Raw genomic sequence first — 56,899 nt, 5'->3', positions numbered from 1 at the left:
CCTGTCCGCGTCCGCCGTGACCACGCAGATCGACGGATCCCTGACTCGGCTTGGCCTGGACCGGGTGGACCTGCTCTACACGCACGTCAACGACCCGGACACCCCACTGGAGGAGACCCTGCAGGCCCTGGACGACCTGGTTCGCGCGGGCAAGGTCGGCACCATCGGATGCAGCAACCTGACGCTGGACCGGCTGCGGGAGGCCCACCGGATCAGCGACGAGAACGGCTGGTCCCGGTACGAAGCCATCCAGATGCGGCACACGTACCTGACACCGGCGGCCGGCGCCGAGTTCTGGCCGCAGGTGGCGCTGGACGATGCCCAGGCCGCGTACGCCGCCGACGAGGGCATGACGGTGTTCGCGTACGCGGCCCTGCTGCAGGGTGCCTATTCACGGCCGGATCGGGCGATTCCGGCGGAGTACCACCACCGCGCCACCGGAGTACAGCTGGAGGCGGTGCGATCCACCGCCCACCGCCTCGGCGCCACAGCGAACCAGGTGGTGCTGGCCTACCTGATGCAGGCATTGCCGTCGTCGGTGCCCGTCCTCGGCGTGTCCAGCCCGGAGCAACTGCGGGAGGCACTCGACGCGGTCGACCTGGAACTGGACGACCAAGCCCTGGCCACACTGCGCGCGGCCCGGGGCCTGCACACCGACTGACCGGTCAGGTGGTGGTGACCACCGCGGTCTGCGGAGCGAGCATCACCCAGGTCTTGCCGGGCTTGAACGGCAGCGCGTGTCCCTTCGCGTCCTGGAAGGTGAACCGCCCGGTCGCCGTGGCCCGCTTCCAGGTGCCGGCGACGGCGTGCCCGTCACGGTAGAGCGTCACCTTGCCCGAGCCGACCGTCTGGGTCAGGTAGGACGGCTGACCGTTGGTGTCCACAGTGCCGTCCGGAGTGTCGGTCACGTGCATGACCAGCACGTTGTCGGCGGCTTCGACCTTGCCCTGGTAGTCGGAGACCGGCGCGTCGTTCCGCATCCGGACGAAGCGTCCGCCGGTCCAACTGAAGTCGGTCAGGCCCGCCTCCATGACCACGGAGATGGACTTCACCTTCGCGCCCGCACTCACCGCGGCCGAGCTCTTGACGAACGTGAGGCCGATGGGCTGGACCGCGCCGAGCCCGGTCGCGTCCTTGGCGATCTTGGTCAGATCGGCGTGCAGGTTGTACGTCCCGGTGGCCACGCTCGACCGGAAGTAGTCGCCGCCCAGAGCCGAGGTGTCGACGACGGCGGTTTTGGCCAGGTCGGCCAGCGGACCTCCCGCGCCCCCGGAGAACACCAGTCCGGGCCGGCCGAAGACGGGCAGGAGCTGGGCATCGGTCGATCGGACGCTGCGAACGGGACCGACCTCGGTCGGCAGCGTGGTGTGGAACACCGCGATGAGGCGGGTCAGGCCGCCCTCGACCTGTTCGACGAAGACGATGTCGGCGTCGGAAACACCGAACTGCGCGACCTCGAAGTACGTGTTGTCGATCTTGACGGCCAGGACCGGGTTCTTGCTCGGGGCCAGACCGGTCAACGGATCGGTCGCGCCCGGCTTCACCGCGGGCGCTGTTGTCTTGGCCGTCGTGGTCTTCGAAGGGGCAGGCGCCGAGGAGACGGGCGGACTGGAGCTCACGGCCGGACTGCTGACCGGAGCGCTGCTGACCACGGCCGTCGTGGACGGTGCCGGGGACTTCTTCGACGAGCAGGCGGACAGGATCAGGACCGGAATGGCAACAGCAGCGAGGACTCGGGCGGAGCGCATGGACTCACCGTAGGTCGCGAGCGCGTATGGAAACAGTCAGACCCGCCGGGGCACACAAATCCGGAGGGACCGACGCAGCGCGCCTGGTCAGCGGATCTCGGTGAGATCGGGGGCCGCGCCCGACCGGTCAAGAGCGGCGACGGCCTCCCCCAGCCGATCGCCCAGCTGCTCGGGATAGACCCGGGCGGACGACGCCGCAGCCGCGAGGTCGTCGGTGGAGAACCATCGGTGCCCGGCGATGACCTCCTTCTCCAGTTCGGTGAAGCCGGCGACGTCGATCCGGTATCCGGCGGGCGCCCGGCCGACGAAGTAGAACTCGGTCTGTGCGTACAGCACCCCGGTGAAGACGAACCGGGCCGACCGACGCCAGATCGGGCCCACCAGATCCCCGGCGGCCACATGCAGTCCCGTTTCCTCCCGCAGCTCGCGCACCGCGGCCGCACGCAGGTCCTCCCCTGGCTCGACCCCGCCGCCGGTCGGGAACCAGACCAGCTGCCCGCTGTCGCGGCTGGCGAACATCAGCACCCGGTGCTTCTCGTCCAGCAGGATGACCCGGGCCGCGGTCCGCTCCGCCGGGCCGACCGGGACGTGATCGGCGATCTCGAAGTAGTCCGGCATGGCCGCTCGGCCGGCCAGCCGGAACATCCGGGTGAACCACACGGCCCGCAAGGCTCTGGTGTCACGCACTGCGTCGTTGTAGAAGCTGCGGGCCAGCACGACGCGCTCGCCGGCGTCGTTCAGTTCGGCCGCCAGTTCCGGCTCGACCACCGGCGGCTGGGCGGCGAGCGCGCGGGACAGGTCGTTCTCGGCGTCCGCCCGGCCGGCCCGCGGCGCATGGTCGGCCAGGCTGGTCAGATGACGCAGCCGATCGGCGTCGGGCTCGGCGAACGCCCCGGCTGCGGCGGCCGCCCGAGTGGCGACGATCCGCCGGGACAGCGCCCCCTCCAGGGCCTGCCACGCCGCCTCGGTCCGGACGTGCAGCCGATCCAGCCGGTTGGCCGTCAGCCACAACCGCAACGCGGCGACCAGCAGCACGACCAACAGGACGACGACGACGAAGGTGGTCATCAGTCGGCGGCCACGACCGACCGGGGATCGGCGGCGATGACGGTTTCGTAGACCTTCACGATCCGACCGGCGACGACCGGCCAGTCGTAGGCGGCGACGGCCGTTCGGGCCGCCGCGACCAGCTCGGCCCGCCGGGCCGGATCGTCGAGCAGGCCGCCGATCGCCACGGCCAGCGCCTCCGGATCCTCCACCGGGCTGAGCACCCCGGCGGCACCGTCGTCGAGCACACGGGCGAATGCGTCCAGATCGCTGGCCACCACCGCGCAGCCGGCGCTCATCGCCTCGGTCAGGATCATGCCGAAACTCTCGCCGCCGGTGTTGGGTGCGCAGTACAGGTCCACCGAGTGCAGCAGAGACGCCTTGTCGGCGGTGGAGATCAGTCCGAGCGATCTGACGTGACCGGCGAAATCACCGGCCATCTCGATCAGTTCCTTCTCGTCGCCGCTGCCCGCCACCACCAACTGCAGTTCCGGGCGGTCCACGCGCAGGATCCGCAGCGCGTCGAGCAGCGTCGACATGCCCTTCCGCGGCTCCTCGAACCGTCCGATGAACCCGATGGTCCCCCCGTCACGGGGATAGCCGGGTAGCGGCCGGGCGGCAGCGTAGGTCGCCACGTCGACGCCGTTCGGGATGACCACCGCGTCCCCGCCGAGGTGCTCGACCTGCACCTGCCGGGCCAGGTCACTGACCGCGATCCGGCCGGTGATCTTCTCCAGGAAAGGCTGGAGCAGGCCCTGGAAGGCGGCGAGCATCTTCGACCGGGGATTGGCCGTGTGGAACGTGGCGACGATCGGGCCGTCGGCCACGATCAGGGCGAGCATCGACAGGCTGGGCGCGACCGGCTCGTGCAGGTGCAGCACGTCGAAATGTCCGGCCCTGACCCACTTGCGGACTCGGGCGTAGGACACCGGCCCGAACGAGAGCCGCGCGACCGACCCGTTGTACGGGATCCCGACGCTGCGGCCGGCCGGCACCACGAAGTCTGGGAAGTCACCGTCGTCGTCCCCCGGAGCGAGTACCGACACCTCGTGTCCGAGCCCGATCAACGTGGTCGCCAGGTCGGCCACATGCCCCTGCACTCCGCCCGGGATGTCGAACGAGTACGGGCACACCAGGCCGATCCTCATGCCCCGGCCCGCGTTCCGCCGGCCGGCCGGTTCGCGGCCGGTTCGGCCGCCTCGTGGCCTTCCGGCAGATCCTCGAGCCAGAGTCTCTGGAGCATGTGCCAATCATGAGGGACCTCGGCGATGCCCGCCTCGAAGGCCGAGGCGATGATCTGCGTGCCGTTCCTGACCCGCTCGGCCAATCTCGTGCCGGGCAACTCGATCGGGGCTGACACGGTGGCCCCCCAACCCCGTCCGGATCCGTCCTGCAGGAAGGTCAGGCGCGCGGTGACCAGGACGGAATCGGTCAGCGCGGCCAGCATCGCCGGCCCGGCCGGCATCCGGGTCTGCTGCCCGAAGAAGGTGACCGGCACGCCGCTGGCCGTCAGGTCGCGATCGCCGAGCAGACACACGACCTTGCCGGCCCGGAGCCGATCCTTGAGCACCGATGACGCCGGTGCCGATCCACCGGTGAGCGGCAGGATCTCCATGCCGAGCGATTCGCGGTAGGCCACGAACTTCCGGTACAGGCTCTCCGGACGCAGCCGTTCGGCCACGCTGACCAGGGATCCCTGTTGGTGGACCAGCATCAGCCCGGCCACGTCCCAGTTCCCCGAGTGCGGCAGGGCCACGACCACACCCCGGCCGGCATCGACCGCCTCGGCGATGTGGTGCATGCCGGTGGAGGCGGCAAGCGCCCGGACGGCGACCTCGTCCTTGTCCATCACCGGCAGGCGGAAGGTCTCCAGCCAGTACCGCGCGTACGACCGCAGACCCTTCCCCGTCGTCGCGTACAGCGTTTCCGGTGTCGCCCCGGGGCCGAGCACCCGCCGCAGATTCCGGGCGTACTGGACCACGGCCGGCCCGCGCCGGGTCATCGCCAGATCGGCGGCCCGATCGGCCAGCGCGTACGCGGCACCGGCTGGGAGCCGTTTCGCGGCGGCCCAGGCGGCCGTGTATCCGAGGCCGATCAGCGCGTCGGAGGTCTCGCTCACCGCTGACGGCCGGCGGCGGGTCCGCGCCCGGACGCGCCGGACGGAGCCTTGGTCGCCGGGTCGCCCTTGGCCTTGGCCGCCTGTCGCACCTGCACCAGCCGTTGAACGACCGTCACCAGACAGGCCGCGGCGAGCAGCCACAGGCAGATCGGCAGTGCGATCTTCAGACCGAGCCCGGCCAGACCCGCCCCGACCAGACCGAGCACGTTGCGCTCGGCTCGCTCGGCCAGGGCGCCGCCGATCCTGAGGTCGACCGAATCGGCTCGCGCCTTGACGTAGGAGATCACCTGTCCGGCCACCAGGATCAGCAGGCAGGCCGAGCCCAGCCACGTGTCGTGCTTGATCACGAAGCTGTAGTAGGCCAGCGAGCCGAACAGGGCGCCGTCGGCGATGCGGTCGCACGAGGCGTCCAGCACCAGACCGAAGTCGGTACCGAACCCGCGGGCCCTGGCCATCGCCCCGTCGAACAGGTCGAAGAAGACGAACGCGGTGACCGCCATGGTGCCCCAGAAGAGGTGACCGGTCCCGAACAACGAGATCGACGCGGCGACCGCGCCGATCGTGCCGATCACCGTCACCAGGTCCGGGCTCAGACCCATCTTGAGCAGCCCACGACCGATCGGATCGGTGACCTTCGACACCGATCCGCGGGCGATCGCATTGAGCATGACTGCCCTTCAGGTCGTGGGTGGCAAGAAGCTACAAAGCAGAGCGGAACGACGGCGGGGCCACCGCCGTCAACCGCAATCGTTCACGATAGTCGGCGGTTCGACGGTTGGGACCCAGGAGCGGCCGGGCCCGCCACGGGCCGCGTCACCAGGCGGCAGCGAGCAGAGCCCTGGTTTCACCGAGCAACTGGGGCAGCACTTTGGTCGCCGCGACCACCGGCATGAAGTTGGAGTCGCCGCCCCAGCGCGGGACGATGTGCTGGTGCAGATGGGCCGCGATCCCCGCCCCGGCGGTCTCCCCGGCGTTGATCCCGATGTTGAAGCCGTGGGGGCCGGACACCTTGCGCAGCACCGTCATCGCGCGGCTGGTGAACTCACCGAGCTCCACCATCTCGGTGGCCGTGAGTGCGGTGTAGTCCGCGACGTGCCGGTACGGCACCACCATCAGATGCCCCGGGTTGTAGGGGAACAGGTTCAGCACCGCGTAGACGTCCTGACCCCGGGCGACGATCAGTCCGGCCTCGTCGTCGAGGGTCGGAATGCGACAGAACGGACAGGTCGGGCCGGCCTCCGGCGCCACCCGCGGCTCCGCTGTGACGTACGCCATGCGGTGCGGTGTCCACAGCCGGGCCCACCGGTCCGGGGCGCCGACGCCGTCCTGGTGGACCAGTTCGACATCGGGCGTGACGAGTCCGGCAGCGCCGTCGGCGTGGTCAGTCACTTTCGGCCCGCGGGGCTTCCCAACCGGCCTGGGTGAGCGCGGCGGCGAACAGCTCCGCATCGGGGGACGCGTTGACCCTGTTGGCGACCCACCCGTCGATGGCGGCCACGGCGTGCTCGATCGGTACCCCGTTGATCTGCGATCCGTCGCGGAATCGGAACGACACCGCCCCTGACTCGACGTCCGCCGCCCCGGCCAACAGCATGAACGGCACCTTGCCGGTGGTGTGGTTGCGGATCTTCTTCTGCATCCGGTCGTCGGAGTGGTCGACCTGGAACCGGATTCCCCGCGCCTTGGCCGCGGTGGCCACGGCCTCCAGGTGGTCGCCGAACGCCTCGGCCACCGGGATCCCGACCACCTGCACCGGTGACAGCCAGGCCGGGAAGGCGCCGGCGTAGTGCTCGGTGAGGACACCGAAGAAGCGTTCGATCGAGCCGAACAGGGCCCGGTGGATCATCACCGGGCGCTGGCGGGTGCCATCGGCCGCCGAGTATTCGAGTTCGAACCGTTCCGGCAGCAGGAAGTCGAGCTGGATGGTCGACATCTGCCAGGTGCGGCCGATGGCGTCCCGGGCCTGGACGGAGATCTTCGGACCGTAGAAGGCAGCGCCTTCCGGGTCGGGCACCAGTTCGAGACCGGACGCGGCGGCCACCTCGGCCAGGGTCGCGGTGGCCTCCTCCCAGGTGGCGTCGTCGCCGATCGACTTCTCGGGGTTGCGGGTGGACAACTCGAGGTAGAAGTCGTCCAGGCCGTAGTCCTTGAGCAGATCGAGGACGAACCGGAGCAGGCTGGCCAGTTCGTCACGCATCTGCTCACGGGTGCAGTAGATGTGGGCATCGTCCTGGGTGAAACCGCGGGCCCGGGTCAGGCCGTGGACCACGCCCGACGGTTCGTTGCGGTACACGGTGCCGAACTCGAAGAGCCGCAACGGGAGTTCCCGGTAGGAGCGACCCCGGGCGTCGAAGATCAGGTTGTGCATCGGGCAGTTCATCGGCTTCAGGTAGTAGTCCTGGCCTGGTTTGCGCACGGAGATGTTGCCCGCGTCGTCCTGCTGGTATTCGGCGTCCAGATGCATCGCCGGGAACATTCCCTCGCGGTACCAGTCGAGGTGCCCGGAGGTCTCGTACAGCTGGCCCTTGGTGATGTGCGGGGTGTTGACGAACTCGTAGCCGGCCTGGATGTGCCGCAGCCGCGAGTACTGCTCCATCTCGTTGCGGATGATCCCGCCCCGGGGGTGGAAAACGGCCAGGCCCGAACCCAGCTGGTCCGGGAAGCTGAACAGGTCCAGCTCGTTGCCCAGCTTCCGGTGGTCGCGGCGTTCGGCCTCGGCCTGGGCCAGCAGGTACGCATCCAGCGCCTCCTGGTTCTCCCAGGCGGTGCCGTAGATGCGCTGCATGCCCGCGTTCTTCTGGTCGCCGCGCCAGTACGCCGCGGAGGACTTGGTGAGCTTGAACGCGGGGACGCCCTTGGTGGTCGGCAGATGCGGCCCACGGCACAGGTCACCCCAGATCCGCTCCCCGGTGTGGGCGTGCAGGTTGTCGTAGGCGGTCAGGACGCCTCCGGCCGAGACCTCCAGCACTTCCGCGTCGTCGATGCTGGACTTGTCGTCGATCAGTTCGAGCTTGAACGGCTCGCCGGCCAGCTCAGCGCGGGCCTCCTCCACCGAGGGATAGACCCGGCGGGAGAACCGCTGCCCGGCCTTCACGATCTGCTTCATCCGCTTTTCCAGGGCGGTGAGATCCTCCGGGGTGAAAGGCTTCTCGACGAAGAAGTCGTAGTAGAACCCGTCCTTGATGAACGGCCCGATGCCGAGCTTGGCCTCCGGGAACTGCTGCTGGACGGCCTGCGCCAGCACGTGCGCCGCCGAGTGCCGGATGACCGAACGTCCGTCCTCGGTGTTGGCCGCGACCGGCTCCACCTCGGCGTCGTGCTCGGGCGACCAGGCCAGGTCGCGGAGCTTGCCGTCCTGGTCACGCACCACCACGATCGCCTCGGCGCCGCTGCGCGGGAGCCCGGCCTCACCCACTGCCTGGGAGGCGGTCGTGCCCGCCGGAACCCTCACGCGCGCAGCGGCGTGGGAATGAGCGACGACAGACACGAGTGGAACTCCTCTTGTTGGCAGGACACCTACGGCGTCCCGGGGCAGGCGCCCGCAACGTCGCCGCGGACTTCGATGGTCTCGATGCTAGTCGCGGCGACCAAGCCCGATTTCCGGGCCGAGCGCCGGTCGCCGCACGGGCCGTTCAGGATCGGAGCAGGTCGGCCAGCGACGTCGCCGGATGCCCGGTCAGTGCGGGGATGTCGTCACTGACTCCGTCCATCTCCCCCGCCGCGATGGCCGTGTAGGTGCTCACCCAGGCATCGAGTTGCCACCGCGGCGCGCCGTACACCGCCCGCGACGCGTACGCCTCCTCCAGGGTCTCGGCGACGTAGCGGACCGGACGGTCGAGGGCGACGGTCAGCGTGGCCGCGACCTCGGCGAGGGTGAGCGCCTGCGGTCCGGTCAGCCGATACGTCCGCCCACGGTGGCCGTCCGGCGCCAGCAGGACCGATGCGGCCACCTCCGCGATGTCGCGCTGGGCCACGGCGGCCACCCGACCGTCGCCCGCCGGCCCCCGGATCGCACCGTCGTCGCCGACCAGGCCGGGGAGGAAGTCCAGGTAGAGGTTGTCCCGCAGGATCACGTGGTCGATCCCGCTCGACCTCAGATGTTCCTCGGTCGCCCAGTGGTCCCGGCCCAGGGTGAAGGTCGAATCGGCCGCAGCGCCGAAGAAGGACAGGTACACGATCAGCTCGACCCCGGCCGAGGCCGCGGCGTCGATGAAGGTGAAGTGGTCCTGCACCCGGTCCGGCTTCTCCGCCGCGGACACCATGAACAGGGTCTTGATCCCGGTCAGGGCGGCCGTGCTGGCCGACGGGTCGACGTAGTCGGCGACGGAGATCTGGGCACCCGGCAGCTCCGGGGCGCGGGACGGGTCACGCACGATCAGTCGCTGGGCGACACCGGCGGCGGCGAGGCGCCGGGCCACCATGTCGCCCACCCTCCCGGTCGATCCGGTGGTGGCGTAGGTCGGATTCGTCATCATGGCTGTGGAGTATCGTCGCCCCTCGCGGGCCTGCGACACGTCACGGGGCGCACGGTGGTGGGGCCCACCGTCACCAACCGCCCGCCGGTCGACGCCGACCCGCGACGCCAACGGTCCCTACACGATCAGTTTCGCCGACCCGCTTCCCGCGGCGTGGCCCAACGTGTAGGAGCAACCATGACGGATCACCCCGGCCCATGGGCCCGGCCTGAGCCGATCGATCCCGATGTCGACCTGGCCTTCGCCGATCAACGCCGGGAGTTGCACGGTCACCACCCGGTCGTGCTGGGTGCGATCGCCGCCGGCGGGGTGATCGGCGCCCTGCTGCGTTACCAGGTCGGCCTCTGGTGGCCCAGCGCGGCCGGGCACTTCCCGGTGGCCACGCTGACCATCAACCTGGTCGGATGCCTGGTCATCGGGGTCTTCATGGTCGTCATCCACGAGGTCGTGACGCCCCACCAGCTACTTCGGCCGTTCTTCGGTACCGGCCTGCTGGGCGGCTTCACCACGTTCTCGACCTACTCGCTGGACATCACGAACCTGCTCCGCGAGGGCCGCGGCGGAACCGCTCTGGCCTACCTGGCCATCACCGCCGCCGGCGCGGTGCTCGCCGTCAGCGGCGGAATGTTCCTGACCCGGCGCATCGCGAGCGGGGTGCGCGCCTGATGGTCGAATATCTCGTCGTCGCCGCCGGGGCCGCGGTCGGGGCCCCGCTGCGGTACCTGACCGACCGGACCGTGCAGGCCCGGCACGACAGCCTGTTCCCCTGGGGCACGTTCACCGTCAACGTCGTCGGCAGCCTGATCCTCGGCGTGCTGACCGGCGCGACCCTGGCCGGCGGCGGTTCCACCCTGCGACTGCTGATCGGGACGGGCTTCTGCGGCGCGCTGACCACCTACTCGACCCTCTCCTTCGAGACGGTCCGGCTGATCGAGCAACGGGCCCGGTTCTTCGCCGTCGCGAACATGCTCGGAACCGTCGTCGCCGGGCTGGGCGCCGCGGTCGTGGGTTTCACCCTGGGGCAGGTCTGGTGACGTTGCCCGGTCTGATGGCCGGGGAGGTCTCGGTCGTCGTCCCGGCTGAGCTCGATCGCGAGCGGACGCTCATGACGGCCGAGGTCGGAGAACTGGAGGCGGCCCTCGGTCCATCACCGAGGGGGATCTGACGTCCGTGGTCAACAGGATGCTCGCCGACGGATGACGCGCGCCCGACCGAACCTTGCCCACCTCCTCGTCGACTGATTCACTCCGATCCGTGAACTGGACCGCGCACTCTTCGTCTTCCCCGGCCCCCCGACCCGGAACATCGGACGCCCCCGACGCCGCCGGGGCCACGGCCGACGGCGTCCCGGTCGGAGTGACGGTCGGGGTGACCCAGGAACTGGCTGCATCCGCGCTGCGCGAGCGCATCTACGGGTCGATCGCCTGCCTGAGCACGCTGCTGGTGATAACCGGTTACACCCCGCTCGAACATCCGTGGGAGAAGGCCCTGGATGTGCTGATCGCGGCCGGCGGCCTGTACAGCGCGAGCGTCCTGTCGGAATTCGTCGCACACCTCGGCGTGCACCGGGTCACCCCGGACGGCAAGGATCTGCGTCACATGCTGTGGGCCTCCGGCCAGATCATGGCCGCGTCGGCGTTGCCGTTGGCGCTGCTCGCCCTGGCCGGGCTGAATGCGGTGCGGTTGCACACCGCGGTGTGGGTCGGCGTGTGGGTGCTGGTGGCCGAAATGGGTCTGTTCGCTCTGCTCGCGGTGCGTCACACCGCCCTGAAGTGGTGGGGGCGCGCGCTTCTGGTCGTGATCCTGCTGGCGTTGGGGCTGGGTGTCGTGGTCCTCAAGACATTGGCCCACTGACTTCTCCCATGTCTCGCCGACCCGGATCCCACTTCGCGGGCACATGCTGCGGCTCAGTCTTGCCCGAGGGGGGTGGGATACCGGCCGGCTTGCGATACTCGATGGCAGACCGGAACAACACGAGGAAGAGCGTGGCGCGACAGTGAGCAACCCCAAGGGCAAGAATCCGCAGGCGGGCAAGAATCGGGCAGCCAATCAGCAGGCGGCTCGTGAGCACGCCCGGAAGTTGCGGGAGGAACGGCTCCGGCGGGATCGGCGCAACCGCCTGCTGAGGACCGTCGGCGCACCGGTCCTGGTCGTGGTCCTGATCGTCGTGGTGTTCGTGGTCGTCAAGGCCAACCAGAAGCCGCCCGCCGCGGCCGCCCCGTCCGGCCCGGCCCCGGCCACCCTGACGGCGTCGCTGGAGTCCATCCCGACCGCGAACTACGACACGGTCGGCAAGGGCAGCACGGACTCCCGGGTGATGACCGCGATCAACGGTGACGCACTGACAGCCGGGGGCAAGCCGCGGGTGTTGTACATCGGCGCCGAGTACTGCCCGTTCTGCGCGGCCGAACGGTGGTCGATGGTGACGGCCTTGGCTCGCTTCGGCACGTTCAGCGGTCTCGGGACCACCAGTTCATCCTCGTCCGACTCCTACCCGAACACCGCCACCCTGACCTTCCACGGAGCGACCTACACCAGCCAGTACCTCTCGTTCACCGGCGTCGAGGAGACGACCAATGTACGAAGCGGAAACGGGTACGCACCGTTGGACAAGCCGTCAGCCGCCGACCAGGCGTTGGTGACCAAATACAACACTTCCGGCAGCATCCCGTTCGTCGACCTCGGCAACAAATACCTGATCAGCGGCGCCTCCTACGACCCGCAGGTGCTCGCCGGGCTGACCCAGGCCCAGATCGCAGCGGCGCTGCTGAAGCCGGATTCCGACATCGCCAAGGGCGTCCTGGGCGGAGCGAACTACGTGACGGCCGCGCTGTGCAGGCTGACCAACAACCAGCCGGCCGCGGTGTGCACATCCTCGGCTGTGACGTCCCAGACGCTTCCGTCATGACGCAGGTCCACTCGACGACCCGTTCCCGGCCGCAGCTGATCGCGTTCGGCCTGTCCATCGCCGCGCTGCTGATCTCGGCCTACCTGACGTACGAGCACTTCACCGGCTCGACCACCCTGGCCTGTTCGGGCACCCAGACGGTCAACTGCCTGAAGGTGACGACCAGTCAATGGTCGGTGATCGCCGGGGTCCCGGTGGCGGTGGCCGGCCTGGCCTTCTTCGTGGTGATGACCTTGCTCTGCGCGCCCACCCGGTTCGCCAAGGACGTCGCCCTGCTGCGGTTGCTGGGCGTCCTGATCGGCACCGCCAGCGTGCTGTGGCTGGTCTACGTCGAACTGTTCAAGGTCGACGCGATCTGCCTGTGGTGCACCGCCGTACACGTGGTGACCCTGTCCCTGCTCGGCGTCGTCCTCTGGTGGCGAGAGACCGACCGAGCGTAAGGCTCGCCTAGGGCACCGGCTATCGTGGTGCACGTGCCCGCTTCGGCAGGTGCAACGGTCCACGGCGGCGGTCCGGGGTGACACCCGGCGGGGCAAGTCCAGCAGTCGTGAGTCCGACGGATCCGGGTCCTTGATCCGGGTTCTGGCTCTACGTCCGTGGGTGGTGGCCGCAATCGGCCAGCCGTCAGCCGAGGAGTTCGGCGAAACCTGCAACGCATCGGTGGCCGACACCGACGCCGAACGAACTCCGTGACCGCCGACGCCCCCGAAGGACTTTCCGTGACCGATCTTCCCCAACCCGTTCTGCCCGATCCCGCCCCGTCGGCCAGTGCCATGCGGCGCGCGTTGCGGCGAGCCCGCGACGGCGTCACGCTGGACGAGACCGAGACCGGGGTGCTGCTGCGGGCCCGCGGCGCCGATCTGGAAGATCTGTGTTCCAGCGCCGCGCGAGTGCGTGACCAGGGCCTGCAGGCGGCCGGACGCCCCGGCGTGATCACCTACTCCAAGAAGGTCTTCATCCCACTCACCCGGTTGTGCCGGGACCGTTGCCACTACTGCACTTTCGCCACCACGCCGGGGCGCGTCCCGGCACCGTTCCTGTCGGTCGACGAGGTGCTCGAGATCGCCGAAGCCGGGCGGGCCCTCGGCTGCAAGGAGGCTCTGTTCACCCTCGGCGACCGACCCGAGGACCGGTGGGACGCGGCGAAGCAGTGGCTGGAGGAAGCCGGGTACGAATCGACCCTCGACTACGTGCGGGCCGTCAGTATCCGGGTGCTCGAGGCGACCGGCCTGCTCCCCCACCTGAACCCCGGCGTGATGAGCTGGCAGGAGATGGCGCGCCTGAAGCCGGTGGCCCCGTCGATGGGGATGATGCTGGAGACGACCTCCCGGGAGATCTTCGAGAACCGGTCGGGCGCCCACTTCGGTTCACCGGACAAGGATCCGGAGGTCCGGTTGCGGGTGCTCGAGGACGCCGGGCGCAGTTCCATCCCGTTCACCACGGGCATCCTGATCGGTATCGGCGAGACGCTGGCCGACCGGGTGGAGTCGATCTTCGCGATCCGGCGGTCGTCCCGGGCCTACCGGGGAATCCAGGAAGTCATCGTGCAGAACTTCCGGGCCAAGCCGGACACCGCGTTCGCCCGGCGGGCCGACGCCGAGATGGACGAGCTGGTCGCGACGGTTGCCGTCGCGAGACTCGTTCTCGGGCCGTCGGTTCGGCTGCAGGCGCCCCCGAACCTGATCGAGGACCAGTTCTCCCGGGTGCTGGCGGCCGGGATCGACGACTGGGGCGGCGTTTCGCCGCTCACCCCCGATCATGTGAACCCGGAACGCCCCTGGCCGCAGATCGATGACCTGGCCGCGCGGACGGCCGAGGCCGGATTCAGGCTGGCCGAGCGCCTGACCATCTACCCCGAGTACGTCCGGGCCGGCGAGCCGTGGCTGGACCCGCGCCTGCGAGCCCACGTCGACGCGCTCGCCGATCCCGAGACCGGACTCGCACGGCCGGATGCCATTCCGGTCGGCCGGCCATGGCAGGAGCCGGAGGAACCGGCCGGCGGACCGAACGGCCCCGGCGGCCTGACCTCGTCCGGACGCACCGACCTGGCCACCTCCATCGACACGGAGGGCCGCACATCCGACCGGCGATCGGACTTCCTGGACGTCTACGGCGACTGGGACGCGCTGCGGGAACGAATCCGCGCGCCGCGGAAGTTCGAATCGGACGTCCTGGCCGCGCTGCGGATCGCCGAACGGGACCCGGGTTCGCTCGACGGGGCGGCCGCGCTGTCGCTGATGACGGCGACCGGGCCGGAGCTGGACGCGGTGTGCGCCCTGGCCGATTCGGTGCGGGCCGATGTCAACGGGGACAACGTGACCTACGTCGTGAACCGGAACATCAACTTCACCAACGTCTGTTACACCGGCTGCCGGTTCTGTGCGTTCGCGCAACGGCGGACGGACGCCGACGCCTACTCCCTGTCCACCGACGAGGTGGCCCAGCGGGCACGGCAGGCCTGGGACCTGGGCGCGACCGAGGTGTGCATGCAGGGCGGCATCGATCCGGAACTGCCCGGCACGGCCTACTTCGACCTGGTCCGAGCGATCAAGTCGGCCGTCCCCGAGATGCACGTACATGCCTTCTCACCGATGGAGGTGGTCAACGGCGCCACCCGGGCCAACCTGTCCATCCACGACTGGCTGGCCGCGGCCAAGGAGGCCGGACTCGACAGCATCCCGGGCACGGCGGCCGAGATCCTGGACGACGACGTGCGGTGGGTGCTGACCAAGGGCAAACTGCCGACCGCGTCATGGGTGGAAGTGATCACCACCGCCCACCGACTGGGGATCCGCTCGTCGTCGACCATGATGTACGGGCACGTCGACACCCCCGAGCATTGGGTCGCCCACCTGGCGTTGCTGCGCTCCATCCAGCGTGACACCGGCGGTTTCACCGAGTTCGTGCCGTTGCCGTTCATCCACACCAACTCGCCGATCTACCTGGCCGGGCTGGCTCGGGCCGGCGCGACCTTCGACGAGAACCGGGCTGTGCACGCCATGGCCCGACTGATGCTGCACGGCGCCATCGACAACGTGCAGACCTCTTGGGTCAAGCTCGGCGTCGACGGCACCCGCTCGATGTTGTCCGGCGGGGCCAACGATCTCGGCGGAACCTTGATGGAGGAGACCATCTCGCGGATGGCCGGCTCGGAGTTCGGCTCGTACAAGACGGTGTCCGACATCGAGGAGATCACCGTCCCGATGGGACGTCCGGTGGTGCAGCGGACCACCACCTACGGTCCCGTTGACATCGAAAGGCAAGAGGCAGCACGCACTTTCGACGGTCTGGCCAATGCTCCCAAGCGCTCGCTGCCGTTGACGGTGTCGTAGCGGTCGGTCCGGTCGGGCCCTTGTGTCCGATCGGACCGCGCCCGTCCCGGGTACGCCCGTCAGGCGGTCGTCGGTTCGTTCTCCGGCCGGTTGATCGCCGCCGGGAGCTTGCGGATCTGGAAGGACACCAGCGCCGCCACCAGGCACATCCCAGCCGCGCCGAACCAGGCGATGGTGTACGCCCCGGTCTGGTCACGGATCACGCCCGCGGCCACCGAGATCGCGGCGGCGCCGATCTGGTGCGAGGCGAACACCCATCCGAAGACGATGTTGCCGTCGTCGCCGAACGCTTGCCGGCACAGCGCCGCGGTCGGCGGAACGGTGGCCACCCAGTCCAGACCGTAGACGATCACGAACGCGACGATGCTCGGATGTATGGCGTCGGACAGCAGACCGGGCAGCATCATCAGTCCGACGCCCCGGAATCCGTAGTACAGCGCCAGCAGGACCCGCGGGTTGACCCGGTCGGTGAGGTAGCCGGAGCCGATGGTGCCGACGATGTCGAAGATCCCGACCACGGCCAGGAGATTGGCCGACGTCGTCTCGGACAGGCCATGGTCGTGCGCGGCCGGGATGAAGTGGGTGCCGATCAGACCATTGGTGGTGGCCCCACAGATGGCGAAGCCGGCCATCAGGGCCCAGAACGTCCGGTGGTGCGAAGCCATCCGGAACACGGAGATGGCGCGCCGGGCCGAGCCTCTCGCCGACAGCGGCCGCACACCGACCGGCTCGTCGGCCGGCGCCCCGTACGGGGTGATATTGCGGTCGGCCGGGTGGTTGTGCAGGAACAACAGCACCAACGGAACGACGGCGAGCGCGGCCCCGGCGATGATCAACGAGGCGAGCCGCCAGCTGCCGTTGACCGTGACGGCGGCCAGGATCGGCAGGAAGATCAGCTGACCGGTGGCGCTCCCCGCGGTCAGCACCCCCATCACCAGGCCCCGCCGTTTCACGAACCAGCGCGAGGCGACCGTCCCGGCGAACACCAACGCCATCGAGCCCGTGCCCAGGCCGATCAGTACACCCCAGGTGAGCAGCAGTTCCCACTGATGCCGGACGAACACGGTCAGGCCGCTGCCGGCAGCCACCAGCACGAGAGCGGAGGAGACGACCCGCCGGATGCCGAACCGCTCCATCAACGCAGCCGCGAATGGCGCCGTCAGGCCGAAGAGCACCAGGTTGACCCCCACCGCCAGCGAGATGATGCCGGTCGACCAGCCGAATTCCTTCTTCAACGGAATCATCAGCACACTCGGCGCGGCCCGGAAACCGGCCGCACCCAGCAACGCGACGAAGGCCACCGCGGCCACCACCACCGCCGGGTGCACGCCGAATGTCCGCCGCGTGCTGTCGATGGCCATGATGCTCCCGCTGATGCACTTTGCCGGTTGACGGTGACGACCGCGATCTGGAGCACCACCGACAGCATCTCCCGCCGGTCACGGTAGACCGGCCTACTTTTCTCCGGCAAGCCACCATTTCGGCCAACCGGTCAATGGGGTCAGCGAGAAAGCTCTTGCCGCAGAAGGTCGATGACGGGCACCTGTCCCCTGATCAGCAGGCGAGCTGCCTCGTCGAGGGTGCACCACCGGGCCCGGTCCACCTCCGGGATCTCCAGCCGGCGGCCCGAACGGGGTGGCCATTCGATCTCGGTCATGTTGCTGGCGATGTGATCGGCGTCGAAATTCCCGGCCCGGGCGAAGATCGTCACCGACTTCGCGGACGACTGACGCAAGGTACCCAGCAGCACATCGTCCCCCTCCGGCGGCGGGCGGCCCATCTCCTCGGTGAACTCGCGGATCGCCGCCTCCCGCGGGTCCGCGCCCGGCTCGAACTCGCCCTTGGGAATCGTCCAGCCGGCCGCGTCCTTCTTCGCCCAGAAAGGTCCGCCCATGTGAGCCAGCAGTAGCTCCGGTTCGCCATCCTCCCGGATGCGGTGGAGGAGCAGCGCCGCGCTGGTCTTCACGGTGTCCCGCTTCCGATTTGCCCGGGACGCCCGGTCCCGGTTCCGGCTTGCCGTGCGCGCCCGGCTTGCCCGGTGCACCAGGCTTGCCCGGGACACCCGGTGCGACCGGTCCGCTCGGCTTGCCCGGCGCAAAGGATCGTGCGGGCCGTATGCGACGCCGGTCGCCGACGGGGCAGCGGACTCGCCTGGTCGGCACTACGCAGCGTCATTTGGTCCACCGGTCAATGGTGTCACGTGCCGGTCGAGCCGCGCCTCGGGTTCGGCCGCTCGGCAGGGACCCCAGCTCGGCGTGTCGCGGACCGGCGGACCGGCGGACCGCTCGTAATGCCGCGTGCGCGCGCGTCATACCGCCCTGCGGGGCAGCGGGTGACTCGTAATGCTGCGAGTCCACTTGTCATACCGTCGGGACCATGACGGGTACTCGCAGGTATTACGAGTACCCGGGCCGGGCGAGTAACCCCGCCCGTGCCGGCGACGCAGACGCCAACCGCAGACCCCGCCCGTGCCGGCGACGCAGACGCCAACTGCAGACCCCGCCCGTTCCGGCGACGCCGACGACAACCGCCCACGCCGACCGCCGAGGCGAACCGTCCACCGCCGACCGCCGAACGCCCACGCCCACGCCCACGCCGACCGCCGACCGCCGACGCCAACCGCCGACCCACGGCCAGGCCGCCTTCCTTCGGGGCCGATCACCGTGCGGAGTAAGGTCGCGGGCCATGAGCACACATCCGATCACTCTTTTCACCGGGCAGTGGGCCGATCTTCCGTTCGAGGAGGTGGCCCGACTGGCGTCCGAGTGGGGTTACGACGGTCTCGAGATCGCCTGCTCCGGCGACCATCTCGACGTCGAACGGGGCGCGGTCGACGACGACTACATCGCATCCCGGCACGAGATCCTCGATCGGTACAACCTCAAGGTCTACGCCATCTCGGTACACCTGCAGGGTCAGGCCGTCTGCGACGACCCGATCGACCAACGCCACCAGGGCATCCTGTCCAGAGGGGTCTGGGGCGACGGAGACCCGGAGGGTGTGCGGCAGCGCGCCGCCGAAGCGGTGAAGAACAGCGCCCGCACCGCGGCCCGCCTCGGCGTGAAGACCGTCATCGGATTCACCGGTTCCTCGATCTGGAAGTACATCGCGATGTTCCCGCCGGCCTCGTCGGCCATGATCGATGCCGGCTACCAGGACTTCGCGGACCGCTGGAACCCGATCCTGGACGTCTTCGACGAGGTCGGCGTGCGCTTCGCCCACGAGGTACACCCGTCCGAGATCGCCTACGACTACTACTCAACGCAGCGGGCGTTGGAGGCCATCGGCCACCGCGAGGCCTTCGGCCTCAACTGGGACCCCTCCCACATGGTGTGGCAGGGCATCGACCCCGTCCAGTTCATCTGGGACTTCAAGGACCGCATCTACCACGTCGACTGCAAGGACACGAAGGTCCGCACGCCCGACGGGCGGCGTGGCATCCTCGGCTCGCACCTTCCCTGGGCCGACCCGCGCCGCCGCTGGGACTTCGTCTCCACCGGACGCGGGGACGTCGACTGGGAGGACTGCTTCCGCATGCTGACCACGATCGGCTACGAAGGACCCATCTCGATCGAGTGGGAGGATGCCGGCATGGACCGCCTCCACGGTGCCCCGGAGGCGATCGAGTACGTCCGATCGCAGCTCTTCCCGCCGCCGGCGACATCTTTCGACGCTGCCTTCTCCACGCAGGACTGAGCATCTGGTCGAAGCTGCGCGTCAGGGCGGACCGGGCAGGCGGCCGAGGAGCCGCGCGGTCCGCCCGGCCCCGCCGACCCTGGAGGTTCACTCGCCTCGCCCGGTGATGACGTTGTGGCGGGGCCCGTTCCTGACGAGGCCGGGAACCGGCGCGGCCGCGCACCCGCCCGAGCCGGCACCAGCAGCGCAGGGCATGCTAGGCGAACCATCTCGCCTGGCGTCGACCGGAAGGCAGACATGAACAAGTTGGCCGCGAGCACCGCCGATGCGGTCGCCGACATTCCTGACGGCGCCTCCTTGGGCGTCGGGGGGTTCGGCCTGGCCGGCATTCCGTGGGTCCTGATCGACGCGGTTCGGGCCAGGGGCACGGCCCGACTGACCGTGGTGTCCAACAACTGCGGCGTCGACGGGGCCGGTTTGGGTCGACTGCTGGAGGCCCGCCAGATCGAGCGAGTGATCGCCTCGTACGTGGGCGAGAACCGGGAGTTCGCCCGCCAGTACCTGGCCGGCGAGTTGCACGTCGAGTTGACCCCGCAGGGCACCCTGGCCGAACGGCTGCGCGCAGGCGGTTCCGGAATCGGCGCGTTCTACACCCCCACCGGGGTGGGCACGCAGGTCGCGCTCGGTGGACTCCCCTGGCGTTACCACGTCGACGGCACGATCGCCGAGAGCTCACCGGCCAAAGAGGTCAGGGAGTTCGCCGGTCGACCCATGGTCCTCGAAGAGGGGATCCGGACCGATTTCGCCCTGGTCCGGGCGGCCGTGGCCGACGCCGCCGGGAACGCACGGTTCCACTCCGCGGCCCGCAACTTCAACGTTCCGATCGCGATGGCCGGTGGGGTCACCGTGCTGGAGGCCGAGCGGATCGTGCCGATCGGAGCGATCGATCCGGACGACGTCCACCTGCCCGGGATCTTCGTGCAGCGGGTGGTCGCCCTGACGCCCGAACAAGCGGCGGCCAAACAGGTCGAGAAGCGAACCGTCCGCAGGGGCGACGACGCGCAGGGGGAATCCTGATGTCCTGGACCCACGAGCAGATGGCCGCCCGCGCCGCCCGCGAACTGTCCGACGGTCAGTACGTCAACCTGGGCATCGGGCTGCCGACCCTGATCCCGAACCACCTGCCGGCCGGCGTCGAGCTGAACCTGCACTCGGAGAACGGCATCCTCGGGGTTGGCCCGTACCCGCTCGACACGGATGTCGATCCTGATCTGATCAACGCCGGCAAGGAGACCGTGACGGTGCTGCCGGGTGCTTCCTACTTCGACTCGGCGACCAGTTTCGCGATGATCCGGGGCGGTCACATCGACGTGGCCGTCCTCGGCGGGATGGAGGTCTCGACCTCCGGCGACCTGGCCAACTGGATGATCCCGGGCAAGATGGTGAAGGGCATGGGCGGGGCCATGGACCTCGTGCACGGGGCGAAAAAGGTCATCGTGCTGATGGATCACACGGCCAAGGGCGCGCCGAAACTCCTGACCCAGTGCGCTCTTCCGCTGACCGGCCAGGGTGTCGTCGATCGGGTGATCACCGACCTCGGTGTCCTGGACGTCGCCGGCGACCACTTCGAGTTGGTCGAGCTGGCACCTGGGGTCAGCGAACAGATGCTCCGGGACGCCACCGCCGCTCCGGTCACCGTCACCGTTGGCTGACGCCGCTCGTCAGCCGCGCGCCGTATAGACGGTGGCCGCCCCGCCGGCGAGGTCGTCGTCGTCCGGGACGGCCCGGTCGATCCGTGCCATCTGGAACAGATAGGCCAGGTGAGCGATCGTCTCGGCCAGTGCGGCGCGGCGCTGGAATCCCGTCACGTTGACCCACCCTCGCGACCAGCTCAGCCGCTCGGTGACCTGCCAGGACGTGCACGGCCCGAGATCGGCCATGACGGTGAGGATCTCCTCGCACCGGTCCTCGTGGTGGGCCAGCAACTGCTCGATCCGCCGCCGCGCGCCCCGGAAGCGCCATTCGTGCGCGGGCAGCACTTCGGCGCTGTCGTAGCCGAGAAGTCGCCGTAGCGAGTTCAGGTACGGGCCGAGGGGCGGGGCGGCGGAGTGCGGCTGCAAACCCACGTTGGGACTGATCCGGGGCAGGATGTGGTCGCCGGTCAGCAGCAGGTCGTTGTCCACGTCGTGCAGGCAGAGATGCCCCGGCGTGTGGCCGGGCGTGAAGACGGCTCGGATCTCCCGTCCGGCCAGCGCAATCCGATCTCCGTCGGAGATGAGTACCGTCGGCTCGGCCATGGCCCGGAAGGTGTCGATGCCGCCCTCGGACATCCGCAGCGCATCGGCGAGCTCGTCGGGCACGCCCTGTTCGGAGATCCAGCGCGCGTCGCTGGCCGCGACGGTGCCGGCCGGGTAAGCATGGGTGGGCAGGGAGTCCCGCTCGGCCGGGTGCATCCCGATCCAGGCGCCGGACGCCGCGGCCAGTCTCGCGGTGATGCCGTGGTGATCGGGGTGCGCGTGGGTGATCACGACCCCGGTGATGGCTCCGATCGACGCCCCGGCCGTGGTGACGCCGGCCTCGAGCGCCGCCCAGGCCGCGTCGGTGTCCCAACCGGGATCGACCACCACCAGTTCGCGGTCACCGAACAACAGGTAGCACAAGGTGTATCGGATCGGATTGTCCGGAACCGGGACCGGCACCGACCACACCCCGGGCCGCACCAGTTCGACCGGCGGCCATCCCTTGGCCCACCAAGCATCGTGCTGGGTCGTTCCGGTGACCTCCAGTCCGCCGGCGGAGCTCGGCGCAACGGGTGCCTCTGGGCACATGGCGCGCCTCCTTCTTCGGGGCCGCGGCCACCGTCAGGTGCCGCGGCGAAACCCGTGTGGTCGGTATTTCCCCTCGGCGAACCATCTCACGGAGCGGGGGCGGCCGGAGTTACCGCCCCGGGCTACTCAGGCGAACCATTCCCGCGGCGGGTGATCGACGGCCGGGGCGACCCGGGGGACGTCCGGCTGAGCGGCCCATTCCACCCCGTTGGCGAGTACGCGACGGATCTCCGGCTGCTGGTACACCGGGTACTCCTGATCGCCGGGTGAGAAGTAGAAGATCCGACCCCGTCCGCGGTGGAACGTCACTCCGGATCGGAACACTTCGCCCCCGGCGAAGGAGCTGATGAAGATCAGATCGTCGGGCTCGGGGATGTCGAACAGTTCGCCGTACATCTCCTGGTGCGGGATGACGATCGGGTGAGGCAAACCGGCCGCGATGGGGTGGGTGGGGTTGACCGTCCACACCAGTTCCCGCTCGGCCTCGTTGCGCCACATGAGCGAGCAGGTGCTGCCGAGCAGTTTGATGAAGATCTTGGAGAAGTGCCCCGAGTGCAGGACGAGCAACCCCATGCCGCCCAGCACGTGACGGTGCACCCGTTCCACCACCTCGTCGGACACCTGGTCGTGGGCGACATGTCCCCACCAGAGCAACACATCGGTGCCGGCCAGGACCTCCTCGGTCAGGCCGTGCTCGGGATCGGCCAGGACCGCGGTCCGCACCTGGGCCTGCGGCAGCAGTTCGCGCAGACCATCGGCGATGGCACCGTGGATGCCGTCCGGGTAGTCGGTGGCCATGCTGGCCGGGCGGCCGGAAGCCTCGTGGACGGCTTCGTTCCAGACGGTCACCTGCAATGGTCGACTCACAGTTGGATCTCCCGGTTCTGGGTAGCGGAAAGGTAAGCGGCGTCGATGATCTCGGCCCGCATCAGGGCCAGAGAACCGTCGTGCCGGGCCCACGCCGCCGGTCCGGACCGGATCACTTCCACGAAGTCCTCGACCACTTGCTGGTGCGCCCGGCCCGGCTCGGCCGCGACCACACGGTCGGCGTTGCGGCCCTCGGACTCGGTGAACACCGATAAGGTCCCGACCGGGGTGAAGGACGCGCCCTCGATCCGCAGTTCGGCTCCCCCGTCGGTGCCGTACACGGTGAAGTCCATCAGATCCTTCGGGCTGCGGTAGCCTGCCCAACCCGCCTCGATCAACAACGTCGCGCCCCCTTCCAGTCGCAGGAACGCCGACGCGAAGTCCTCGACCTCGAAGGGCGACACGGTCGCGTCGGCGGCCGTGCGACCGGAGCCGCCGCGGCCTCTGGGACCGAGCTCGGCGTACGTCACCGCCGATACGGCAAGCACCTTCGGCTCGCCGAGCAGGTACAGGGCGAAGTCCAGCACGTGCACGCCGATGTCGGCCAATGGGCCCCCACCGGCCAGTTCCCGGCTGGTGAACCAGCTATTCAGCCCCGGGATCCCGGCCCGGCGCAGCCAGGAGGCCTTGGCGTAGTAGGGGCGGCCGAGCTCGCCGGCCGTGATGATCTGCTTGAGGGCGCCGATGTCGCCTCGACGACGGTGGTTGAATGCGACGTCGAGGACGCGCCCGGCCCGCCGGGCGGCGTCGACCATGGCCCTGGCCTCGTCCCCGTTCCGGGCGATGGGCTTCTCGCTGAGCACGTGAATGCCCTTGTCCAGGGCGGCGATCGCGATAGGGGCGTGCAGGAACGTCGGGACGGCCACACTGACCGCGTCCAGGTCGAGTCCGAGCATCTCCTCCCAGCTGTCGAACCGCCCCTGCACCCCGTGCTTGGCTCCGAGTTCGGCCAGCAGGTCGGTCTCCTTGCCGGCGAGACCGACCACCTCGACCCCGTCGATCTGCTGGTAGGCCGCCAGGTGCTGCTGGCCCGCCCACCCCAGACCGATCACGCCGACCTTCAACGGTTCTGACTTCGTCGTCGACACCTGCTGCTCCTTCGCTCCCGGACCGTGGCACCCGGGTGCCTCCCACCATAGGTACTGGGCCGGGTGGCCCTGCGACCGCCCGCCGGGCCGGTGCTCAGCACCGCGGGGGCCCGCTGCTGGAACGCACCTTCACGTGGGTCGGCAGGACGCGGCGCCGCGACGGACCGCCGGCCCGACGGCTCAGGTACAACTCGCCGGCTATCCGGCCTTTGTCGGTCAGCGGCTGACTGACCGTGGTCAGCCCGGCCGCCGCCGCCTGGGGGATGTCGTCATAGCCGGTGACGGTGAGATCGCCGGGAATGTCGAGACCGCGGTCCCGGGCCGCCGCCAACGCGCCGATGGCCATGACATCCATCAGCACGCACACGGCCGTCAGGTCGGGCCGGCGGTCCATCAGCGCGTGGAGTGCGTCGGCTCCGGCCGCGTGAGTGTTCTCGGGACGTTCCTCGATGGGCAGGTCGTCCAGGCCGGCGGCGCCGAGCGCGTCGCGAAGCCCCTGGATACGGCTCCCATGGATCGACGCCGGCAGGTCGGCGCTGCTCCGGTGTTCCGCCGGTCCGGAATAGCGGGCCCCGCGCAGGCCGGCCGTGATCGCGCCGATCCGGCGGTGACCCTGCTCGATCAGCACCTCGGCCAGTTCCCGCGCGCCGGCGCGGTCGTCGGGTCCGACCCAGTCGACGGCATCGGTCGGCGCCGGCGTGTCGACCAGAACCGTCGGCAGCCGGCGGTCGAGGATGCGCTGCAGGTGTGGGTCGTCGGCGCGGACGGCATAGACGACGAACCCGTCGACCACGGCGGCGCGGACGGCGTCTGAGGCGTCTGAGTTCGATGTGGCCGAGATCAGGAGCAGGTTCTGCCCTGCTCCCTGGCAACTCGCCGCCAGCCCCTGCAGGAACGCCACCGCGGCCGGATCGGTGAAGGCCAGCGGAAGTTCCTCGGTGAGCAGCAGACCCAGGGTGTCGGTGCGGCCCCCGCGGCTGAGTTGACGGGCGGCCGGATCGGGGCCGGCGTACCCCTGCCGAGCGGCCTCGGCCAGCACCTTGGACCGGACCGTGTCCGACACCTTCTCGGGCCGGTTGAACGAGTTCGAAACGGTGGCCGTCGACACCCCGACGCGGACCGCCACCGTGGCCAATGAGGGACGCGCAACGTGACGGGGCATACCGACACCGTACCGAACATGGTTAATGGTTAACCAGGCGATCGGGATCGCGATTCAGACCGAAACCGCCATGAATATCGCATTTGACAACCGGTTTGACGAGGAGTGCATCAAACGCTTGAATGATCCGACCGCATCGTTCGACCGCTTCGAATCCGAGGATCGCCGTGACCACCGCGCAGCTGGACCCGACCGCCACCCCGGCCAAGACCGCCCCGTGGTGGCGCTCCGCGGTGATCTACCAGATCTATCCCCGCAGCTTCGCCGACGCGAACGGCGACGGGATGGGCGATCTCAACGGCGTCCGGTCCCGGCTCCCGTACCTGGCCGCGCTCGGGGTCGACGCGCTCTGGCTGAGCCCGTTCTACGCGTCCCCGCAAGCCGACGCGGGCTACGACGTGTCCGACTACCGAGATGTCGACCCGTCCTTCGGCACCCTGGACGACGCCCGCGCCCTGATCAGGGAGACGCACGAGCACCACCTCCGGATCGTGGTCGATCTGGTGCCCAACCACACCTCGGACCAGCATGTCTGGTTCCAGGCTGCGCTGGCCGCCCCTCCCGGCAGCGCCGAGCGCGCCCGCTACATCTTCCGGGAGGGCCGCGGACCGACCGGTGAGCTGCCGCCGAACAACTGGACGTCCAACTTCGGTGGCCCGGCCTGGACGCGCGTGCCCGACGGTTCGTGGTACCTGCACCTCTTCGCGCCGGAGCAGCCCGATCTGGATTGGACCAACCCCGAGGTGGTCGCCGAGTTCCAGAGCATCCTGCGGTTCTGGCTGGACCTCGGAGTCGACGGCTTCCGGATCGACGTGGCCCACGGTCTGGCGAAAGATCCGGCCTTGACGGACATCTCGGACAACGGCTATCTCCTGACGGCGGCCAGCAACGGGGATCACCCGTTCTGGGACCGCGACGAGGTGCACGACGTCTACCGCGGCTGGCGCGAGGTGATCGACGAGTACGGCGACGACCGGATCTTCGTCGCCGAGGCCTGGGTTCCGAATCCCGACCGATTCGCCCAGTACCTGCGGCCGGACGAACTGCACACCGCGTTCAACTTCAACTACCTGCAGGCCGGCTGGGACGCGGCGGCCACCCGGAAGGTGATCGACCAGACCCTGGGCGAGTTGCGCGACGTCGGAGCACCGGCCACCTGGGTGCTGTCCAACCACGACGTGGTGCGGCACGTCACCCGTTACGGCGGCGGTGATCTCGGTCGGCGCCGGGCCCGCGCGGCCACCGCGCTGATGTTGGCGTTGCCGGGCGGGGCGTACATCTACCAGGGCGAGGAACTCGGGTTGGAGGAAGTTCTGGACATTCCCGCGGAGCTACGTCAGGACCCGATCTTCGAGCAGACCAACGGGGAACGTCTCGGCCGCGACGGCTGCCGCGTGCCGCTGCCGTGGTCCGGAGCCTCTGCCCCGTTCGGGTTCGGCCCGACCGGCACACCGTGGCTGCCCCAGCCCGCGGACTGGGCCGCCGAGACAGCTGAGGCGGAGGAAGCCGATCCCGGTTCCAGCCTGTGGTTCTACCGGACCGCCCTTGCGCAGCGCCGGCGCAACCCGGCTCTGGGGGAGGGCGACCTGCGCTGGCTGGAGACGGCCGAGGGCGTCCTGGCCTTCCGGCGCGGAGCCGACTTCGCCTGCGTCATCAACTTCACCGACGCCCCCGTCGCGCTGCCGACCGAGTTGATCCGGGCCGCCGTCACGTTGGCCAGTTCCGCCGCCGATGAGGGTGTCGTGCCGGCTGCCACCGCCCTGTGGCTGACCATCTGACCGTGCGGTGACGCCACCCAGACCGAGCCGAATCGGCGCCGGTGACCCACAATGGCGGGCATGCCCAAGATCGCCATCGATGCCGCGTCATCCGTCCCGCCGTTCGAGCAGGTGCGCTCCCAGATCGCGGCCCAGATCCAATCCGGTCAGCTGCCGGTCGGCGCCAAGCTGCCCACGGTCCGTGCCCTGGCCACGCAACTCGGCCTGGCCGCCAACACCGTGGCTCGCGCCTTCGGCGAGCTCGAGCACGCCGGTCTGGTGCACACCCGCGGCCGGGCCGGCACCACGGTCAGCGGAGCGGGTGACACCGGCCGTGAGCGGGCCGCCGCAGCCGCCCGCGACTTCGCCGCCACGGTTCGCAGTCTCGGATTGAAGGACGAGGAAGCCATCAGCATCGTCCGGGCGGCGCTCGATGCCGGCTGACCGGCCGCCACGCTCGCGGGTGGCCGTCCTGGACGACTACCAGCAGGTGGCCGCCCGGTTCGCCGACTGGGCGGGTCTCGACGCCGACGTGACCTTCTTCGACCGGCCCATCGCCCAGTCCGACCTTCCGGCGGCCCTGGGTGAGTTCGACGTGATCGTGGCCATGCGAGAACGAACGCCGTTCCCGGCGACCGTGCTGCGGCAGCTCCCCCGGTTGCGACTGCTCGTCACGACCGGAGCGCGCAACGCCTCGATCGACCTGAAAGCCACTGCGGCGCTGGGCATCACGGTCTGTGCGACCGGGTACCTACCGAGTCCGGCGGCCGAACACACCTGGGCCCTGATCCTGGCCGCGGCGCGCCGGTTGCCCACCGAGTTCGCGGCCGTGGCCGCCGGCGGCTGGCAACAGACGGTCGGCATGGGCCTGGCCGGCCACACCCTTGGCCTCGCCGGTCTCGGCCGGCTCGGGAGTGCCGTGGCCCGGGTCGGCCTGGCCTTCGGGATGAACGTCATCGCCTGGAGCCAGCACCTCACCGTCGAGCGTGCGGCCGAGGTCGGTGTGGCCGCCGTGAGCAAGGAGCAGCTGCTGACCGACTCGGACGTGCTCTCGATCCACCTGGTGCTCAGCGCCCGCAGCCGGGGCTTGTTCGGTGCGGGCGAGCTCGCCTTGATGAAACCGTCGGCGATCCTGGTCAATACGTCGCGCGGCCCCATCGTCGACGAGCCGGCTCTGCTGGATGTGTTGCGGCGCAATGCCATTCGCGGCGCTGCGCTGGACGTCTTCGACATCGAGCCGCTGCCGGTCGATCATCCGTTCCGGACCCTGCCCAGCGTGGTGATGACCCCCCACCTGGGATACGTGGTCGACGATCAGTACCGCATCTTCTACGCCGACGCCGTCGAGGACATCGCCCGGTTCGCCGCCGGGTCGCCGGTGCGGGTGCTCGCCCTCTAGGTGCGGCCGGCCGGCGGCAGGGCGACCGGTCGGCCGGTGCGTACCGACTCCTGGGCGGCGGCCACGATCTCCAGGGTGCGGTAGCCCACCTCGCCGTCCGGCTGGGCGGGACGGCCCGAGCGCACCGCCGACAGGAACTCCTCGAGCATCAGCGCGTCCAGATCAGGTCCGAAATCGACCCAGGCCAGGCCGGCGGCGCGATCGTCGAACAGGTCGAAGCGTTCGGCGAAGGCATCGAAACCGGCCGAGGACCGTTCGCCGTCCAGGGTCAGCGTCAGGCCGCCCCATGCGGGAAAGCTGCGCGGAGCGCTCCAACTGCAGTCGATGCTGGCCACCGTCCCGTTCGCGTAGGTCACCAACACCAGTCCTCCGGTCTCCACCGGGACCGAATCGCCGTGGATGATCCGGTTGGCACACGCGTAGACCTCGACCGCCTGACTCCCCAGCACGTCGTCCAGCAGGTCGGCCAGATGCACGGTGTGGTCCATCAGCGCTCCACCCCCGGCCAGTTCCGGATCCACGAACCACCGGCGACTGTCGATCGGGGCCTGCCCGTTGTTGGTACCGGTGGCCAGGACGATCTTGCCGAGCGCGCCGGTGGCCACGGCCTCGCGGAGAGCGATCCAGGCCGGGTGGAACCGCACCGGATAGGCCGTCATCAGAGCCACCCCGGCGCGCGCGCAGGCCTCGATCATCGCTCGCGCATCGACCGGGGTGGTGGCCAGGGGCTTCTCGCACAACACCGAGACACCATGGGAGGCCGCCAGTTCGACCAGGGGGCGGTGCCGGGACGTCTCCGCGCAGACCACCACTGCCGCCGGCCCCCACGCGAACAACTCCTCGTAGGAGTCCACGATCGGAACCCCGAGCTCAGCCGCCAGATCCCGCCCCCGCCGCTCCTCGGCCGGAGCTGACCCGGCATCGGGATCGGCGACCAGCAGTTCCACCCCCGGCCACTGCCGGAGGAGGCGCGCGTATCCGGCCGCGTGAACGTGCGCCAGCGACATCAATCCCACCCGGAGTGGCGTCATGCGGTCATCTCCCGCGGGTCGACCGGATCCCCGGTCCGGACGGATACCGTAGCGGCCAGGGCGATGTCGAGGGCAGCCAGCGAGTCGGCCGCACTGACCCGAGGCGCCGGGCCGCCGGCGAAGGCGGCCGCGAACTCGGCCAGTTCGGTCCGGTACGGCGAGACGCCGTTGGTCTCGGGCAGCAACGCGCCGCCACCCCGGCCCGGCTCCTGGTCGTCAAACCTCAGGCTCGGGCGGTCGGCACTGGAGTATCGGATCAGGCCGGCCGCACCGGCCAGCGCGAAGGACGTTCGGAACGGTTCGTTCGGGCGCCCCCATCCCCCCAGCACGTGGCTCAGCGCTCCGTCGGCGTGGGTCAGCACGACCAACCCGATGATGGGCGATCCGTTGCCGCCCAACTGTTTCGCCTGCACCGCCACGACCTCTCCGGCGATCCATCGGGCGAAGTCGAAATCGTGGATCATCTGGTCGACCATCAAACCTCCGGACAATGCCGGGTCGGCGAACCAGGGCGCCACCGGGGTCGCCCCGCGACGGGTGAAGCGCAGTACCGCCGGTGTGCCGATCCGGCCCGCCAGGACCGACTCGCGGGCGGCCGCGTAGGCCGGGAAGAACCGCACCACCTGCCCGGGATAGAGCTGTACGCCGGCCGATCGGCACGCCTCGATCATGGCCACCGCGCGAGAGTGGCTCAGCGCCAACGGCTTCTCGCAGACCACGTGACGACCGGCGGCCGCCGCGGCCAGGACGAGCTCGTCGTGCACCGCCGTCGGTGCACAGACGTCGACGATCTCGCTCCCGTCGATCAGCTCCTGAAGGCTCCGACAGGCTCTGGCCCCGTACTGGGCGGCCACGGCCGGCGCGTTGCCGTCGGTGGAGAAGACCAGGGCCTGGTACCCGAGGTCGGCCCAGGCCTGCAGATGGGGATGCGCGATGCCACCGGCACCGACCACACCGACGGTTGTGCGATTCACCGAACTCCTGCCTGGGACCGAGCGAAATGAGGAATGGTCAACCCTTCAGCGCGCCCTGCAGCATGCCGCCGATGAACTTTCGCTGGAACACCATGTAGACCAGGAAGATCGGGAGCAGGACGATGATGGTGCCCGCGCACAACACCGGGACGTTGCTGGAGTACTGACCGACGAAGAAGCCCAGACCGGCCGGGGCCGTGCGCTTGTCGGGATCCTGAATCAGGATCAGCACGAGCAGGAATTGGTTCCACGACCACATGAAGAACAGCACGGCCATCGTCGACAGCGATGGGCCGGCCAGCGGCAACAGCACGCTTTGCAGGATCCGGCGTGGCGACGCCCCGTCCAACTGGGCCGCCTCGATGAGTTCCTTCGGGGTCGCCCGGAAGTGGGTTCGCATCCAGAACACGCCGAACGGCATGAACAGCGCCGATTCCGATGCGATGACCCCCCAGTAGGAATCGGTGAGGCCGATGCCGCGCAGGTCGAAGTACAGCGGGATGACGATCAACTCGACCGGGAGGGTCAGTCCGACCAGGAAGAACGAGAAGATGACCCGTCCGGCCGGCACCCGCAGCACTCCGAGGGCGTAGCCGGCCAGGGTCGACAGCAGCACCGAGATCGGCACCACCGCCACTGCGATGATCAGGCTGTTCACCAACAAGTGCCCGAAGCCCGCCGTGGTCCAGGCCTCGGCGAAGGCGTCGAGGCGAAAACTCGACGGCCAACTGATCCCGGCCACCAATGCTCCGGACGGCTGGAAGGAGGCCAGGATGATGCTGACGAAGGGCAGCAACGTGGTCAGCGCCATGCCGATGAGCAGTACGTACCCCGCGACGGATTCGGTGCGGGTCGCTTTCATTCGTCGTCCCGGACGGAGACCAGCCGGTTGATGATGAGTACCACGATCAGGATCAGGACGGTCAGGGTGACCGCGAGGGCGGAGGCCTGGCCGACCTGGCCGTCGGTGAAGGCCAACCGGTACACCAGCAGCCCCGGCACCGTGGTGGTGTCACCGGGGGCGCCGTTGGTGGACACGTAGATGATGTCGAAGCTGGCCAGAGCGGCGATCGTGGTGACGGTGAGCGCCACCGCGATCTCGCCGCGCAGTGCAGGCAGGGTGACTGCCCGGAACTCACGGAGCGCACCGGCCCCGTCCAGCCGCGCCGCTTCGTACAGATTCGGCTCGACCTTCTGAGCGCCGCTGACGAAGAGCATCGTGCACAGTCCCGACAACGCCCAGGTGCCGATCAGACCTACCGCGAACAGGGCCAGGTCGAAATCACCCAACCAGGCCCGGGTGATCCCACCCAGCCCGATCGCGCGCAGGATCTGGTTGACCGCGCCGTCCTGGGTGTACATCCAGCGCCACGTGATGCCCACGGCGACCAGCGGCACGATCTGGGGCAGGAAGAAGATCACCCGGAAAAGTGACATCCCGGGCCGCCGGAACCGGGCCAGCACCGCGGTCAGGGCGAGCCCGAGCAGGATCGGCAGGCCGGCGAAGAACAGGACGAGGACGAATGCGTGCTCGACCGCCCCGCGGAGGGCGTCGCTGGTGAAGACGGCCTCGTAGTTGGACAGCCCGGCCCAGGTCGCCAGCGTCACGCCGTCCCAGGTGAAGAGCGAGATGTAGACCGTGTGCAGCGCCGGGATGATCACGAACAGGCCGTAGAGCAGGAACGCCGGCGCGATGTACAGCAACGCCGACCAACTCGGTCCGCGCAGCCGCGACCGCCCCGCGGGCGCCTCCTTCCAGGACCTGGTGCTGGCGTCGGCGTCGCGCGGAACCCGGCCGGCCACCGACAGCGGACGCGGTGCGGAGGTCACGTCACTTACCGTGGTAGGCGGTCCACACCGTTTGCAGCGACTGCAGGAAGTCCTGCGCCTGCATACGCCCGGCGATCACCGACTGCAGGCCCGACTCCAGCGAGTCGAGCATCGCCGGCGCCGCGAAATCGGGGAACGGGATCAGGCCGTCGGCTGCCACCACCGCCTGGTTGGCCTTCTTCAGGTCGCCCTTCACCCCGGTCGCGGCCGGGGCGGCCGAGGCATTGGGCGGCAGGAATCCACCCTTGTCCTCGATCACCGATGCCTCCGGGCTCTGCAGGAAGTTCAGGAAGGCGGCCGCCGCCTCCGGGTGCTTGGACTTGGCCGAGATCGAATAGGAGACGCTGAAGCCGTTGCCGACGGCCTGTCCGCCGGCCTTGGCCGGAGGCATCACCTCGAACCCGACGTTGGCGCCCATCGCCTTGTCCAGTTGCGCGGCGGCCCAGTTGCCGTTGATGTGGAAGACGCTGGCTCCCTTGGAGAATGCCGTGGCCGAGTCGTTCTCGCCGGTTCCGTTGGCCGCGGCCGGAAAGTACCCGGCTTTCGCCCAGTCGGCGAACGTCTGCGTGGCCTTGACCGCCTCCGGCGTGACGATGTTGCTGCCCGCCTTTCCGTCGATCCAGTTCTTCTGGGCCGTGACGTCCGTACTGACGTTCATCAGGGACGCCCACACGTGCAATCCGCCGGTGTCCAAGGCACCCACCGAGATCGGAGTGATGCCGGCCGCCTTCGCCTTCGCCAGGTCAGCCTCCAGATCGGTCAGAGTGGCCGGCGGCGCCGAGACCCCGGACTTGGCCAGCAGTTGTTTGTTGTAGTACAGCCCCACCAGGGAGAGGCCGCCGGGTACCGCGATCAGCGCACCGGTGCCGAGGATCTTGCCGCTCGGGTCCACTCGCAACTCGTCCAGGGCCGACTTCGGAAAGGTCTTGTCCCAGCCATAGGCCGTCTCGTAGGCCGACAGATCTCGGATCAGGCCGGCGGCGACGAACGTGTCGAACGCCGCGTTGTACTGCGCCAGGTCAGGCGCGCTGTCCGAGCTCATCGCGAGCTTCAAGGACTTCACGTAGTCGTTGAACTGGGTGTACTGGCTGGTGATGGTGACCTGGGGGTACTTCTTCTCGAAGGCCGCGATCAATTCCTTCGTCATGTCCGGGCTGTCGGTGAAGGCCAGCTTCAATTCGACCTTCTCGGACGGGACCGCCGTGTTCACCGTGCTGCCGGCCCCGGCCCCGGCCGACCCGGAAGCCACCGGGGCACCAGTGGCGGACGCGCCGGCCGAGACGACCGGGCCGGCTCCCGTCGCCGAGGAACTCGAGCTGGAGGCGCTGCTGCCCGGGGTCAGGGAACTGCAGCCGGCCAACGCCAGACCGGCAGCCGCACCGAGAACGAGAAGACGGCGGCGGCCCCGCGGCATTGAAGGAAACGAGCTCATCGTTGACTACCCCTTCGAACGGTCGGCCAGATGTTCCAGGCGATGTACGAGCGTTGGTCTGACCCAAGCAGCCGCGTCATGACCTGTCAAGGGATAAAGGTGGGGAGTCTGACTTAATAGAGGTTCTCTCTGAATGCTGTTGCCGCATTGGATTGTTGCCGACCATGACATACCGTTACAGTCGTGACGGCAACCGGACCGACCGTGCGCACCCGGGATTCCCCGGCCCTTGTCGGGGTGACCACCTCTGGGCGCGGGCTGTTGTCCTCCTCCGATGTCGGGAGCGCCAACCGGGCGCGGCTCCTGCAGTCCCTCGTCGACGACGGCCCGGCCTCGCGCGCCGAGTTGGCCCGCCGGATCAAGGTGCCGCGGGCCACGATCAGCTCGATCGTTTCCGGCCTCCTCGACTCCGGTGTCCTGATCGAGGAGGAGCCGCAGCCGCCGGTCGACGGCATCGGGAAGCCACCGCGTCCGCTCTGGTTCGCCCCGGATGCGCTCCAGTGCGGAGCCATCTCGGTCAGCCGCGGTGCGGTGGACGTCGCTGTGGTCAACGCACGGGGTGAGATCCTCTCGCGCCGGCGCGTGCCGATCGCACCGGACGGTCGGACGGCCGAGCTGGATCGGCAGATCCTGGCGGCGGCCAGCGCGGCTCTGGCCGATTTCCGGGGGCGGTTGAGCGGGATCGGCCTCACCGTGCCCGCCCTGTGCGACAGCCGGACGTCGGCGGTCGTGGCCTGCACCCCCGTTCCGGGACTGGTTGGTACCCGGTTGCCGCAGCTGCTGGCGGAGCGGTTCGGCGTCCCCTGCGTGCTCGAGCAGGACGTGCGGGCGTTCGCCGTCGGCGAGAAGTGGTTCGGACAGGCGCGCGGCGTGCGGGATTTCGCCGCCTTGCAGTTCGGCGTCGGCGTGGGGGCCGGAGTGATGCTGCTCGGTCACCTGGTGTCCGGCCGGGACGGCCACACCGTGCAGCTCGGCCACACCTGCGTCGATCCGGCCGGACGGCCCTGCTCCTGCGGACTACGTGGCTGCTGGGAGACCCTGACCAGCAGCCACTGGCTGCGGTCCGAGGCGGTGCTCCGCGGTATCCCCGGGGGGCGGGACACCACCCCGAAGCGGCTGGCCGGGCGGGCCGCCGCCGGCGACCAGCTCGCAGCGAGCCTGCTGGCCGACTTCAGCGACAACATCGCGATCGGCATCGCCAACCTGGTCCAGCTGCTCTCGTTGCAACTCTTCATCATCCACGGTGACGTGGTGCACGCCGGCGAGTCGTTCCGGGCGCACCTGCAGGCCAGCGTGCTGCAACGGTGCATGCCGGCCCTGGCCCACGGCGTACGGGTCGAGTTCTCCGAACTCGACCAGGATTCCGGTCTGCTCGGTGCGGCCGCCACCGTCCTCACCCGCGAGTTGGGCGTCACCCTCTGACCCAACCGGACCGCACACGTCACCGGCGCCGGATACCCTCCAGAGCATGCGACTGGTGATCCTCGGCGGCGGCGGATTCCGAGTTCCCCTGGTCTACCGGGCTCTGACCAGGCGGCCCGAGCTGGGTATCGACGAGGTGATTCTGTACGACGTCGACCGGCATCGCCTCGACGTCATAGCGCAGGTCCTGCAACCAGTTCCGGGCCTGCACGTGCACAGCACGGATTCGCTGCCCGATGCGCTGGCCGGGGCCGACATCGTCTTCTCGGCCATGCGGGTGGGCGGCGCCGCCGGTCGGGTGCGGGACGAGCGCCGGGCGCTGGAGCGCGGGCTTCTCGGCCAGGAGACGGTGGGCGCCGGCGGGCTGGCCTTCGGGCTGCGGACCTTGCCGATCGCTCTGGAGGCCGCCGCGATCCAGCGCGAACTGGCCCCCGATTCGTGGCTGATCAACTTCACCAACCCGGCCGGGCTGATCACCCAGGCGCTGTCCGGTGTCCTCGGCGGCCGAGTGATCGGCATCTGCGACTCCCCCATCGGACTCGTCCGCCGCGCCTGCCGGGCGCTGGGGGTACCGCCCGACGAAGTGCGTTTCGACTACGCCGGTATCAATCACCTCGGCTGGCTCACCTCGCTGCGTCACCGCGGCACCGATCTTCTCCCCGACCTCATCGGCGACGAAGCCCGACTCAACACGACCGAGGAGGGCCGGCTGTTCGGCTCCGGCCTGCTGCGCGCGCTCGGGGCCGTTCCGAACGAGTACCTGTACTTCTACTACGCGGCCCGGGAGATCACCGCCGCGCTGAGTGCCGGACGGACGCGCGGCGAGGTGATCCTCGGTCAACAGAACGACTTCTACACGCGCGCCGCTGCCGGGAATGCCGTTGCCCTCTGGGAGCAGGCCCGGCGCCATCGGGAGGAGAGCTACCTGGCCGAGGCGCGGACGCAGGACCGGGACGAGAGCGACCTGTCCGGAGGGGGCTACGAAGAGGTCGCTCTCGACCTGGCCGCGGCCCTGACCACCGGACGACCGGCCGAGATGATCGTGAACGCGGCCAACGGGGACGCCTTTCACCAGTTTCCGGAATCGATGGTTCTCGAAACTCGTTGCACCGTCGACGCTTTCGGCGCCACTGTGATACCCGGCCCCGATCTGCCGCTGCATCAGCTGGGTCTGGTGGCCGCCGTGCGCGCCGCCGAGAACGCCGTCATCCAGGCCGCGGCCACCGGCGACCGCGACGCCGCCGTCCATGGGTTCGCCATCCACCCACTCATCGGCTCCCGGGATGTGGCGTCGTCCCTGGTCGATTCGGTCGTGGCCGACGAGTCGACGGTGGCGGCGCTGTTCGCCGGACGAACCGGGACGTCCGGCTGAGCGGACCGGCCGGTCAGGCGTCCGAGAGCCGCGCGATGGTGGCGATGGCCCGTCGCAGCGATATCGCGGGGTGGCTGGGCAATTCGTCGGCCAGGAAGCCGTAGCTGTTGGCCAGCACGGCGGCCGACCGGGAACCGCCGGCCGCCGCCTGCCGGACCCCACCCAGCCAGTCGGCCAGGTCACCCCACCCGGGCGCGGCCAGGGAACCGCCGACCTGCTGCACCGACAGGGCCGCACAGAGATTGGCGAAGGCCATCCGGTTGCGCAACGGCCATTCGCGCAGCGTCCCGAGGATGAACGCCGCATCGAACACGTCCCCGGCTCCGGTCGCGTCGACCGCGTTCACCGGCAGCGACGGCACCCATTCCTCCTCGTTGGTGATCGAGTCGATGCCGATGGCGCCCTGCCCGCCGCAGGTGACCACCACCACCGGCACCAGCTCGGCCAGATCGAGCAGGGCCGCCCGCGGGTCCTCCGTCCTGGTGTAGGCCATCGCCTCGGTGCTGTTGGGCATGAAGGCGTAGAGGTCGGTCAGACCGGCCAGCCGGTCCGGGTGCCATTCCCCGCTCGGATCCCAACCGACGTCGCCGAACAGTTTGGCCCCCTTGGCCTTCGCCTGACCGGACCATGTCTCGGTCGCCCCGCCGAGGCTGACCACCCCCACCTTCGTGCTCGGTGCCTCGACGATCAGATCCGATACCGGGATCGGCGAATCATGGGCGTGCGTGACCATGGCTCGGTCACGTTGCACGGCGAGCGACACCGTCACCGGTGAATGCCAGTCGGCGACCCGCTGGGAATGGGTCAGATCGACGCCCTCCTGGATCAGCGTGCGCCACAGGAAATCGCCGTAGACGTCGTCGCCGAAGGTCGAAGCCAGGCCCGTTCGCAGCCCGAGGCGACTGGCCGCGATGGCCAGGTTCGCGATGCCGCCAGGACAGGAACCCATTCCCTCCGCATGGATCTCGGTGCCCGGGACGGGCTGGGACGGCAACCCGGTGAGCACCATGTCGAAGAACGTGGTGCCCTGCATGAAGACGTCGAGGGCCGGCTCGGCGGGCGAGCCAATGGAATCGTGCATCTCCTCAGCCTTGCACGAAACGCGCCCCCGCGACCAGCGCGACCGACCGAGTGGGCGCGGGGGGCCGAGGTCGCGTCACATCGAGCGGCCGTGGCGTAGACGGATCCAGCGGTATCCCAGCCCGTTGAGTTCGAGCCGGCGCAATTGGGCGGTCGGTCGCCGGTAGGGGCCGTCGGCGAACATCTCCCACGGTCGGTCGGTGCCTTCCTGCGGCCCGATGTCCACCACCACCGGCGCGTCACCCAGGTTGTGCAGCAGCACCATCGAACCTTCCGGGGCGTCGAACCGATGCACCAGAACCGCGGGCACGGACGGCACGTCGAGCACCGACCAGGTTCCGACCCCGATCTCCGGGCATTCCCGCACGGTGGAGATCAGCTGCTCGAACCAGCGCAGCAGCGAATCGGGGTCCCGTTGCAACGCACGGACGTTCACGCGGCGCGCGCCGTACGCTCCGGTCATGGTCACCGGCGCCACCAGAGGATCCACCGCCGTCGAGAAACCGCCCGATGGGCCGTCGTCCCACTGCATCGGGGTTCGGATCGCGTCCCGGCCGGGCAACGAGAGATCGTCGCCCATGCCGATCTCCTCGCCGTAGCGCAGTACCGGCGTGCCCGGCATGGAGAACTGCAGCGAGTAGGCGAGCTCGATCCGGCGGCGATTCCCTCCGAGCATGGGGGCCAGCCGACGGCGGATCCCGCGTCCGTAGAGCTGCATGTCGGGCTTCGGGGCAAACGCCTTGAACACGTCGCTCCGCTGCTCGTCGGTCAGCCGGCTCAGATCGAGCTCGTCGTGGTTGCGCAGGAACGACGCCCACTGGGCCATGTCCTGCAGCGGCGGGAGGGCGCTCAGCGATTCGATGATCGGTTCCGCACTCTTCCGGGCCAGAGCCAGCCACAGCCGGGCGTTGAGCAGGAAGGAGAACAGCATGTGAGCGCGGTCATTGGGCCCCTCGGCCGTGCTTCCGGTGTACTTGTCGATCTCCCCCGGGCCGACGTTGGCCTCGCAGAGCAGGATCGCCTCGCCCGAGCGCCACTGCACGTTCTGCCGCCAGTCGTCCAGGATCGAGAAGTCCAGCGTGGTGGGCTGCCCGGCGTTCACCAGTTCCAGCACGAACGGCGCGGCGTCGATGCGGAATCCGGACACACCCATCTGCAACCAGAAGGACATCACTTTCCGGATCTCGGCCCGCACGGCCGGGTTGCTCCAGTTCAGGTCGGGCTGGAAGTCGTAGAAGCGGTGGAAGAACCACTCCCCCGCTTCCTCGTCCCAGCTCCAGGTTTCGGTCTGCTCCCCTGGAAACACGATGCCCTGACGCCGATCCGCCGGCTCCTGCTCGCTCCAGATGTACCAGTCCCGGTAGGGCGACGTCCGGCTGGACCGGGCCGAGCGGAACCACGGGTGCTGGTCCGACGTGTGGTTGACGACCAGATCGATGATGATCCGGATCCCGCGTTCGCTGGCCTGGAACGTGAGCTCGGCGAAATCACCCAGGTCGCCGATCCGCGGATCGACGTTGTAGTAGTCGCTGACGTCGTACCCCTGGTCCCGCTGCGGCGACGGATGCACCGGGTTCAGCCACAGGCAGGAGACGCCCAATCGCGACAGATAGTCGAGCCGTCCGATCAATCCGGGCAGGTCACCGCAGCCGTCCCCGTCCGAATCGGCGAACATGTCCACCTGGATGCAGTAGACGACCGCTTCCTTGTACCAGCGTCCCGACATGCGACGGACCTCCTCGACCGAACCCGACGAACCACGACGTCCTCCGGGGATCACCCCAGAGCGCGGGTCAGGACCGGAAGTATCCCGCCACGTCGGCGACCAGGTCCGTCTGCCCCCCGGTGACGACGCCCATGTCCACCACACCGGTCGAGCTGACCTGGCTCATCGACATGTTGGCCACCGTCTGACCTCGGTAGAAGTTCAAGTTGGACGTGGCCGGCACGATCGAAAGATCATCGGAGAAGACCGTGACGTAGCCGGCGGCCGTCGGGCTCACCGCCAGCATGTTGAGGAAGACGGCCGCGACCCCGCTGGTCGGCACGCCCCCCCGGCCGGTGATCTGCGCCGGCAGGATCTGCCCGCCGAGCAGCGGCGAGGAGTACCCGCCGTTGCCGGTCCGGGTGTCCACCACCCGCGACGGGGTCAACGCGACGAACGAGCCGCTGACCGACGGCGAGGCCGACTTGAGGTAGTACCCGGCGACGTCCAGGATGACGTCGGCACCGCCACCGCCCATGTAGAGCTGGATCTTCCCGTCGTTACCGACCGGGACCACCGCCATGTTGGACATCGTCACGCCGGTCGCGAAGTTGACGTTCGATGCCACCGGTCGGATCGGCTTGGTCGGCGAGCCGCTGGGAAACAGGGTGATGAACCCGGACGACGCGGCGTTGACCACGGTGGCGGTCACGACCACGGCGGACAGGCCGGACGTCGGCAGGTTTCCGCGACCGGCGATCTGAACACTGAGCGTGGTTCCGGGGACGACTTTCTGCTTGGCCGCCCCGATGCCGGTCCGGCTGTCCAGGATCCGCGACGGCGTCACCGGCTTGTAACTGCCGGTGACGCTGGGCGCTCCCTGGACGTAGTAACCGAACACGTCGGCCACCACGTGGGTGGACAGGTTCGTGAACAGGTTAACCGTGCCGTCGGCACCGACCGGAGCCGTGACCAGACTGGAGCTGTCGATGTTGGCCCGGTAGTTGAGGTTCGAGGTTCCCGGCCGGGTGGTCCCGCCGGCGTAGACCGTCAGATATCCGGCCCCGCTCTCCTGGGTCACCGTAACGTTGAGCAGCACGGTGGAGACGCCGGTGAGGGGCACCCCGCCGCGTCCGAGCACCTTGAGGTTGACCACTCCGGGACCGGCCACCTTTCCCTTCGGGGCACCGAGCCCGCTGCGGGTGTCCAGGAGCCGGGACGGTCCCACCGAGGCGAACGTCCCGGCCACCGCCACGCGCCAGGTGAAGACCGCCGTACTGGTCGCCGAGTTCGCCGTGGCCGTCACCCGCACGGTGCTCGTCCCCAGGGTGGTCGGTGCGCCGGTCACGATGCCGCCCGAGCTCATGGTCAGACCGGCGGGCAGGCCCACCGCCTGGTAGGTGATCGTCGCCCCCACCGCCGATGCCGTCGCCGTGACCGTCAGGTTGACCGCAGCACCGACCGTCGAGACCTGGGTGTCCGGATTGACCATGGTGACCGACTCCGCGGGCGCGGTGAACGCCGCGGTTCCGTTGGGCGTGCCCAACCCCGTCGGGCCGTCCCAGCCGAAACCTGCGGTGCACAGCGGGGCGGCGGAGCAGTTGCCGTTGACTCCGGTCGTCACGTCGTTGAGGGCGGAGCTCTGGGCGTACAGGCTGGACGCCGGCGCGGCGGCCGGCGTGCCGGCCAAGGCGTAGGTGGACGCGATGATCGGCGCCGCGGCGCTGGTCCCCCCGTAGATGTCCCAGGCGCCGTTCACGTACACGGCGACGCCGGTCTGCGGGTCGGCGACCGCCGAGACGTCGTTGATGGCCCGGTTGGTGCACGTCGACCCGGCGACGATCTGCTGCCAGGCCGGCTTCGGGGTGTAAGCCGAACACCCTGAACCCGTGCCGTCACCGTAACCCGCCCCCCAGGTCGTCTCGGTCCATCCCCGGGCAGTTGAGGAATCAGAGACCAATCGGGTCCCGCCGACGCCGACCACGTTCCGCGAGGACGCCGGGTAGCTGGTGCCGTCGCCATAGCCGAAGTCACCGGAGGAGGCCACGTAGGCGACGCCCGTCGCGGCGAAGAACTGGTGGTCGTAGCTCCCCTGGCCGCTGAATTCGGATCCGCCCCAGCTCATCGAGACGTACTTCGCGCCGAGGGTGGTGGCCTGCTGGACCGCCAGGAACAGGTTGTCGGAGTCGTCGTTGGCCTGGATCAGGGTGATCTGACAGTACGGGCAGGTGGCCGACACCATGTCCAGGTCGAGGGCCGTCTCCTGGACCCAGCCGGAGCTTCCGGCCGGCGGCGGTTGGGGGTCCCCGTCCTGGTTGAGGATCTGCAGGCAGCCACTCGCCGTCGTGCAGGGGCGCAAGCCGTACTGCGCGCGGTAGGCGGCCAGGTCGGCCTCGGCCCCGGCGTAGCCGAACGCATCGATGACGAAGACGCGGGCCCTCGGGTCGGCGGGGGCCGCCGGCAGGTTGTAGGCCCCCTGGATCTGCGCCGGCCCGAATCCGGGTGGCGCGTCGCTCGGCCGGAGCCCCTTCACGTGGGCATTGGTACGGCGGAGCGCCAAGCAGGCGTACTGGCCGACCCTGGGCTTGGTGGTGCAGACGGGCGCGTAGTCCACGGCCGGAGCACTCGTACCGGTGGCCGTGGCTCTGGTTCCAGGCACCGGCGGGGTGGCCGTCGCGGGCACCGTCCCGAGCACGGTGAGAACCGCGACCATGAGGATCAGGCCGAGCCGTCGGGCATGCTTCATGTCCAGTTCCTCCGAGGTGTTCGACCATCACGTTGCCCCGCGAAAGTTGCGGGGCAACGGCCGGGAGAGGTGGACGGTTCGTGCACCACCAGCCCTGCGCGATCGTCCCACAGCCAGATTTCGATTCGGTCGTGCTTCCCACCGGCCTCGGGTTTTCACTCTCCCGGGCCGATGCGAACCCGGCATCACGATGCGTCACCGTCTGGACCAGCCGCGCAATCGCTCCGACGCCGCCCGCCGTCGATCAGTTGCGACGGCTGGTGGCCGGATACTCGGCCACCGGGTCGGACCGCGGGTTCGGTCGAGCGGATATCCGTCAGACGGCCGTCACGATCGGAGGTGGTCGGCGAGCAGGGCGGCGGCGTCCTGGAGACGGGTGCCCAGATACACGCCGGGCAGCTGAGCGCGACTGCGCGGAGTGCTGAACGCGTTGCCCGCGTAGAACACCGGTATACGGAGGTCGTGCACGGCGGCGATGGAGGCGAGCGCCCGGCGCCGGCCGGTGGGCAGATGGGCGACCACCACCACGCCCGCGGCCGCGGCCGCCCGCGCCGAGGTGACCAGGGAGTCGGTGGACGTCCGGGCGCCGAGCACTCGGCACGGCCAGCCATTTTCGCGCATCAGCAGGGCCAGCGCCTCGAGTCCGATGGTGTGCAGGTCTCCCGGGCCGCAGGCCAGGATCAGCGGATTGGACATCACCGGGGGCGGGGCGAAGGCCATCCGCTTGTCCAGCCAGGAGCGGGCCGCCTCGGTGGTGAGATGCTCCTGATCGACGTCACACCGCCCGGTCTGCCACCACTGCCCGATCTGCCGCATCGCCGGCAGCAACACCTCGTCGACCGCCGGTCCGGTGCCGAGCAGGTCGGCCGCGCGGCTGAGCTCGTTCCGGATCCCTTTGGGGTCGGAGCGATCGGAGGCGGCCAGCACGCTCTGGATCAGCTCGCCGGCCGGTCCCTCGACGCCGAGCAGCGCCCGGACCGACCGCGCGGCCAGGCTGGCCCGGGTGCCCCGGGCAATCTCGTCACGCATGAGTCGGAGGGCGTGCATCTCGGCCGCCGTGTACCGCCGGTGCTTGCCGGAGACTCGATCCGACTCGGGAATGCCGTACCGCAGTTCCCACGACCGCAACGTTGGCATCGGGACGCGGAGCAACTTCGACGCCTGGGCAATCGACACGGCGCCGGAGGACACCCCTTCGGGTTCGCCGGCGGCGAGCTGATCGGACACGCTCATGAGGGCAACCTCTTTCCACCTGTGCTTGCCTCAACAGTGCCCGATCTCCGGGTTGCTCAACCGAGTGCATCTATGCAGACGGCGTCGGTCAGTGCAGAGTCTGGACGGGCCGGTCGGTCCTCCTCGGGCCCGAAGATCACGCCGGGGCGTACTCCAGCGGCACCTGCAGCCGGTACCGCGCCCGAACGGCCAGGCCGCAACTGAGCACGACGGCCAGCACCGCCGCCGCGAACGAGGCCGCTACCCCCAACGAGTCGATCAGCACGCCGGCCACGGCGGTGCCGGCGGCCCCGCCGGTGGTGTTCGACGTCGTCAGCCAGGCCTGCGCTTCGTTGTGCCGGCCGGACGGGGCCGCCCGGTCGACGACGGTCTGCAGCATGATCAGCGCCGGGGCGATGGCCAGGCCGGCCAGGAACAGCAGCGGCATCAGGCTCCACAGCGGCGGCCGCCCGGCCGAGATCAATGCCGGAACGGGGGCCAGGCCCAGGGCGAACAACCCGAGTGCGAACGGCAACCGTCGGTGCTCGCGGTCCTGACTCGACCGTGCCCCGTAGACCAGGCCGCCGACCACACTGGCTCCGGCGATACAGGCGAACAGAAGTCCGAGCTCACCTTGGTGACCCAGTACCTGACGCGCGGTCGCGGCCAGTGACGTGTCGATGACGCCGAACCCGATCGACATCAGGGCACTGACCCCCAGGATCAGGACCAACGTCGGCGACACCAGTGCGGGCCGGTCACTCGCGGTCCGCTCCCCGGGCACGGCAAGGCGTTCCGGTCGTCGTCGGGCCGGTTCGGTGGAGCAGTACAGGGCGCCACCAACGGCCAGTAGTCCGGCGCTGACCAGCAGCGGCACGGCCGGCGGAGTGATCACCACCAGCAGGGACAGGATCAACGGACCGCCGACGAACAACGATTCGACGGCCACCGCGTCCAACGCGTAGCCGGCGCGACGGTCCGGGCCGTCGGGCAACACCATCCGCCAGGTCGACCGCATGGCCGCACTGAACGGCGGAAAGGTCACGCCGGCCAGGGTCGCGAGTGTCACCAGGGCGGGATTGCCGGCGCCCTGCACCGCCCCGATGGACAACGCCGCCAGCAGGGCCGCGCTGGCCAGCACGATCGGCAGGATGATCCTGGCCTGGCCGAGGCGATCCATCAGTCGCCCCCAGATCGGAGCGCCGATCGCGATGCCGACCGCGAACGCTCCGGTCACGACCCCCGCGATGCCGTACGAGCCACGCACGTGCTGGATCAGCACCACCATGCCCAGCGGCGCCATGGCGATGGGCAGCCGGGCGACGACGGTGGCGGCGAAAGGCCACGCGGCCGGCCCGTGCCGGAGCACTCCGAGATACGTCGCAAGACCCATACCCGCCACCGTTTCACGGCCGGAGCCGGAGACGGAAACCGGCCGGACCCTTGCTGGCCCGGCCGGCCGTCAGGACGAAGGCGCAGCGGCCCTAGCCCTTCTTCGCCTGCACCTGGTCCGACTTGGCCGAGCCCGCCTCGAGGGAGTCACCGGCCGGCAGTTCGTTGTGACCGCCGAACTGTTGACGCATGGCCGACAGCACCTGGTTCGCGAAGTGGTCCTCGCCCCGGGAGGCGAACCGTTCGAACAGCGACGCGGCCAGAACCGGGACCGGAACGCCGATGTCGATGGCGGCCTTGACCGTCCAGCGACCCTCACCGGAGTCCGAGACACGGCCGGCCAGACCGTCGAGCGTCGGGTTGGCCTGCAGCGCCGCGGCGGTCAGGTCGAGCAACCAGGACGAGACCACCGATCCCCGGCGCCACAACTCGGCGACCTTCGGGGTGTCGACGTTGAACTGGTAGTACTCCGGCTCCTCCAGTGGAGCCACCTCGGCCGAGTGCTCGGCCGAACGGATGCCGGCGTCGGCGTTGTCCAGGATGTTGAGACCCTCGGCGAAGGCGGCCATGATCCCGTACTCGATGCCGTTGTGCACCATCTTGACGAAGTGTCCCGCGCCCGAGGGTCCGCAGTGCAGGTAGCCCTGCTCCTCCGGCGCCAGCTCGCCCGTGCGGCCCGGGGTGCGCTCGATCTCACCCGCTCCGGGGGCGATCGTCTTCAGGATCGGCTCGATCGTCGCGATGGCCGAATCGTCGCCTCCAACCATCAGGCAGTAGCCCCGCTCGAGACCGAAAACGCCGCCGCTGGTACCGATGTCGACGTAGTGGATGCCCTTCTCCCGCAGTTTCGCGGCCCGCCGCACGTCGTCGCGGTAGTTGGAGTTGCCGCCGTCGATGATGATGTCGCCCTCGTCGAGCAGGGCGGAGAGCTTCTCGACGGTGGCCCCGGTGATACCGGCCGGGATCATCACCCAGGCCACCCGGGGCTTCTCCAGCTTGGCGACGAATTCCTCGAGGGTCGGAGTGCCCGTCGCCCCTTCGCCCTCGAGGGCAGCGATCGAATCAGCACTGACGTCGTAGACCACGCAGTCGTGTCCATCGCGCATGAGCCGGCGCACGATATTGGCCCCCATACGACCCAGGCCGATCATTCCGAGCTGCATAAATAGGACTCCCTCTGACGTGCTGCAGGCAGCGCTGGCCACCGCAGCGGGCGATGCTGACTCAGACAGGCTAGGCCCTGCCGATCAACATTCCGTTTCCGGTGGGTGGACCGGACCCGTCGGGCAATGCGGACGCCCGTTCACCGGATGCGGCCGGGACCGTCACTCAGAAGGCGGGCCTGCACCTCGGAGATCGACCGGAAGGCGTCCCGGACGTACCGACGCGTCAACGGGTCGAGAGTCTTCGGATCGACGTGGTGGTCCAGGTCGGGCCGACCGGCGCGGATGGATTCCACCTCGCGCCGCAGCAGCAATGCGTAGATCTCGTCGAAGGACCCGACGAGGGCCTCCACCTCGTCGGCGGTGAAGATCCCGGCCTCCTGTCCCCGGCGCAGCCGGTCCACGGTGCTCCCGCGGCCATCCCCGGTGAGCACCGCGGCCCACCGACCCAACGAGGAGATCGGTAACAGCCCACCGCGTTTGAGGTCCACCTGACCTCGGTGGACCCCGGAGTGCTCGAGCACGAAATCCTTCACCAGACCGGTCGGGGGTTTGCTCGACACGGTGAATCGCAGCAGCGGGTCCAGGAATTCTCTGGACCGGGCCACCTCGAGCAGAGCGTCGAGCACCCGGCGGCCCAGTCCCAGGTTGGTCAGCGGACGGCTGTCGGCGATCATCGAGGTCAACAGCAGGGAACGGCCCCCGGACGGCTGAGAGATCCATCTCGGCGCCGCCGCCGTCCAATCGCTCACCGACCGGCTGAACAGCGGATTGGACGCGTTGGCCCCGTCGACGCAGCGCCGCAGACCGCAGGTCTCCAGGTCGACGATGATCTGTTCGGCCACGCCCCGCAGCAGCTCACCCGGCGCGCGCCCCTCGGTCGGGTCGGCCCACACCAGGGCGGTGTCCACGTCCGACAGCGGCAGTGGTTCCCGGCGCGCCAACGATCCCAGGACCAGGAACGAGGTCTGACCCCGGTGGTCGAGCTCGGACGCGTGGAAGGTCAGCAGCCGCTGCAGGACCGATTCGGTGACCGCGGCCAGGAGCCCGCCGATCTGCCGGGCCGGCACGCCGGTGTCGAACAGCTCGACCGCGGTGCCGCCGATCATCCGCGTCGCGTCGGCCAGTTCGGCCACGGTGGCCGACGCGCGGATCGCGTCCCGCACCAGCAAAGGGTCCCTGACCTCACCGGCCGTCATGTCGGTGAGCCGGACCACCCCGGACGGTGAGCCGTCCGCGCCGGTGACGACCAGATGGTGGACGTCCCGGTGCAGCATGGTGAGGAACGCGGTGGCCACGCCCGTGCCCTCCGGCACGCTGATGGCCGGAAACGTGGCCAGCCGGACGATGTGGTCGGAGGCCGCGACGTGTCCGGTGGCCAGGCCCCGGCGGAAGTCGCTGTCGGTCACGATGCCGAATCCGTGCCGGGCGGCCACCAGGGCACAGGACTGCCCGGCCTCGGTGATGTACCGGGCGGTGTCGGCGATCGTGGCATCGGGGCGGACCTGGACCACCGACCGGGCGAAACGGGCGACCGCTCCGCGGCTGTCGTCCAGGAGCCCGGGCCGGGTCAGACCGGACGGGACCATGCTGTCCTGCGGCAACGGGGATCCTCGCTCGCGCTCGGTGGGCGCCCGCGATGCCGGTGGCCCGGTCAACTCGCGCCGGTCAACTGAGGCCGCAACCGCGCCCGGCGGCGCGCGGCCCGGGCCGGAGATGCGCCAGCGGACCAGCGACGCTCAGTTGTAGCGGTGGTTCTTCTCGGAGTGGCCGGCCGGACGGCGGCAGCTGCGGTTGTTCATGCTCCGGTGCCCGCACAGGGCCTCCTCGTCCGCGACCGGGCCGGACCCGACCGCCTGATCGGTGTCGACCGCCCGGTCGGTCTCGCCGCCCTGATCGGTCTCCGGCGCGGACGTCCCGACGGCGGTCGCCTTCTTCCGCGCAGCCGGGATCGGACGCGAGGCCGTGGCGGTGCTCGTGGGAGCCAACCGGGCGGCGTACCGCGCCTCCCGCATGGCCTGCATCGCGTCGACTTTGCTCATGCCGACACCATAGAGCCTGACACCGACACGTCCGGTCGACCTGGCCGCCCGGCCGGAAGGCGGGACGTCGGCGGAGCTGGCGATCAGAACGACGAGCGGTCGAGGCCCCGGACCGTCGCCCGCCGGGCCCGGCGGGTGGCCAGGCCGATCAGGCGGCGCAGCGGCGCCACCGAGCCGACCAGGGCCGCACCGACCACGACGAGCCGCCACATGGTCGGCTCCGGGAACACGAGGTAGGACAGGACGACCCCGGTCGCCAGGGCCAGCAGCGCTCCCACCGTTGCCGTGGTGAGCAGCAGCACTGCGGCCACGTCAGGCCGCCGGTCCGTCGGCCGGTGGCCGACCGTCGTACGGCGCTCGTGGGTGGTGGTCATGTCAAGATCCTCCGGAACAGGCGGGCTGCGGTCGTCCGGACCGCTCGGGGTCCGTCACGTGGTCAGGAGCAGTCCTTCGCGGTACTGATACCGCCCCTGCTCACCGCGTTTCGACGGCGGTTGCGCCGATGCGGTTCCCTGACCGAACAAACGAACCGGACCAACCGGACCGAACAGACCGACCCGACCGGCTCGGCGGCTCGTCCCGGCCGCGCCGCCCCTGGGCGATGGGTCAGCGGTCGGCTTCGACCCGGCCGAACATCAGCTCCCCGCCGACCCAGGTCTGCCGTAGCCGGAGCCCTTCGCCGGGCCGATGGTCGAACCGGATCAGGTCGGCCGGCTCCCCCTCCCGCAGGCCCGAACGTCCGACGAACCGACCGGGATTGGTGCTGCCGAGCTGGAGCACCTGGGCCAGGGTCAGATCGGCCATCCGGATCGCCGACCCGAGGTCGTCGAGCAGGCCGCGGGCGGCTCCGGCCAGAAACCCGGTGTCGACGCTGGTCAGCCGGCCCTCCGCATCCAGGATGACGTCGCCGCCGACCGGGGTCCGGTAGCGGCCGGGGGCCACCCCGGCCAGCGCAACGGCGTCCGAGACGAGCACTGATCCCCCGATGCCCTTCGCTCTCAGCATCACCCGCAACGTGTCGGCCGGCAGATGGTGACCGTCAGCGATGAATCCGGCGGTGAGGCGGTCCTCGGCCAGCTGGGTCCAGAGGTAGTTGGGGTGACGGGGCAACACGGCATGGGCACCGTTGCCGAGATGGGTGGACAGGGTCGCCCCGGCATCCACCACCCGGCGGATCTGATCCGGCGTGGCGTGGGTGTGGCCGATGGCGACGTGCACGCCTCGGTCGACGAGCGCCCTGGTGTAGTCGGCGGCCTGCGGGTAGTGCGGCGACAGCGTCACCATCCCGATCAGGTCACCGGCTCCGGCCTGCCAGTCGTCGAACTCCTCGAGCGAGGGCGGCCGGATGAACCGGGCATCGTGCACTCCGCGCGGACCGTCCTGATCGGAAAGGTGCGGACCCTCCAGATGCACGTACGGAACGCTGTGCCGGGTCAACGGATCCTGCGATCGGGCCTGCGCGATCACCCGCAGGCCGGCCGCCGTGCGCTCGTGGTCGGCCGTGATCAGGGTGGGCAGCCAGGTCGTCACCCCGGCGGCGAACATCAGCCGGCCCAGGCGGTGCACCTGGTCCACCGTGAGGTCGGCCGCGTTGACGTCAAGGCCGCCGAATCCGTTCACCTGGAGATCCACCAAGCCGGCCGACAGGTACGGACCGTCCGTGGCCGGCCCGTGGCGCACCGCGGCGATCCGGCCGTCGGTCACGGTCACCTCCAGCCGGCGTCCGCTGCTCGGATCGCGGCCGGAGATCTGCGCCGTGCTGCTCATCGATCAGGCACGCGCTCGGGCGGCAGTTGCGACGCCGACGCCTCGTCGAGATAGAGCGTGCAGTCCGGATGGGTTCTCAGCACGGTGGCCGGGCACGGTGCGCCGACCGGCTCGCTCAGCGCCCGCCGCACGGCTGTGCTCTTGTGTGCACCCGGCACGACGCAGAACAGCCGGTCGGCGCGGAGCAGGCGGGGCAGGGTGAGAGTGACCGCGGTCCGTGGGACGGCGTCCAGGGTGTCGAAGCAACCGTCGTCCACCTGTTGCTGACGGCAGGCCAGGTCGAGCTCGACCACCTTCACATCCAGCGGGTCGTCCGGATCGGCCACCGGCGGATCGTTGAACGCCAGGTGGCCGTTGACACCGATTCCGAGCACGACGGCGTCGATCGGAGCTTGCGCCAGCAGGTCGGCGTACCGCGCGGCGGCGGCGGCCGGGTGCTCGCCCGGCGCGAGCAGTTCGACCCGTCCGGGGCGGGCCGGCGAGAACAGGTTGAGCGTCAACCAGTTCCCGAAACCCGCCGGCGCGTCCACCGGCAAGCCGACGTACTCGTCCATGTGGAAGGCGGTCACGGCGTCCCAGGGCACGTCGAGTTCGAGTAGCGCGGAGAGCATCGTCGACTGGCTGGGCGCGGCGGCGAACACCACTCGCGCGGCCCCTTTTGCGGCGACCACGTCGCGCAGGTGGGCGGCGACGTCGAAGGCCGCGCACCGGCCGAGAGCGGCGGCATCCGGGAACCGCAGGACACGCAGAGCAGGTTCGTTCACCCGGCCAGCCTCGCACGGCCGGTCCGCGGCCTTTCGCCGGGCCGGGCCGGAAACGCGGCGCCGGTAGAATGTGACGGCCGGGAGCCACCGGTCGTCGTGCCTGGCGCCGGGGTGGAGACGGTTTAACCTTGACCTAGGGCCCGCCAGCCCCGTCGACCCACCGCAACAGAGCAGGAGCAACATATGAGTGCCACCGATTCCCAGCCGATCGCCGGGACGGTGTGGTCACCCGATCTCATGGCTCACCCGGCGCCGGGCACCGTGCCGCCGGCTCTGACCGATCCGGCACCGGCGGCCGGGGGGCGGCCGGGTATCCGGCTGGTCGTCCAGGTCCCCTGCCTGAACGAGGAGGAGACCCTGGGGCTGGTCCTGTCGACCATCCCCAAGGAGATCCCCGGGGTCGCCGAGATCATCGTCCTGATCATCGACGACGGTTCCTCCGATCGCACGGTCGAGGTCGCGAAGTCCTACGGCGTCACCCACTTCGTGCGGCACGCCCGCAACCGCGGGCTCGGCCGTTCCTTCCACGACGGGGTGCAGCGGGCGCTGGAACTGGGCGCCGACATCGTGGTGAACACCGATGGCGACAACCAGTATCCCCAGGAGCGGATCGGCGACCTGGTGCAGCCCATCCTGCGCGGCGAGGCCGACATCGTCATCGCGGATCGTCAGGTGCACCTGGTCGAGCACTTCTCGAAGCTGAAGGTGCAGTTGCAGAAGTTCGGCAGCGGCGTGGTCAACCGGGCGGCTGGGACCAAGCTGCCCGACGCGGCGAGCGGATTCCGCGCCTATTCGCGCGACAGCCTCATGCTCCTCAACACGATCACCCGGTTCTCCTACTGCATGGAGACCATCATCCAGGCCGGCAACAAGAAGCTGAAGATCGCCAGTGTGCCGGTCCGCACCAATCCCAAGACCCGGGAGTCCCGGCTGTTCGGCTCGATGCGCGAGCACATGATGAAGTCGGCCGGCGCCATCATTCGGTCGTACATCATGTACAAGCCGTACGCGATCTTCTCGTTCTTCGCGGCCATCTTCGGCGCCCTCGGCCTGTTCTTCTTCGCCCGGTACGCCGTGCTGCAGTTGCTCGGAGACGGCGGCAGCCACGTGCAGTCGATCCTGGTCGGCGCGGTGTCGCTGATCGTCGGGACGCTCTCGATCATGATCGGCATCACGGCCGACCTCATCCGGACGAACCGGATGCTGATCGAGGACACCCTGGAACATACGAAGAAGATGCGCTTCGGCCGGGGCAGCGAGTACACCTCACTCACCGACGCCCAGGTGGAGCTTCTGGCGTCTGGCTCGGTCGTCGACCGCTGACCGGTCAGCCCAGGGCCGACCGGTCAGCCTCACCTCGCGGCCAGGACCAGGAACGAGACGGCGCCGGCGGCCACGCAGTAGATCGCGAACGGAATCAGGGTCCGGGTTCTGAAGTACTTCTCCAGGAATCGGACGGCCAGGTAGGCGCAGACGAACGAGGCCACGCTGCCGGCCAGGATCTGACCGTGGATTCCGGCGCCCAGCGGCCCGAACAGGTCGGGCACCTTGAGCACGCCGGCGGCCAGGATCACCGGGGTGGCGAGCAGGAACGAGAACCGGGCGGCGTCGCGGTGCGACAAACCCTGGGTCAGGCCGGCCACCATCGTCGAGCCGGACCGGCTGATGCCCGGCAGCAGGGCCAGGATCTGGGCGCAACCGATCAGCACGCCCCGCTTGAACGTGATGCCGGACAGCCGGGTGTCCGACCGGACGTCGGCCTCGGCTTCGGACAGGCCGGCGTCCAGGTCGATCGCGGCCGACGGATCGCCCGCTCCGGCCGCCACCGCCACCGGCGGCGCCGCGACCGGGGCACGGCGACGAAGCCGCTCACCCAGTAGCAGGATCAGCCCGTTCGCGAACAGGAACGCGGCCGCCGGCATCGGCTTGCCCAGCACCGTCCGGAAGAGGTGCTCCAGCAGCAGGCCCGAGATGCCGACCGGGATCGTGGCCAGCACGATCAGCCAGGCCAGCCGTTCGGCGTCGGTGCTGATCCGCCGGTACCGGACGGAACTGACGAAACCACCGATGATGCGGACCCAATCTCGCCAGAAGAAGGCGAGCAGCGCCAAGGCGGTGGCCACGTGCAGCCCGACCACGAACGCCAGATACGGGGATTCGGGGGCCGACACGCTCAGGTCCTGCGCCCAGCTACCGCCCATCAGCGCCGGGAAGATCACCGAGTGGCCGAGGCTGGACACCGGGAACAACTCGGTGACGCCCTGCATCGCGCCTACCACGATCGCTTCGAGGTAGGAGATGGTCCCGCTCATGCGGCGTCTCCCGCCCGGTGGATGACGGGGGTGCCCGGATCGACGGCCGACGCACGTTCCCGGCGCATGCGCCTGAGTTCCAGCGCCACCGGGATCAGCGACACGATCACGACGACGGCGATGATCGGCAGCAGGTACTTGTCAATACCGGTGATCTGCGAACCGAGCCAGAATCCGAGCATGGTGACGCCCAGGGACCAGACCAGCCCGCCGAGGATCTGCCAGGTGGTGAACAGGCGCTGGGAGATGCCGATCATGCCGGCCATCGGGTTCATCACCGTCCGGACGACCGGGATGAACCGGGCCAGCACGATGGCCTTGGCCGGTCCGTAGCGCCCGACGACCTCGGTCACCCGCTCGGTGGCCCGCAGCAGCGCCGGACGGCTGGCCCTGGCCAGCAGTGACGTACCCAACGTGCGCCCGATCCAGTAGCCGATCTGCGCGCCGATCAAGGCACCCGCGGCGGCGACCACCAGTACGCCGGCCAGTGGCAGATGGAGGGCCCCGTGGCTGGCGGCCAGCAGTCCCGCGCTGAACAGCAGCGAATCACCGGGGAGGAAGAACCCGACCAGCAGCCCTGTCTCGGCGACGAGCACGCAGAAGATCCCGACCAGTCCGGTCGCCGCGATCACGCTGGTGGCATCGAGGGGATTGAATCCAGCAGCAAGGCTACTCATCGTTTCCTACCTCCGGGTGAGTCGGCTGTGAGCGCATTCATCTCTCTCCTTCGGTGCTGACATGTCACACTGATAACGACAAATTCGTTAGTACTAAGTTGGGTCAACTATTGACTCGGTAGTATCTACTACGCAGGTGATAGTAACAGCGGAGGATGGCGCGTGACGGATCGACGGGTTTCCGGCCCCCTGGAGACGGCTGTCCTGGCCGTGGTGGCCCGCGCCAGTGCGCCGGTTTCGGTCGCTGATGTGCAGAAGGAGCTTCCCGGCGGCCCGGCCTACACCACCGTCATGACCACGCTGTCCAGGTTGTCGGCCAAGGGCGCACTCACCCAGAGCCGGGAGGGACGGGCCTTCAGGTACCTGCTGGCCGCTCCGGTCGGGTCGGTCGACGACGCCGTCACGGCCCGCCGGATGCGTCGCCTGCTCTCGGACGGATCGGACCGCGCCGGCGTCCTGGCCCGTTTCGTGGCCGAACTGGATCCGGAAGAGGAACGCCTGCTGGCCGAACTTCTCGACCGCACCGACCACCAGGCCGGTTGAGGCGATGACGCTCCCGCTGATCGCGGCCCTGGTCGCTGTCCTGGCCTGCCTTCTGGTCGGGCGAAGCGCGCATCTGTTGCTCCGCAACATGCGTCCGGCCCAGGCCGTTGTCGTCCTCGCGCTGGTGTCCGTCACTGTCTCCCTGGCCAGCGGAATGGCGCTCACCGCGATCGCGGTCGCGGTGATCGCCAGCCTGACCGCGGTGGCCTCGGACGGGCACTGGTCGGCGTCGATCATCCGGACCGAGGTGCCGATTCCGGGGTGGCTCGGGGCCCTGGCCGCGCTGGCCGTTGTCGTCCTGATGGCCCGCGGGGCCGTGCGCACCGTCAGCATCGTGATGGCCCTGGTCCGGGCCGACCGACTGTGCCGGGACATCCGCGCCGACGGCGGCCCGGTCGTGGTCGTCGACGACGAATCCGCCGACGCCTACACGGTGGCCGGAATACGCGGTTGCGTGGTGATCAGCCAACGACTGCTCACCCGGCTCACCGCGGACGAGCGACGCGTGCTGACCGCCCACGAGCTGTCCCACCTGACCAAGCGCCACCACCTGTACGTGCATCTGGCCGACATCGCCGCCGCCGGAAACCCGCTGCTGGCACCGGTCTCGGCGGCGGTTCGGCTCGGCGTCGAACGCTGGGCCGACGAGGATGCGGCCACCGGGATCGGCGATCGCCGGGTCACCGGTCGCGCGCTGGCCCGAGTCGCCCTGCTCCGCTCGGAAATGTCCAGGGCCATCGCGGTGCCGACCGTCGGACCGTTGCTGGTCCGGGTGCCCGTGCTCGGGGTCGGGGCCCTGCTGGTGGCCTCCCGGGTCCAAGCGCTGTTGCAGCCGAAACCGCGACCGTATCCCGGCCGGGCGGCGGCCTTCCTTTTGTTGTCGGTCCTCGTCCTTCTCGTCGGCGTGGCCAGCCTCAACCACATCCACGACGCGATCGAGGGCGCGGCCCCGTACCTGCGGCACGGCCACTGACCCGCGCGCCCATACTCCTATCAGGTTCCGCCGTTGCCGTCAGGCGTTCGCCCGACGGCCGCCGAACAGGAAGGGCCGGCTCGTGAAGGGTTGCCACCGATGATCGACCGTCTCGATGACCTACTGGGCGGAGCCCTGGAACGAACGGTGGATCGCCACCACCGGAGTCGGCTGCGCCGCCTCGGGCAATCGGATGCGCTGTCGCCGGCCGGGCCCGAACTCGGGACGTCCGACCGTCCGGTACGTCATGGATGCGCGGTACACGTGCTGATCGACGGCGACGAAGCACTGGCCGCCGTCGCCGACGCCCTGGCCGGCGCCCGGTCGCACGTCCACATCGCCGGTTGGCACCTGACGCCCGGATTCCGTCTCCGACGCGATCCGGGCACACCCGCACTGCACACCGTCCTGGCCGAATTGGCCGAGCGGGTCGATGTGCGGGTGCTGCTGTGGGCCGGTCCTCCGCTGCCGTTGTTCAGACCCACCCGTCCGATGATGAAGGACGTGCAGACCCAGCTGATGCGCGGGTCGAAGGTGAAATGTGTCCTGGACGCACGGGAGCGGACCATGCACTGCCACCACGAGAAGGTGATCGTGATCGACGACGAGGTGGCGTTCGTCGGCGGCATCGATCTGTCCGATCTCAGCGGTGATCGCTGGGACCGCAATGCGCATCCGCCGCGCAGTGCGACCGGCTGGCACGACGTCAGCACACGTCTGCAGGGTCCGATCGTTGCCGATGTCGCACAACACTTCCGAGACCGATGGCAGGAAGTCGCCCGGGAGGATCTGCCGCCCCCCGCGGTTCCGGAGCCGGCCGGCGAGGTGACGGTTCGGCTGCTCCGCACCGTGCCCGAGAAGACGTACGACTTCGCTCCCCGCGGAGAATTCTCGATCCTGGCCGCCTATCTGCGGGCCCTGGGTTCGGCCCGGGAATTCATCTATCTGGAGAACCAGTTTCTCTGGTCGACCGAGATCGTGGACATTCTCGCCGAGAAACTCCGCCACCCGCCGCAGCCGGACTTCCGGATCGTGCTGGTGCTTCCGGTGCGACCCAGCAGCGGCCGTGACACCACCCGCGGGCAACTCGGCCGGCTGCTCGACGCCGACGGCGGGGCCGGCCGCCTGCTGGCGACGACCGTGCGGGCTCACGCCGACGGGCGGGCCGACCCGCTGTATGTGCACGCCAAGGTCGGCATCGTCGATGACGCGTGGCTCACCATCGGTTCGGCCAACCTCAACGAGCACTCGCTGTTCAACGACACCGAGGTCAACATCGTGAGCCAGGACCGCACCCTGACCCGTTCGACGCGGCTGCGCCTGTGGGCCGAACATCTGGAATGTGCCGTGTCCGAGGTCGAGGGTGACCCGGTGGCGGTCATCGACTCACGATGGAGGCCCCGCGCGGTGGAACAGCACGAGCGGGATGTGGAGCACTCCGCGGTCACCCATCGGCTGGTCGAACTGCCCGGGGTGTCACGGCGGACCGAGCGCCTGTTGGGTCCGGTCAGAGGCCTGCTGGTCGACGGCTGACCGTCACGAGGGCACCCCAGCCGCGGGCGGCGGCCACCGCCGCGCCCGCAGTTGGCGCGCGGTCGTGCACAGCAGCAACCACCCGGCGCCGCAGAGCCAGCCGCCGAGCACGTCGGTCGGCCAGTGCACCCCCAGATACAGCCGACTGACCCCGATCGCGGCAACGAACACGGCGCCGACCACCGCGGCCGCCACGCGGAGCCGGGTCGCTCGCAGAATGGGCCGCAAGAGCACGGCCAGCGCCCCGATGATGGCGATCGACGCCAACGCGTGGCCGGAGGGGAACGACTGGTTCGCCTCGACCACCAGGCGTTCGGCCATCGGCGGCCGGGCCCGGCCGATCAGGGGCTTGGCCGCGCTCACGAACAATCCGGCTCCGATGGCGACCACCGCCAGGAACACTGCGTCGGCGCGGCGGCGGCGCCACAGCAGGACGACCACGACCACGCCGGCCAGTGATCCCATCGCCAGGGTGCTGCCGGTCTGGGTGATGACCTTGAACAGCGCAGTCAGCGGACCGCCCCGGTGACCAACGAACCAGGACCATGTCGGGCGGTCGATCG

At 69.6% G+C, this 56,899-nt stretch carries 54 protein-coding genes (2 of these 54 only partly in view); 21 read left to right on the top strand and 33 right to left on the bottom strand.

The window, feature by feature from the left end; all coding sequences use genetic code 11:
* Window positions 1-661, top strand: partial view of an aldo/keto reductase gene (locus BLS97_RS16125; RefSeq protein WP_197676215.1) — the 3' portion only. The gene continues 302 nt to the left of window position 1, outside the view; the window shows 661 of its 963 coding nt (coding positions 303-963); its start codon lies beyond the left edge, outside the window; the stop codon is at window positions 659-661.
* A gap of 4 nt (window positions 662-665) precedes the next feature.
* On the opposite strand, the gene BLS97_RS16120 is transcribed toward BLS97_RS16125, so the two are convergent.
* The 8 genes from BLS97_RS16120 to BLS97_RS16085 form a co-directional block, all read right to left on the bottom strand.
* Window positions 666-1,748: a DUF3048 domain-containing protein gene (locus BLS97_RS16120; RefSeq protein ID WP_090477551.1), complete on the bottom strand. Its 1,083-nt coding sequence runs from the start codon at window positions 1,746-1,748 to the stop codon at window positions 666-668.
* An 87-nt stretch (window positions 1,749-1,835) separates the two neighbouring features.
* Window positions 1,836-2,816 carry an NUDIX hydrolase gene (locus BLS97_RS16115; RefSeq protein ID WP_090477549.1) on the bottom strand — a complete coding sequence of 327 codons (981 nt, stop codon included), beginning with the start codon at window positions 2,814-2,816 and terminating at the stop codon, window positions 1,836-1,838.
* The gene (locus BLS97_RS16110) at window positions 2,816-3,943 is read right to left on the bottom strand and encodes a glycosyltransferase family 4 protein (protein WP_090477546.1); all 1,128 of its coding nucleotides are present in this window, start codon (window positions 3,941-3,943) and stop codon (window positions 2,816-2,818) included. The genes BLS97_RS16115 and BLS97_RS16110 overlap by 1 nt, the downstream gene beginning before the upstream one ends.
* A complete protein-coding gene (locus BLS97_RS16105; protein WP_172832288.1) occupies window positions 3,940-4,914 on the bottom strand; it encodes a phosphatidylinositol mannoside acyltransferase in 975 nt (324 codons plus the stop codon). Before BLS97_RS16105 ends, BLS97_RS16110 begins: the two co-directional genes overlap by 4 nt.
* Entirely contained in the window at window positions 4,911-5,582 is a 672-nt protein-coding gene (gene pgsA, locus BLS97_RS16100; protein ID WP_090477544.1) for a phosphatidylinositol phosphate synthase, read from the bottom strand. The genes BLS97_RS16105 and pgsA overlap by 4 nt, the downstream gene beginning before the upstream one ends.
* Before the next feature lie 145 nt (window positions 5,583-5,727).
* A complete protein-coding gene (locus tag BLS97_RS16095; protein ID WP_269457451.1) occupies window positions 5,728-6,303 on the bottom strand; it encodes an HIT family protein in 576 nt (191 codons plus the stop codon).
* Window positions 6,296-8,401, bottom strand: coding sequence for a threonine--tRNA ligase (gene thrS / locus BLS97_RS16090; protein WP_090477542.1), 2,106 nt, complete (start codon window positions 8,399-8,401; stop codon window positions 6,296-6,298). The genes BLS97_RS16095 and thrS overlap by 8 nt, the downstream gene beginning before the upstream one ends.
* A gap of 145 nt (window positions 8,402-8,546) precedes the next feature.
* Complete coding sequence (locus tag BLS97_RS16085) at window positions 8,547-9,389, bottom strand: SDR family oxidoreductase (RefSeq protein ID WP_407938023.1); 843 nt, start codon at window positions 9,387-9,389, stop codon at window positions 8,547-8,549.
* 177 nt (window positions 9,390-9,566) lie between these two features.
* On the opposite strand from BLS97_RS16085, the gene crcB (BLS97_RS16080) reads away from it, so the two are divergent.
* The 8 genes from crcB (BLS97_RS16080) to BLS97_RS16050 all read left to right on the top strand — a co-directional run bounded on the left by crcB (BLS97_RS16080) (window position 9,567) and on the right by BLS97_RS16050 (window position 15,629).
* Window positions 9,567-10,055 carry a fluoride efflux transporter CrcB gene (gene crcB / locus BLS97_RS16080; protein WP_090477540.1) on the top strand — a complete coding sequence of 163 codons (489 nt, stop codon included), beginning with the start codon at window positions 9,567-9,569 and terminating at the stop codon, window positions 10,053-10,055.
* The gene (gene crcB / locus BLS97_RS16075) at window positions 10,055-10,423 is read left to right on the top strand and encodes a fluoride efflux transporter CrcB (RefSeq protein WP_090477538.1); all 369 of its coding nucleotides are present in this window, start codon (window positions 10,055-10,057) and stop codon (window positions 10,421-10,423) included. The genes crcB (BLS97_RS16080) and crcB (BLS97_RS16075) overlap by 1 nt, the downstream gene beginning before the upstream one ends.
* Window positions 10,420-10,554, top strand: coding sequence for a hypothetical protein (locus tag BLS97_RS24260; RefSeq protein WP_269457450.1), 135 nt, complete (start codon window positions 10,420-10,422; stop codon window positions 10,552-10,554). The genes crcB (BLS97_RS16075) and BLS97_RS24260 overlap by 4 nt, the downstream gene beginning before the upstream one ends.
* A gap of 89 nt (window positions 10,555-10,643) precedes the next feature.
* On the top strand, window positions 10,644-11,243 hold the full coding sequence (locus tag BLS97_RS16070; RefSeq protein ID WP_090477536.1) for a hypothetical protein: 600 nt from the start codon (window positions 10,644-10,646) through the stop codon (window positions 11,241-11,243).
* 142 nt (window positions 11,244-11,385) lie between these two features.
* On the top strand, window positions 11,386-12,297 hold the full coding sequence (locus BLS97_RS16065; protein WP_157695473.1) for a DUF929 family protein: 912 nt from the start codon (window positions 11,386-11,388) through the stop codon (window positions 12,295-12,297).
* Window positions 12,294-12,737 (top strand): vitamin K epoxide reductase family protein, encoded by a 444-nt coding sequence (locus BLS97_RS16060; protein ID WP_090477532.1) that lies wholly within the window; start codon window positions 12,294-12,296, stop codon window positions 12,735-12,737. Before BLS97_RS16065 ends, BLS97_RS16060 begins: the two co-directional genes overlap by 4 nt.
* A gap of 49 nt (window positions 12,738-12,786) precedes the next feature.
* Entirely contained in the window at window positions 12,787-12,990 is a 204-nt protein-coding gene (locus BLS97_RS16055) for a hypothetical protein (protein ID WP_090477530.1), read from the top strand.
* Entirely contained in the window at window positions 12,987-15,629 is a 2,643-nt protein-coding gene (locus tag BLS97_RS16050) for a bifunctional FO biosynthesis protein CofGH (protein ID WP_407938022.1), read from the top strand. The genes BLS97_RS16055 and BLS97_RS16050 overlap by 4 nt, the downstream gene beginning before the upstream one ends.
* Window positions 15,630-15,688: 59 nt before the next feature.
* Here BLS97_RS16050 and BLS97_RS16045 read toward each other — a convergent pair whose 3' ends face one another.
* Entirely contained in the window at window positions 15,689-16,990 is a 1,302-nt protein-coding gene (locus tag BLS97_RS16045; RefSeq protein ID WP_090477528.1) for an MFS transporter, read from the bottom strand.
* A gap of 140 nt (window positions 16,991-17,130) precedes the next feature.
* Complete coding sequence (locus BLS97_RS16040; RefSeq protein WP_090477526.1) at window positions 17,131-17,595, bottom strand: NUDIX domain-containing protein; 465 nt, start codon at window positions 17,593-17,595, stop codon at window positions 17,131-17,133.
* A gap of 719 nt (window positions 17,596-18,314) precedes the next feature.
* Between BLS97_RS16040 and BLS97_RS16035 the strand changes: the two genes are divergently transcribed.
* The 3 genes from BLS97_RS16035 (at window position 18,315) to BLS97_RS16025 (ending at window position 20,977) form a co-directional block, all read left to right on the top strand.
* A complete protein-coding gene (locus tag BLS97_RS16035) occupies window positions 18,315-19,325 on the top strand; it encodes a sugar phosphate isomerase/epimerase family protein (protein ID WP_090477524.1) in 1,011 nt (336 codons plus the stop codon).
* 237 nt (window positions 19,326-19,562) lie between these two features.
* Window positions 19,563-20,342 carry a CoA transferase subunit A gene (locus BLS97_RS16030; protein ID WP_090477522.1) on the top strand — a complete coding sequence of 260 codons (780 nt, stop codon included), beginning with the start codon at window positions 19,563-19,565 and terminating at the stop codon, window positions 20,340-20,342.
* Window positions 20,342-20,977, top strand: coding sequence for a 3-oxoacid CoA-transferase subunit B (locus tag BLS97_RS16025; RefSeq protein ID WP_090477520.1), 636 nt, complete (start codon window positions 20,342-20,344; stop codon window positions 20,975-20,977). The genes BLS97_RS16030 and BLS97_RS16025 overlap by 1 nt, the downstream gene beginning before the upstream one ends.
* A gap of 9 nt (window positions 20,978-20,986) precedes the next feature.
* Here BLS97_RS16025 and BLS97_RS16020 read toward each other — a convergent pair whose 3' ends face one another.
* From BLS97_RS16020 to BLS97_RS16005, 4 genes are all read right to left on the bottom strand, one after another.
* Window positions 20,987-22,093, bottom strand: a complete 1,107-nt coding sequence (locus BLS97_RS16020) for an MBL fold metallo-hydrolase (protein WP_197676214.1) — start codon at window positions 22,091-22,093, stop codon at window positions 20,987-20,989.
* A 126-nt stretch (window positions 22,094-22,219) separates the two neighbouring features.
* Window positions 22,220-22,891, bottom strand: coding sequence for a ThuA domain-containing protein (locus BLS97_RS16015; protein WP_090482379.1), 672 nt, complete (start codon window positions 22,889-22,891; stop codon window positions 22,220-22,222).
* A 65-nt stretch (window positions 22,892-22,956) separates the two neighbouring features.
* Window positions 22,957-24,048, bottom strand: a complete 1,092-nt coding sequence (locus BLS97_RS16010; protein ID WP_090477518.1) for a Gfo/Idh/MocA family protein — start codon at window positions 24,046-24,048, stop codon at window positions 22,957-22,959.
* Window positions 24,049-24,142: 94 nt separating this feature from the next.
* On the bottom strand, window positions 24,143-25,210 hold the full coding sequence (locus BLS97_RS16005; protein ID WP_090477516.1) for a LacI family DNA-binding transcriptional regulator: 1,068 nt from the start codon (window positions 25,208-25,210) through the stop codon (window positions 24,143-24,145).
* Between the two features lie 122 nt (window positions 25,211-25,332).
* Between BLS97_RS16005 and BLS97_RS16000 the strand changes: the two genes are divergently transcribed.
* From BLS97_RS16000 to BLS97_RS15990, 3 genes are read left to right on the top strand one after another with little or no spacing between them, the layout of a single operon-like run.
* Complete coding sequence (locus tag BLS97_RS16000) at window positions 25,333-26,988, top strand: glycoside hydrolase family 13 protein (protein WP_090477514.1); 1,656 nt, start codon at window positions 25,333-25,335, stop codon at window positions 26,986-26,988.
* 51 nt (window positions 26,989-27,039) lie between these two features.
* Window positions 27,040-27,411: a GntR family transcriptional regulator gene (locus tag BLS97_RS15995; RefSeq protein WP_197676212.1), complete on the top strand. Its 372-nt coding sequence runs from the start codon at window positions 27,040-27,042 to the stop codon at window positions 27,409-27,411.
* Window positions 27,401-28,366, top strand: a complete 966-nt coding sequence (locus BLS97_RS15990) for a D-2-hydroxyacid dehydrogenase family protein (protein ID WP_090477512.1) — start codon at window positions 27,401-27,403, stop codon at window positions 28,364-28,366. The genes BLS97_RS15995 and BLS97_RS15990 overlap by 11 nt, the downstream gene beginning before the upstream one ends.
* On the opposite strand, the gene BLS97_RS15985 is transcribed toward BLS97_RS15990, so the two are convergent.
* The 5 genes from BLS97_RS15985 to BLS97_RS15965 are packed head-to-tail and all read right to left on the bottom strand — an operon-like array spanning window position 28,363 to window position 33,633.
* Window positions 28,363-29,397: a Gfo/Idh/MocA family protein gene (locus BLS97_RS15985; protein ID WP_090477510.1), complete on the bottom strand. Its 1,035-nt coding sequence runs from the start codon at window positions 29,395-29,397 to the stop codon at window positions 28,363-28,365. The two genes, BLS97_RS15990 and BLS97_RS15985, sit on opposite strands and share 4 nt — an antisense overlap.
* Window positions 29,394-30,371 carry a Gfo/Idh/MocA family protein gene (locus tag BLS97_RS15980; protein ID WP_090477508.1) on the bottom strand — a complete coding sequence of 326 codons (978 nt, stop codon included), beginning with the start codon at window positions 30,369-30,371 and terminating at the stop codon, window positions 29,394-29,396. The genes BLS97_RS15985 and BLS97_RS15980 overlap by 4 nt, the downstream gene beginning before the upstream one ends.
* A gap of 37 nt (window positions 30,372-30,408) precedes the next feature.
* A complete protein-coding gene (locus tag BLS97_RS15975) occupies window positions 30,409-31,233 on the bottom strand; it encodes a carbohydrate ABC transporter permease (RefSeq protein WP_090477505.1) in 825 nt (274 codons plus the stop codon).
* Window positions 31,230-32,201, bottom strand: a complete 972-nt coding sequence (locus BLS97_RS15970; protein WP_197676211.1) for a carbohydrate ABC transporter permease — start codon at window positions 32,199-32,201, stop codon at window positions 31,230-31,232. The genes BLS97_RS15975 and BLS97_RS15970 overlap by 4 nt, the downstream gene beginning before the upstream one ends.
* A 1-nt stretch (window position 32,202) precedes the next feature.
* Complete coding sequence (locus tag BLS97_RS15965) at window positions 32,203-33,633, bottom strand: ABC transporter substrate-binding protein (RefSeq protein ID WP_090477503.1); 1,431 nt, start codon at window positions 33,631-33,633, stop codon at window positions 32,203-32,205.
* 183 nt (window positions 33,634-33,816) lie between these two features.
* Here BLS97_RS15965 and BLS97_RS15960 point away from each other — a divergent pair, with 183 nt between their 5' ends.
* Both BLS97_RS15960 and BLS97_RS15955 read left to right on the top strand, forming a co-directional pair.
* Window positions 33,817-35,055, top strand: coding sequence for an ROK family transcriptional regulator (locus BLS97_RS15960; RefSeq protein ID WP_090477500.1), 1,239 nt, complete (start codon window positions 33,817-33,819; stop codon window positions 35,053-35,055).
* Between the two features lie 46 nt (window positions 35,056-35,101).
* The gene (locus tag BLS97_RS15955; protein ID WP_090477498.1) at window positions 35,102-36,427 is read left to right on the top strand and encodes a family 4 glycosyl hydrolase; all 1,326 of its coding nucleotides are present in this window, start codon (window positions 35,102-35,104) and stop codon (window positions 36,425-36,427) included.
* A 13-nt stretch (window positions 36,428-36,440) separates the two neighbouring features.
* On the opposite strand, the gene BLS97_RS15950 is transcribed toward BLS97_RS15955, so the two are convergent.
* The 11 genes from BLS97_RS15950 to BLS97_RS15900 all read right to left on the bottom strand — a co-directional run bounded on the left by BLS97_RS15950 (window position 36,441) and on the right by BLS97_RS15900 (window position 50,298).
* A complete protein-coding gene (locus BLS97_RS15950; RefSeq protein WP_090477497.1) occupies window positions 36,441-37,508 on the bottom strand; it encodes a carbohydrate kinase family protein in 1,068 nt (355 codons plus the stop codon).
* A 75-nt stretch (window positions 37,509-37,583) separates the two neighbouring features.
* Window positions 37,584-39,233 (bottom strand): alpha-amylase family protein, encoded by a 1,650-nt coding sequence (locus BLS97_RS15945; protein ID WP_090477496.1) that lies wholly within the window; start codon window positions 39,231-39,233, stop codon window positions 37,584-37,586.
* Between the two features lie 67 nt (window positions 39,234-39,300).
* Window positions 39,301-41,958, bottom strand: a complete 2,658-nt coding sequence (locus BLS97_RS23580) for a S53 family peptidase (RefSeq protein WP_197676210.1) — start codon at window positions 41,956-41,958, stop codon at window positions 39,301-39,303.
* Window positions 41,959-42,285: 327 nt separating this feature from the next.
* Window positions 42,286-43,191: a MerR family transcriptional regulator gene (locus BLS97_RS15935; protein ID WP_090477495.1), complete on the bottom strand. Its 906-nt coding sequence runs from the start codon at window positions 43,189-43,191 to the stop codon at window positions 42,286-42,288.
* 136 nt (window positions 43,192-43,327) lie between these two features.
* The gene (locus BLS97_RS15930; RefSeq protein ID WP_090477494.1) at window positions 43,328-44,563 is read right to left on the bottom strand and encodes an MFS transporter; all 1,236 of its coding nucleotides are present in this window, start codon (window positions 44,561-44,563) and stop codon (window positions 43,328-43,330) included.
* A gap of 91 nt (window positions 44,564-44,654) precedes the next feature.
* The gene (gene gnd, locus BLS97_RS15925; protein ID WP_090477491.1) at window positions 44,655-45,725 is read right to left on the bottom strand and encodes a phosphogluconate dehydrogenase (NAD(+)-dependent, decarboxylating); all 1,071 of its coding nucleotides are present in this window, start codon (window positions 45,723-45,725) and stop codon (window positions 44,655-44,657) included.
* Between the two features lie 140 nt (window positions 45,726-45,865).
* Window positions 45,866-47,329: a putative nucleotidyltransferase substrate binding domain-containing protein gene (locus BLS97_RS15920; RefSeq protein ID WP_157695472.1), complete on the bottom strand. Its 1,464-nt coding sequence runs from the start codon at window positions 47,327-47,329 to the stop codon at window positions 45,866-45,868.
* 135 nt (window positions 47,330-47,464) lie between these two features.
* Window positions 47,465-47,767, bottom strand: coding sequence for a hypothetical protein (locus BLS97_RS15915; protein WP_090477485.1), 303 nt, complete (start codon window positions 47,765-47,767; stop codon window positions 47,465-47,467).
* Window positions 47,768-47,850: 83 nt separating this feature from the next.
* Window positions 47,851-48,141: a hypothetical protein gene (locus tag BLS97_RS15910; protein WP_090477483.1), complete on the bottom strand. Its 291-nt coding sequence runs from the start codon at window positions 48,139-48,141 to the stop codon at window positions 47,851-47,853.
* Between the two features lie 232 nt (window positions 48,142-48,373).
* On the bottom strand, window positions 48,374-49,534 hold the full coding sequence (locus BLS97_RS15905) for an N-acetylglucosamine-6-phosphate deacetylase (protein WP_090477481.1): 1,161 nt from the start codon (window positions 49,532-49,534) through the stop codon (window positions 48,374-48,376).
* Window positions 49,531-50,298, bottom strand: a complete 768-nt coding sequence (locus BLS97_RS15900) for a 6-phosphogluconolactonase (RefSeq protein WP_197676209.1) — start codon at window positions 50,296-50,298, stop codon at window positions 49,531-49,533. The genes BLS97_RS15905 and BLS97_RS15900 overlap by 4 nt, the downstream gene beginning before the upstream one ends.
* A 312-nt stretch (window positions 50,299-50,610) precedes the next feature.
* Here BLS97_RS15900 and BLS97_RS15895 point away from each other — a divergent pair, with 312 nt between their 5' ends.
* Window positions 50,611-51,621, top strand: coding sequence for a glycosyltransferase family 2 protein (locus BLS97_RS15895; protein WP_090482370.1), 1,011 nt, complete (start codon window positions 50,611-50,613; stop codon window positions 51,619-51,621).
* A 29-nt stretch (window positions 51,622-51,650) separates the two neighbouring features.
* Here the strand turns inward: BLS97_RS15895 and BLS97_RS15890 are convergent, their stop codons facing one another.
* Entirely contained in the window at window positions 51,651-52,610 is a 960-nt protein-coding gene (locus BLS97_RS15890; RefSeq protein WP_090477476.1) for an undecaprenyl-diphosphate phosphatase, read from the bottom strand.
* A complete protein-coding gene (locus BLS97_RS15885; RefSeq protein WP_090477474.1) occupies window positions 52,607-53,287 on the bottom strand; it encodes a DedA family protein in 681 nt (226 codons plus the stop codon). The genes BLS97_RS15890 and BLS97_RS15885 overlap by 4 nt, the downstream gene beginning before the upstream one ends.
* Window positions 53,288-53,449: 162 nt before the next feature.
* On the opposite strand from BLS97_RS15885, the gene BLS97_RS15880 reads away from it, so the two are divergent.
* The 3 genes from BLS97_RS15880 to BLS97_RS15870 all read left to right on the top strand — a co-directional run bounded on the left by BLS97_RS15880 (window position 53,450) and on the right by BLS97_RS15870 (window position 56,336).
* Window positions 53,450-53,830: a BlaI/MecI/CopY family transcriptional regulator gene (locus BLS97_RS15880; RefSeq protein WP_090477473.1), complete on the top strand. Its 381-nt coding sequence runs from the start codon at window positions 53,450-53,452 to the stop codon at window positions 53,828-53,830.
* A 4-nt stretch (window positions 53,831-53,834) separates the two neighbouring features.
* A complete protein-coding gene (locus BLS97_RS15875) occupies window positions 53,835-54,803 on the top strand; it encodes a M56 family metallopeptidase (RefSeq protein WP_090477471.1) in 969 nt (322 codons plus the stop codon).
* A 99-nt stretch (window positions 54,804-54,902) separates the two neighbouring features.
* Window positions 54,903-56,336, top strand: coding sequence for a phospholipase D-like domain-containing protein (locus BLS97_RS15870; protein WP_090477470.1), 1,434 nt, complete (start codon window positions 54,903-54,905; stop codon window positions 56,334-56,336).
* 3 nt (window positions 56,337-56,339) lie between these two features.
* Here BLS97_RS15870 and BLS97_RS15865 read toward each other — a convergent pair whose 3' ends face one another.
* Window positions 56,340-56,899 carry the 3' portion of a phosphatase PAP2 family protein gene (locus BLS97_RS15865; protein ID WP_157695471.1) on the bottom strand. It continues 229 nt past the right edge of the window, so 560 of the gene's 789 nt are visible here — the last part of the coding sequence; its start codon lies beyond the right edge, outside the window; its stop codon occupies window positions 56,340-56,342.

The sequence above is a fragment of the Nakamurella panacisegetis genome (genome assembly GCF_900104535.1).
GTDB lineage: Bacteria > Actinomycetota > Actinomycetes > Mycobacteriales > Nakamurellaceae > Nakamurella > Nakamurella panacisegetis.
Note: the sequence above shows the minus strand (reverse complement) of the source record. Positions and strands in the feature narration are given on the sequence as shown.

What these genes read in the sequence shown, in the direction of transcription:
- BLS97_RS16120 (WP_090477551.1), bottom strand. Translation starts at nt 1,748, where the DNA reads ATGCGCTCCGCCCGAGTCCTCGCTGCTGTTGCCATTCCGGTCCTGATC.
- BLS97_RS16115 (WP_090477549.1), bottom strand. Translation starts at nt 2,816, where the DNA reads ATGACCACCTTCGTCGTCGTCGTCCTGTTGGTCGTGCTGCTGGTCGCC.
- BLS97_RS16110 (WP_090477546.1), bottom strand. Translation starts at nt 3,943, where the DNA reads ATGAGGATCGGCCTGGTGTGCCCGTACTCGTTCGACATCCCGGGCGGA.
- pgsA (WP_090477544.1), bottom strand. Translation starts at nt 5,582, where the DNA reads ATGCTCAATGCGATCGCCCGCGGATCGGTGTCGAAGGTCACCGATCCG.
- BLS97_RS16085 (WP_407938023.1), bottom strand. Translation starts at nt 9,389, where the DNA reads ATGATGACGAATCCGACCTACGCCACCACCGGATCGACCGGGAGGGTG.
- crcB (WP_090477540.1), top strand. Translation starts at nt 9,567, where the DNA reads ATGACGGATCACCCCGGCCCATGGGCCCGGCCTGAGCCGATCGATCCC.
- crcB (WP_090477538.1), top strand. Translation starts at nt 10,055, where the DNA reads ATGGTCGAATATCTCGTCGTCGCCGCCGGGGCCGCGGTCGGGGCCCCG.
- BLS97_RS16060 (WP_090477532.1), top strand. Translation starts at nt 12,294, where the DNA reads ATGACGCAGGTCCACTCGACGACCCGTTCCCGGCCGCAGCTGATCGCG.
- BLS97_RS16045 (WP_090477528.1), bottom strand. Translation starts at nt 16,990, where the DNA reads ATGGCCATCGACAGCACGCGGCGGACATTCGGCGTGCACCCGGCGGTG.
- BLS97_RS16035 (WP_090477524.1), top strand. Translation starts at nt 18,315, where the DNA reads ATGAGCACACATCCGATCACTCTTTTCACCGGGCAGTGGGCCGATCTT.
- BLS97_RS16030 (WP_090477522.1), top strand. Translation starts at nt 19,563, where the DNA reads ATGAACAAGTTGGCCGCGAGCACCGCCGATGCGGTCGCCGACATTCCT.
- BLS97_RS16025 (WP_090477520.1), top strand. Translation starts at nt 20,342, where the DNA reads ATGTCCTGGACCCACGAGCAGATGGCCGCCCGCGCCGCCCGCGAACTG.
- BLS97_RS16020 (WP_197676214.1), bottom strand. Translation starts at nt 22,093, where the DNA reads ATGTGCCCAGAGGCACCCGTTGCGCCGAGCTCCGCCGGCGGACTGGAG.
- BLS97_RS16015 (WP_090482379.1), bottom strand. Translation starts at nt 22,891, where the DNA reads ATGGCCACCGACTACCCGGACGGCATCCACGGTGCCATCGCCGATGGT.
- BLS97_RS16005 (WP_090477516.1), bottom strand. Translation starts at nt 25,210, where the DNA reads ATGCCCCGTCACGTTGCGCGTCCCTCATTGGCCACGGTGGCGGTCCGC.
- BLS97_RS16000 (WP_090477514.1), top strand. Translation starts at nt 25,333, where the DNA reads ATGATCCGACCGCATCGTTCGACCGCTTCGAATCCGAGGATCGCCGTG.
- BLS97_RS15995 (WP_197676212.1), top strand. Translation starts at nt 27,040, where the DNA reads ATGGCGGGCATGCCCAAGATCGCCATCGATGCCGCGTCATCCGTCCCG.
- BLS97_RS15990 (WP_090477512.1), top strand. Translation starts at nt 27,401, where the DNA reads ATGCCGGCTGACCGGCCGCCACGCTCGCGGGTGGCCGTCCTGGACGAC.
- BLS97_RS15985 (WP_090477510.1), bottom strand. Translation starts at nt 29,397, where the DNA reads ATGACGCCACTCCGGGTGGGATTGATGTCGCTGGCGCACGTTCACGCG.
- BLS97_RS15975 (WP_090477505.1), bottom strand. Translation starts at nt 31,233, where the DNA reads ATGAAAGCGACCCGCACCGAATCCGTCGCGGGGTACGTACTGCTCATC.
- BLS97_RS15965 (WP_090477503.1), bottom strand. Translation starts at nt 33,633, where the DNA reads ATGAGCTCGTTTCCTTCAATGCCGCGGGGCCGCCGCCGTCTTCTCGTT.
- BLS97_RS15955 (WP_090477498.1), top strand. Translation starts at nt 35,102, where the DNA reads ATGCGACTGGTGATCCTCGGCGGCGGCGGATTCCGAGTTCCCCTGGTC.
- BLS97_RS15950 (WP_090477497.1), bottom strand. Translation starts at nt 37,508, where the DNA reads ATGCACGATTCCATTGGCTCGCCCGCCGAGCCGGCCCTCGACGTCTTC.
- BLS97_RS15945 (WP_090477496.1), bottom strand. Translation starts at nt 39,233, where the DNA reads ATGTCGGGACGCTGGTACAAGGAAGCGGTCGTCTACTGCATCCAGGTG.
- BLS97_RS23580 (WP_197676210.1), bottom strand. Translation starts at nt 41,958, where the DNA reads ATGAAGCATGCCCGACGGCTCGGCCTGATCCTCATGGTCGCGGTTCTC.
- BLS97_RS15935 (WP_090477495.1), bottom strand. Translation starts at nt 43,191, where the DNA reads ATGAGCGTGTCCGATCAGCTCGCCGCCGGCGAACCCGAAGGGGTGTCC.
- BLS97_RS15930 (WP_090477494.1), bottom strand. Translation starts at nt 44,563, where the DNA reads ATGGGTCTTGCGACGTATCTCGGAGTGCTCCGGCACGGGCCGGCCGCG.
- gnd (WP_090477491.1), bottom strand. Translation starts at nt 45,725, where the DNA reads ATGCAGCTCGGAATGATCGGCCTGGGTCGTATGGGGGCCAATATCGTG.
- BLS97_RS15915 (WP_090477485.1), bottom strand. Translation starts at nt 47,767, where the DNA reads ATGAGCAAAGTCGACGCGATGCAGGCCATGCGGGAGGCGCGGTACGCC.
- BLS97_RS15910 (WP_090477483.1), bottom strand. Translation starts at nt 48,141, where the DNA reads ATGACCACCACCCACGAGCGCCGTACGACGGTCGGCCACCGGCCGACG.
- BLS97_RS15905 (WP_090477481.1), bottom strand. Translation starts at nt 49,534, where the DNA reads ATGAGCAGCACGGCGCAGATCTCCGGCCGCGATCCGAGCAGCGGACGC.
- BLS97_RS15890 (WP_090477476.1), bottom strand. Translation starts at nt 52,610, where the DNA reads ATGAGCGGGACCATCTCCTACCTCGAAGCGATCGTGGTAGGCGCGATG.
- BLS97_RS15885 (WP_090477474.1), bottom strand. Translation starts at nt 53,287, where the DNA reads ATGAGTAGCCTTGCTGCTGGATTCAATCCCCTCGATGCCACCAGCGTG.
- BLS97_RS15875 (WP_090477471.1), top strand. Translation starts at nt 53,835, where the DNA reads ATGACGCTCCCGCTGATCGCGGCCCTGGTCGCTGTCCTGGCCTGCCTT.
- BLS97_RS15870 (WP_090477470.1), top strand. Translation starts at nt 54,903, where the DNA reads ATGATCGACCGTCTCGATGACCTACTGGGCGGAGCCCTGGAACGAACG.